This is a genomic window from Agromyces sp. H66 (assembly GCF_004959775.1).
Lineage (GTDB): Bacteria > Actinomycetota > Actinomycetes > Actinomycetales > Microbacteriaceae > Agromyces.
In genome coordinates, this window is sequence record NZ_SJZG01000008.1 from 55725 (window position 1) to 110625 (window position 54901).

63 protein-coding genes (2 of these 63 only partly in view) are annotated in these 54901 nt (G+C 71.4%); 41 read left to right on the forward strand and 22 right to left on the reverse strand.

All coding sequences use genetic code 11. From position 1 onward, the window contains the following. The 4 genes from EZM51_RS14100 to EZM51_RS14115 form a co-directional block, all read left to right on the forward strand. Positions 1 to 311, forward strand: the 3' portion of a protein-coding gene (locus EZM51_RS14100; RefSeq protein WP_136708946.1) for a phosphatase PAP2 family protein. Its footprint begins 427 nt before the window's first position; 311 of the gene's 738 nt are visible here — the last part of the coding sequence; its start codon lies beyond the left edge, outside the window; it ends in the stop codon at positions 309 to 311. A gap of 131 nt (positions 312 to 442) precedes the next feature. After that, on the forward strand, positions 443 to 1153 hold the full coding sequence (locus tag EZM51_RS14105; protein WP_136708947.1) for a hypothetical protein: 711 nt from the start codon (positions 443 to 445) through the stop codon (positions 1151 to 1153). A 56-nt stretch (positions 1154 to 1209) separates the two neighbouring features. Beyond that, positions 1210 to 2826 carry an alpha/beta hydrolase gene (locus tag EZM51_RS14110; RefSeq protein WP_136708948.1) on the forward strand — a complete coding sequence of 539 codons (1617 nt, stop codon included), beginning with the start codon at positions 1210 to 1212 and terminating at the stop codon, positions 2824 to 2826. A 12-nt stretch (positions 2827 to 2838) separates the two neighbouring features. Then, on the forward strand, positions 2839 to 3225 hold the full coding sequence (locus EZM51_RS14115) for a hypothetical protein (protein ID WP_136708949.1): 387 nt from the start codon (positions 2839 to 2841) through the stop codon (positions 3223 to 3225). Here EZM51_RS14115 and EZM51_RS14120 read toward each other — a convergent pair. From EZM51_RS14120 to EZM51_RS14130, 3 genes are all read right to left on the reverse strand, one after another. Next, positions 3212 to 3793 (reverse strand): hypothetical protein, encoded by a 582-nt coding sequence (locus EZM51_RS14120; protein ID WP_136708950.1) that lies wholly within the window; start codon positions 3791 to 3793, stop codon positions 3212 to 3214. The genes EZM51_RS14115 and EZM51_RS14120 overlap by 14 nt on opposite strands. Then, a complete protein-coding gene (locus EZM51_RS14125) occupies positions 3790 to 4161 on the reverse strand; it encodes a rhodanese-like domain-containing protein (protein ID WP_136708951.1) in 372 nt (123 codons plus the stop codon). The genes EZM51_RS14120 and EZM51_RS14125 overlap by 4 nt, the downstream gene beginning before the upstream one ends. A gap of 103 nt (positions 4162 to 4264) precedes the next feature. Continuing rightward, positions 4265 to 5320, reverse strand: coding sequence for a hypothetical protein (locus tag EZM51_RS14130; protein WP_136708952.1), 1056 nt, complete (start codon positions 5318 to 5320; stop codon positions 4265 to 4267). Positions 5321 to 5351: 31 nt separating this feature from the next. Here EZM51_RS14130 and EZM51_RS14135 point away from each other — a divergent pair, with 31 nt between their 5' ends. Beyond that, positions 5352 to 5741 carry an NUDIX domain-containing protein gene (locus tag EZM51_RS14135; protein WP_211195920.1) on the forward strand — a complete coding sequence of 130 codons (390 nt, stop codon included), beginning with the start codon at positions 5352 to 5354 and terminating at the stop codon, positions 5739 to 5741. On the opposite strand, the gene EZM51_RS14140 is transcribed toward EZM51_RS14135, so the two are convergent. Next, on the reverse strand, positions 5698 to 6348 hold the full coding sequence (locus EZM51_RS14140; protein ID WP_136708953.1) for a TetR/AcrR family transcriptional regulator: 651 nt from the start codon (positions 6346 to 6348) through the stop codon (positions 5698 to 5700). The genes EZM51_RS14135 and EZM51_RS14140 overlap by 44 nt on opposite strands. Before the next feature lie 67 nt (positions 6349 to 6415). On the opposite strand from EZM51_RS14140, the gene EZM51_RS14145 reads away from it, so the two are divergent. The 3 genes from EZM51_RS14145 to EZM51_RS14155 all read left to right on the forward strand — a co-directional run bounded on the left by EZM51_RS14145 (position 6416) and on the right by EZM51_RS14155 (position 8893). Further along, positions 6416 to 7567: an FAD-dependent oxidoreductase gene (locus EZM51_RS14145; protein ID WP_136708954.1), complete on the forward strand. Its 1152-nt coding sequence runs from the start codon at positions 6416 to 6418 to the stop codon at positions 7565 to 7567. 73 nt (positions 7568 to 7640) lie between these two features. After that, on the forward strand, positions 7641 to 8111 hold the full coding sequence (locus EZM51_RS14150; protein WP_248305665.1) for a hypothetical protein: 471 nt from the start codon (positions 7641 to 7643) through the stop codon (positions 8109 to 8111). Positions 8112 to 8125: 14 nt separating this feature from the next. After that, positions 8126 to 8893 (forward strand): Crp/Fnr family transcriptional regulator, encoded by a 768-nt coding sequence (locus tag EZM51_RS14155; protein ID WP_136708955.1) that lies wholly within the window; start codon positions 8126 to 8128, stop codon positions 8891 to 8893. A 34-nt stretch (positions 8894 to 8927) separates the two neighbouring features. On the opposite strand, the gene EZM51_RS20600 is transcribed toward EZM51_RS14155, so the two are convergent. Genes EZM51_RS20600 through EZM51_RS14165 form a run of 3 tightly spaced genes read right to left on the reverse strand, consistent with a single transcriptional unit; the run spans position 8928 to position 11238 of the window. Continuing rightward, complete coding sequence (locus tag EZM51_RS20600; protein WP_169053916.1) at positions 8928 to 9071, reverse strand: hypothetical protein; 144 nt, start codon at positions 9069 to 9071, stop codon at positions 8928 to 8930. A 26-nt stretch (positions 9072 to 9097) separates the two neighbouring features. Continuing rightward, positions 9098 to 10561 (reverse strand): FAD/NAD(P)-binding oxidoreductase, encoded by a 1464-nt coding sequence (locus EZM51_RS14160; RefSeq protein WP_136708956.1) that lies wholly within the window; start codon positions 10559 to 10561, stop codon positions 9098 to 9100. Between the two features lie 41 nt (positions 10562 to 10602). After that, positions 10603 to 11238, reverse strand: a complete 636-nt coding sequence (locus EZM51_RS14165) for a class I SAM-dependent methyltransferase (RefSeq protein WP_169053917.1) — start codon at positions 11236 to 11238, stop codon at positions 10603 to 10605. A gap of 99 nt (positions 11239 to 11337) precedes the next feature. On the opposite strand from EZM51_RS14165, the gene trxA reads away from it, so the two are divergent. From trxA to EZM51_RS14225, 13 genes are all read left to right on the forward strand, one after another. Further along, positions 11338 to 11712, forward strand: coding sequence for a thioredoxin (gene trxA, locus EZM51_RS14170; RefSeq protein WP_136708958.1), 375 nt, complete (start codon positions 11338 to 11340; stop codon positions 11710 to 11712). Positions 11713 to 11799: 87 nt separating this feature from the next. Next, positions 11800 to 13533: a SulP family inorganic anion transporter gene (locus tag EZM51_RS14175; protein ID WP_136708959.1), complete on the forward strand. Its 1734-nt coding sequence runs from the start codon at positions 11800 to 11802 to the stop codon at positions 13531 to 13533. Between the two features lie 64 nt (positions 13534 to 13597). After that, on the forward strand, positions 13598 to 13789 hold the full coding sequence (locus tag EZM51_RS14180) for a hypothetical protein (RefSeq protein WP_136708960.1): 192 nt from the start codon (positions 13598 to 13600) through the stop codon (positions 13787 to 13789). A 12-nt stretch (positions 13790 to 13801) separates the two neighbouring features. After that, positions 13802 to 15295, forward strand: coding sequence for a multicopper oxidase family protein (locus tag EZM51_RS14185; protein ID WP_136708961.1), 1494 nt, complete (start codon positions 13802 to 13804; stop codon positions 15293 to 15295). Positions 15296 to 15361: 66 nt separating this feature from the next. Next, positions 15362 to 17017: an FAD-dependent oxidoreductase gene (locus EZM51_RS14190; protein WP_136708962.1), complete on the forward strand. Its 1656-nt coding sequence runs from the start codon at positions 15362 to 15364 to the stop codon at positions 17015 to 17017. Between the two features lie 50 nt (positions 17018 to 17067). After that, positions 17068 to 17193: a hypothetical protein gene (locus tag EZM51_RS21240; protein WP_282568146.1), complete on the forward strand. Its 126-nt coding sequence runs from the start codon at positions 17068 to 17070 to the stop codon at positions 17191 to 17193. A 53-nt stretch (positions 17194 to 17246) separates the two neighbouring features. Continuing rightward, on the forward strand, positions 17247 to 17402 hold the full coding sequence (locus EZM51_RS14195) for a hypothetical protein (protein ID WP_136708963.1): 156 nt from the start codon (positions 17247 to 17249) through the stop codon (positions 17400 to 17402). Between the two features lie 11 nt (positions 17403 to 17413). Next, complete coding sequence (locus tag EZM51_RS14200; RefSeq protein ID WP_248305666.1) at positions 17414 to 17980, forward strand: DUF4395 domain-containing protein; 567 nt, start codon at positions 17414 to 17416, stop codon at positions 17978 to 17980. 39 nt (positions 17981 to 18019) lie between these two features. After that, the gene (locus EZM51_RS14205) at positions 18020 to 18637 is read left to right on the forward strand and encodes a DUF2202 domain-containing protein (RefSeq protein WP_136708964.1); all 618 of its coding nucleotides are present in this window, start codon (positions 18020 to 18022) and stop codon (positions 18635 to 18637) included. An 84-nt stretch (positions 18638 to 18721) separates the two neighbouring features. Then, positions 18722 to 19435, forward strand: coding sequence for a hypothetical protein (locus EZM51_RS14210; RefSeq protein ID WP_136708965.1), 714 nt, complete (start codon positions 18722 to 18724; stop codon positions 19433 to 19435). Positions 19436 to 19449: 14 nt separating this feature from the next. After that, complete coding sequence (locus EZM51_RS14215; RefSeq protein WP_136708966.1) at positions 19450 to 19929, forward strand: hypothetical protein; 480 nt, start codon at positions 19450 to 19452, stop codon at positions 19927 to 19929. Between the two features lie 85 nt (positions 19930 to 20014). Beyond that, positions 20015 to 20647, forward strand: a complete 633-nt coding sequence (locus EZM51_RS14220; RefSeq protein ID WP_136708967.1) for a DUF305 domain-containing protein — start codon at positions 20015 to 20017, stop codon at positions 20645 to 20647. A gap of 236 nt (positions 20648 to 20883) precedes the next feature. Next, positions 20884 to 21585 (forward strand): hypothetical protein, encoded by a 702-nt coding sequence (locus EZM51_RS14225; protein WP_136708968.1) that lies wholly within the window; start codon positions 20884 to 20886, stop codon positions 21583 to 21585. 48 nt (positions 21586 to 21633) lie between these two features. On the opposite strand, the gene EZM51_RS14230 is transcribed toward EZM51_RS14225, so the two are convergent. From EZM51_RS14230 to EZM51_RS14245, 4 genes are read right to left on the reverse strand one after another with little or no spacing between them, the layout of a single operon-like run. Next, positions 21634 to 23151: a 2Fe-2S iron-sulfur cluster-binding protein gene (locus EZM51_RS14230; RefSeq protein WP_136708969.1), complete on the reverse strand. Its 1518-nt coding sequence runs from the start codon at positions 23149 to 23151 to the stop codon at positions 21634 to 21636. After that, the gene (locus tag EZM51_RS14235) at positions 23148 to 24113 is read right to left on the reverse strand and encodes an FAD:protein FMN transferase (protein ID WP_136708970.1); all 966 of its coding nucleotides are present in this window, start codon (positions 24111 to 24113) and stop codon (positions 23148 to 23150) included. Before EZM51_RS14235 ends, EZM51_RS14230 begins: the two co-directional genes overlap by 4 nt. Position 24114: 1 nt before the next feature. After that, positions 24115 to 24339: a hypothetical protein gene (locus tag EZM51_RS20860; RefSeq protein WP_211195921.1), complete on the reverse strand. Its 225-nt coding sequence runs from the start codon at positions 24337 to 24339 to the stop codon at positions 24115 to 24117. A 37-nt stretch (positions 24340 to 24376) separates the two neighbouring features. Beyond that, the gene (locus EZM51_RS14245) at positions 24377 to 24739 is read right to left on the reverse strand and encodes a hypothetical protein (RefSeq protein ID WP_136708971.1); all 363 of its coding nucleotides are present in this window, start codon (positions 24737 to 24739) and stop codon (positions 24377 to 24379) included. A gap of 111 nt (positions 24740 to 24850) precedes the next feature. Here EZM51_RS14245 and EZM51_RS14250 point away from each other — a divergent pair, with 111 nt between their 5' ends. Together EZM51_RS14250 and EZM51_RS14255 are read left to right on the forward strand one after the other, a co-directional pair. Next, positions 24851 to 25528 (forward strand): response regulator transcription factor, encoded by a 678-nt coding sequence (locus tag EZM51_RS14250; RefSeq protein ID WP_136708972.1) that lies wholly within the window; start codon positions 24851 to 24853, stop codon positions 25526 to 25528. Positions 25529 to 25553: 25 nt separating this feature from the next. Next, positions 25554 to 26942 (forward strand): HAMP domain-containing sensor histidine kinase, encoded by a 1389-nt coding sequence (locus EZM51_RS14255; protein WP_248305667.1) that lies wholly within the window; start codon positions 25554 to 25556, stop codon positions 26940 to 26942. 3 nt (positions 26943 to 26945) lie between these two features. Here the strand turns inward: EZM51_RS14255 and EZM51_RS20605 are convergent, their stop codons facing one another. From EZM51_RS20605 to EZM51_RS14275, 5 genes are all read right to left on the reverse strand, one after another. Next, entirely contained in the window at positions 26946 to 27095 is a 150-nt protein-coding gene (locus EZM51_RS20605; RefSeq protein WP_169053918.1) for a hypothetical protein, read from the reverse strand. After that, positions 27092 to 27757, reverse strand: a complete 666-nt coding sequence (locus tag EZM51_RS14260; protein WP_136708973.1) for a dienelactone hydrolase family protein — start codon at positions 27755 to 27757, stop codon at positions 27092 to 27094. The genes EZM51_RS20605 and EZM51_RS14260 overlap by 4 nt, the downstream gene beginning before the upstream one ends. A gap of 93 nt (positions 27758 to 27850) precedes the next feature. Further along, a complete protein-coding gene (locus tag EZM51_RS14265) occupies positions 27851 to 28996 on the reverse strand; it encodes a HAMP domain-containing sensor histidine kinase (protein WP_136708974.1) in 1146 nt (381 codons plus the stop codon). Then, positions 28983 to 29726: a response regulator transcription factor gene (locus tag EZM51_RS14270; protein ID WP_136708975.1), complete on the reverse strand. Its 744-nt coding sequence runs from the start codon at positions 29724 to 29726 to the stop codon at positions 28983 to 28985. Before EZM51_RS14270 ends, EZM51_RS14265 begins: the two co-directional genes overlap by 14 nt. Before the next feature lie 96 nt (positions 29727 to 29822). Beyond that, positions 29823 to 30800: a calcium/sodium antiporter gene (locus EZM51_RS14275; protein ID WP_248305668.1), complete on the reverse strand. Its 978-nt coding sequence runs from the start codon at positions 30798 to 30800 to the stop codon at positions 29823 to 29825. 103 nt (positions 30801 to 30903) lie between these two features. Between EZM51_RS14275 and EZM51_RS14280 the strand changes: the two genes are divergently transcribed. The 4 genes from EZM51_RS14280 to EZM51_RS14295 all read left to right on the forward strand — a co-directional run bounded on the left by EZM51_RS14280 (position 30904) and on the right by EZM51_RS14295 (position 35567). Beyond that, a complete protein-coding gene (locus tag EZM51_RS14280) occupies positions 30904 to 31557 on the forward strand; it encodes a sigma-70 family RNA polymerase sigma factor (protein ID WP_169053919.1) in 654 nt (217 codons plus the stop codon). 1 nt (position 31558) lies between these two features. After that, positions 31559 to 32299: a hypothetical protein gene (locus EZM51_RS14285; protein WP_136708978.1), complete on the forward strand. Its 741-nt coding sequence runs from the start codon at positions 31559 to 31561 to the stop codon at positions 32297 to 32299. Between the two features lie 511 nt (positions 32300 to 32810). After that, positions 32811 to 33743 (forward strand): hypothetical protein, encoded by a 933-nt coding sequence (locus tag EZM51_RS14290; protein ID WP_136708979.1) that lies wholly within the window; start codon positions 32811 to 32813, stop codon positions 33741 to 33743. A 153-nt stretch (positions 33744 to 33896) separates the two neighbouring features. After that, entirely contained in the window at positions 33897 to 35567 is a 1671-nt protein-coding gene (locus EZM51_RS14295) for an AarF/ABC1/UbiB kinase family protein (protein WP_136708980.1), read from the forward strand. Between the two features lie 89 nt (positions 35568 to 35656). Here EZM51_RS14295 and EZM51_RS14300 read toward each other — a convergent pair whose 3' ends face one another. Beyond that, positions 35657 to 36379: a TIGR00730 family Rossman fold protein gene (locus EZM51_RS14300; RefSeq protein WP_136708981.1), complete on the reverse strand. Its 723-nt coding sequence runs from the start codon at positions 36377 to 36379 to the stop codon at positions 35657 to 35659. Continuing rightward, complete coding sequence (locus EZM51_RS14305) at positions 36376 to 38184, reverse strand: BTAD domain-containing putative transcriptional regulator (protein ID WP_136708982.1); 1809 nt, start codon at positions 38182 to 38184, stop codon at positions 36376 to 36378. The genes EZM51_RS14300 and EZM51_RS14305 overlap by 4 nt, the downstream gene beginning before the upstream one ends. Positions 38185 to 38321: 137 nt before the next feature. On the opposite strand from EZM51_RS14305, the gene EZM51_RS14310 reads away from it, so the two are divergent. The 4 genes from EZM51_RS14310 to EZM51_RS14325 are packed head-to-tail and all read left to right on the forward strand — an operon-like array spanning position 38322 to position 41191. Continuing rightward, positions 38322 to 39527, forward strand: coding sequence for an acyl-CoA dehydrogenase family protein (locus EZM51_RS14310; protein WP_136708983.1), 1206 nt, complete (start codon positions 38322 to 38324; stop codon positions 39525 to 39527). A 41-nt stretch (positions 39528 to 39568) separates the two neighbouring features. Next, complete coding sequence (locus EZM51_RS14315) at positions 39569 to 40153, forward strand: flavin reductase family protein (RefSeq protein ID WP_136708984.1); 585 nt, start codon at positions 39569 to 39571, stop codon at positions 40151 to 40153. Beyond that, on the forward strand, positions 40141 to 40884 hold the full coding sequence (locus tag EZM51_RS14320; protein WP_136708985.1) for an AzlC family ABC transporter permease: 744 nt from the start codon (positions 40141 to 40143) through the stop codon (positions 40882 to 40884). The genes EZM51_RS14315 and EZM51_RS14320 overlap by 13 nt, the downstream gene beginning before the upstream one ends. Beyond that, positions 40877 to 41191, forward strand: coding sequence for an AzlD domain-containing protein (locus EZM51_RS14325; protein WP_136708986.1), 315 nt, complete (start codon positions 40877 to 40879; stop codon positions 41189 to 41191). The genes EZM51_RS14320 and EZM51_RS14325 overlap by 8 nt, the downstream gene beginning before the upstream one ends. Here the strand turns inward: EZM51_RS14325 and EZM51_RS14330 are convergent. Both EZM51_RS14330 and EZM51_RS14335 read right to left on the reverse strand, forming a co-directional pair. Beyond that, a complete protein-coding gene (locus tag EZM51_RS14330; RefSeq protein ID WP_136708987.1) occupies positions 41181 to 41903 on the reverse strand; it encodes a hypothetical protein in 723 nt (240 codons plus the stop codon). The two genes, EZM51_RS14325 and EZM51_RS14330, sit on opposite strands and share 11 nt — an antisense overlap. A 122-nt stretch (positions 41904 to 42025) precedes the next feature. Beyond that, positions 42026 to 42898, reverse strand: coding sequence for an LLM class F420-dependent oxidoreductase (locus tag EZM51_RS14335; protein WP_211195922.1), 873 nt, complete (start codon positions 42896 to 42898; stop codon positions 42026 to 42028). Positions 42899 to 43263: 365 nt separating this feature from the next. Between EZM51_RS14335 and EZM51_RS14340 the strand changes: the two genes are divergently transcribed. The 5 genes from EZM51_RS14340 to EZM51_RS14360 all read left to right on the forward strand — a co-directional run bounded on the left by EZM51_RS14340 (position 43264) and on the right by EZM51_RS14360 (position 49878). Beyond that, positions 43264 to 43656 carry a group 1 truncated hemoglobin gene (locus EZM51_RS14340; protein ID WP_211195923.1) on the forward strand — a complete coding sequence of 131 codons (393 nt, stop codon included), beginning with the start codon at positions 43264 to 43266 and terminating at the stop codon, positions 43654 to 43656. A 4-nt stretch (positions 43657 to 43660) separates the two neighbouring features. Next, positions 43661 to 44869 carry a globin domain-containing protein gene (locus EZM51_RS14345; RefSeq protein ID WP_136708990.1) on the forward strand — a complete coding sequence of 403 codons (1209 nt, stop codon included), beginning with the start codon at positions 43661 to 43663 and terminating at the stop codon, positions 44867 to 44869. Positions 44870 to 44904: 35 nt separating this feature from the next. After that, positions 44905 to 45615, forward strand: a complete 711-nt coding sequence (locus EZM51_RS14350; RefSeq protein ID WP_136708991.1) for a hypothetical protein — start codon at positions 44905 to 44907, stop codon at positions 45613 to 45615. A 160-nt stretch (positions 45616 to 45775) separates the two neighbouring features. Further along, positions 45776 to 48154 carry an arylsulfatase gene (locus EZM51_RS14355; RefSeq protein ID WP_136708992.1) on the forward strand — a complete coding sequence of 793 codons (2379 nt, stop codon included), beginning with the start codon at positions 45776 to 45778 and terminating at the stop codon, positions 48152 to 48154. A gap of 20 nt (positions 48155 to 48174) precedes the next feature. Next, positions 48175 to 49878, forward strand: coding sequence for a hypothetical protein (locus EZM51_RS14360; protein ID WP_136708993.1), 1704 nt, complete (start codon positions 48175 to 48177; stop codon positions 49876 to 49878). Between the two features lie 44 nt (positions 49879 to 49922). On the opposite strand, the gene EZM51_RS14365 is transcribed toward EZM51_RS14360, so the two are convergent. Then, positions 49923 to 50744, reverse strand: coding sequence for an MBL fold metallo-hydrolase (locus EZM51_RS14365; protein WP_136708994.1), 822 nt, complete (start codon positions 50742 to 50744; stop codon positions 49923 to 49925). Between the two features lie 181 nt (positions 50745 to 50925). Between EZM51_RS14365 and EZM51_RS14370 the strand changes: the two genes are divergently transcribed. Continuing rightward, positions 50926 to 51336, forward strand: a complete 411-nt coding sequence (locus EZM51_RS14370; RefSeq protein ID WP_136708995.1) for a MarR family winged helix-turn-helix transcriptional regulator — start codon at positions 50926 to 50928, stop codon at positions 51334 to 51336. Further along, on the forward strand, positions 51336 to 52364 hold the full coding sequence (locus EZM51_RS14375; protein ID WP_136708996.1) for an alpha/beta hydrolase: 1029 nt from the start codon (positions 51336 to 51338) through the stop codon (positions 52362 to 52364). Before EZM51_RS14370 ends, EZM51_RS14375 begins: the two co-directional genes overlap by 1 nt. A 123-nt stretch (positions 52365 to 52487) precedes the next feature. Here EZM51_RS14375 and EZM51_RS14380 read toward each other — a convergent pair whose 3' ends face one another. Continuing rightward, on the reverse strand, positions 52488 to 53651 hold the full coding sequence (locus tag EZM51_RS14380; RefSeq protein ID WP_136708997.1) for a DUF4232 domain-containing protein: 1164 nt from the start codon (positions 53649 to 53651) through the stop codon (positions 52488 to 52490). Between the two features lie 127 nt (positions 53652 to 53778). On the opposite strand from EZM51_RS14380, the gene EZM51_RS14385 reads away from it, so the two are divergent. The 3 genes in view from EZM51_RS14385 to EZM51_RS14395 are tightly spaced (each overlapping or abutting the next) and all read left to right on the forward strand, a layout consistent with a single transcriptional unit that may run on beyond the window. Further along, positions 53779 to 54132, forward strand: coding sequence for a helix-turn-helix transcriptional regulator (locus EZM51_RS14385; protein WP_136708998.1), 354 nt, complete (start codon positions 53779 to 53781; stop codon positions 54130 to 54132). Then, a complete protein-coding gene (locus EZM51_RS14390) occupies positions 54129 to 54872 on the forward strand; it encodes a hypothetical protein (RefSeq protein ID WP_136708999.1) in 744 nt (247 codons plus the stop codon). Before EZM51_RS14385 ends, EZM51_RS14390 begins: the two co-directional genes overlap by 4 nt. Further along, positions 54869 to 54901 carry the beginning of a hypothetical protein gene (locus tag EZM51_RS14395; protein ID WP_136709000.1) on the forward strand. Its footprint extends 705 nt past the window's final position, so 33 of the gene's 738 nt are visible here — the first part of the coding sequence; its start codon is at positions 54869 to 54871; its stop codon lies beyond the right edge, outside the window. The genes EZM51_RS14390 and EZM51_RS14395 overlap by 4 nt, the downstream gene beginning before the upstream one ends.

The following is a 54901-nucleotide window of genomic DNA, read 5'->3' on the forward strand; positions in this document are numbered from 1 at the left end:
TCGTGCACCCCGACTTCGGTTCGTTCCCGTCGGGGCACGCGTCGAACGCGGCGGTGATCGCGACGGCGCTCGGCCTGATCCTCCTCCGCACGTGGGTGTGGGTCGCCGGCGCGGCGTACACGCTGCTGATGATGGCGAGCCGCATGTACCTCGGTGCGCACTGGATCTCCGACGTGTTCGGCGGCATGCTCGTGGGCGCGGGGGCCGCGCTGGTCGTGTGGGCGCCGTTCGCGGAGAAGCTCTACCGCGAGAACCGGATGCCGCATCCGCCGATCTGGCAGAGGGTCGAGCACCACCCGCGCGACGCCTGACCCCGAACTGGGGTGGATCCGCCGGCGTGACGTGCCGGTTCGCGGCCGTAACCTGAGCACGTCGCACGTCGCACGTCGCACGTCGCACGTCGCACGCCGCACGCCGCACGCCCAGAGCCCCGGGAGCCGCCATGTCCGCCGAGACCCCGATCGCCCCGCGCGACTCCGCCGCGGCATCCGTCGCCGATGAGCAGCGCAAGAAGGATCGCCTCGAGCTGGTCATCGCGATCCTCCTCGGCATCGTGTCGATCGGCATCGCCTACGCGTCGTTCCAGGCCGCGCTGTACGACAGCCGGATGGCCGGCGCCTACCAGCGCGGGACGGCCCTGGCGGGCGAGGCGGAGTCGCTCTACCTCGAGGGCAACCAGACGTACGTGCAGGACGCCGAGCTCTGGAACCAGCTCCTGCAGCTGTCGATCGAGGCCGAGGGCAGCGACCCCGTGGCGGCCGCCAATGCGCAGAGCACGGCCGACGTGCTCGTGTTCCAAGCGGTCTCGGAAGACCTCGCCGCCGCCATCCAGTGGGCCGACGCCGAGAATGCCGCCGACCCCGAGACCTACTACAGTCCCCTCGACAGCGAGGACTACCTGGCCGCACTGTTCGGCGGCTATCACGAGACGAAGGCCGAGGCGGATGCGGCCGTGGTCGAGGGTGACGAGGCGAACAGCCTCAGCGACCGGCTCATGCTCTACACGGTGCTGATGTCGATCTCGCTGTTCCTCCTCGGCATCGCCGCGGTCGTGCGGCAGTACCGCGTGCAACTGCTGCTCGTCATCAGCGGCTCGGCGATCTTCGCGGTCTCGGCGATCCTGACCGCGATGGTGCCGTTCATCGGGCTGTAGGTTCGTCGGGAGGTAGGTTCGTCCCAGGAGATGAAGCCGAGCAGAGGAGCGGCGCCGTGACCAGGGGAACGCCGCCCGCGACGACAACGCGGGTCGAGGTGCGGGTGCTCGGGCGTTTCGAGGTGGCGGTCGACGGGGTCACCCTCGACCCGGCGGGCTTCGCGCGGCGAGACGCCGCCCACCTCCTGAAGCTGTTGGCGCTCACCCCGAGCCACCGCCTGCACCGCGAACAGGTGATCGACGCGCTCTGGCCAGAGGCGACGCCCGAGTCGGTCGCCAACCGCCTGCACAAGGCCGCCCACTTCGTGCGGCGCGCCACCGGCCGCCACGACGCGATCGTCCTGGAAGGTGACACCGTCGCCCTCTTCCCGTACGCCGACCTCAGGGTCGACGCGCTCGAGTTCGAGGAGGCGGCGGGCCGCGCGACATCCGTTCGCCATCCGGCGATGGCCGAGGCGGCCGTCGAGGCGGCGCTGGCCGGGTACGCCGGCGACCTCCTGCCGTTCGACCTCTACGAGGACTGGACGGGCATCCACCGCCGGCGGCTGCAACTGCTGCGCCGCGATCTGCTGCGCCGAGCCGGCCGGTTCGAGCAGCTCGTGGCGATCGACCCGACGGACGAGGACGCCCACGTCGCGATCATGCGCGCGCGGCTCGACGCCGGCGACCGCACCGGCGCACTGCACCAGTACGACCTGCTCGCACGCACGCTCGAGGCCGAGTTCGGGTTCGGCCCCGGCGTCGAGGCGCGCGAGCTGCGCGAGCGGGCGCTCGACCGTCGATCGGCTGCGGCCCGTGCGCGCGAATCCCCACCCGTCGATGCGGAACCCCTCACCCAGCAGGTGCGGTTCTGCACCGCGGTCGACGGGGTGCGCCTCGCCTACGCGACGAGCGGCGCCGGCCCGCCCCTGGTGAAGGCGAGCAACTGGCTGACGCACCTCGACCACGACTGGACGAGTCCCGTCTGGCGGCACATGTGGCAGGCCCTCTCGCGGACGCACACCCTCGTGCGCTACGACGAGCGAGGCTGCGGGCTCTCCGACTGGGACGTCGACGTCGAGTCGTACGCCCTCGACGCGTGGGTCCGCGACCTCGAGACCGTGGTGGACGACCTCGGCCTGGAGCGGTTCCCATTGCTCGGCATCTCGCAGGGTGGGCCGATCGCGATCACCTACGCGGCGCGGCATCCCGAGCGGGTCAGCCACCTGATCGTCTTCGGCACCTGCGCACGTTCGACCTGGGCGAGGGCGACCGATGACGAGCGTCGCGAACTGGCGGCGCTCGGTGAGCTGATGAAGGTCTCGTGGGGAAGCGAGCAGTCGGGTTTCCGGCAGGTGTACGACGCGCGGTTCCTGCCAGACGGGCCGCTCGACACCTGGCGCGCGTTCGACGAGCTGCAGCGCCGTTCCACTTCGCCCCGCAACGCGTTCCGTCTCTGGCGCGCGTTCGGTTCCCTCGACTGCACGGCCGAGGCCCGCCGTATCGACGTGCCGACGCTCATCCTGCACACGACGGGCGACCGCGTCTGGTCGTTCTCGGAGGCGGAGGAGCTGCACGCCATGGTCGCCGGCAGCCGACTCGTCGGGCTGCCCGGCCGCAACCACATCCTGCAGGCCGACGAGCCGGCGTTCGCCATGTTCACCGAGGAGGTCGAGCGCTTCCTCGCCGAGTGAGGGCGTGATGGAATGGGTGAGCGAGCACTCGTGCGCGCAGGCGGGGGCGGATCGATGGGCGACGCGGCGATCGACCGGTCGACGGTGAAGCGCCGTCGACTCGAGGCGGCGGAGGAGTTGTCGATGCTCCTCGGCGACACGACCGCATGCGCCATCGCGAAGGACGGCCGCTCGTATCCCGCAGGCAAGTTCCACGAGGGCCGGATCGCCGCCCTGGGCGACCTCCTGCGGCGCACCGACGCCGCGTCGACGCCCGAGGGGATCGCGGATGCCGCGACCGAGCTGCGCTCGGAGTGGGAGCACCGGGTGGTGCCGGGCGGCGGCGAGAGCCGCGACTGGGAGAGCTACCGTGCCGGCGGCGTGCAGGCGCTCGGCGAGTTCGCCGTCACGGGCGACTGAGGTCGTCGGCGGGCGAGGTGGCGTCCGCCGGAGTGGCGGTCGCGCCGCGGCGCGCCGGGAAGAGGGGTCGGCAGGTGGTGCAGGTGAGGCCCTCGAGGGAGTCGCCGCCCGCCTCGAGACGCCGGCGTTCGGCGATCATGCGACGTTCACGCGACATCCGATCGACCAGGCCGTAGACGAGCAGCGCGAGCGCGGCGAGGGCGAACACCGGTCGCACCAACGGGTCGATCATCGGCGCGGCGCTGACCTGCTCGGTCGCGAGCGAGAGCCCGACGAAGCCCAGGACGGGCCAGCGGAGGTCGCAGACGACGGGCTCGGCGCCCGCCGGTGCGCTGCGGAAGGTGGCGACGACGAGCCCGAACAGCAGCGCGCCCGCCGCGATGACGGGCCACGCCCACCAGGTTGCAGGCGTCGCCTGCGTGACGAGGCCCCCGGTCGCGACGAGCAGCGCGGCCGCGCCGACGCCCGCGCCGACCGCGATCCAGCCGCGCGACCGGGGCCAGGATCGCAGCTCGGCGAACGAGCGGTTCGCGCGGTCGACGAGGCGCGCCGCCGAGGAGCGGATCACTTCGTGATCGCGAGGCCCGTGGCGTTCGACGCGGCATCGACCCCGCCGGCGTTCACGAGCGACGTGAAGCCGAGTGCCTCCATGCGGTCGATCGCCGCTGCCGAGCGGTTGCCCGAACGGCAGTAGACGACGTACTCGCCGTCGGTCGGCAGCTCGGAGACGAGGGAGTCGAACTCGGGCGACTGCACGTCGATGTTGATCGCGCCCTCGAGGTGGCCCCCGGCATACTCGGCGGGCGTGCGCACGTCGATGACGACGGTGTCGGATGCCACCTCGATCGGGTCTGCGGTCTGGGCGCAGGCGGCGACGCCGAAGACCACGGCGGCCGCGACGGCGAGGGGGGCGAGCAGGCGGGTGAGGAGCTTCATGCGGATGATTCCTTGGGTCGGTGGTCGAAGACGACGCCCCCACGATACCAGAAATACCCCGGGGGTATTCCTTCGAGCCGTGGGAGTGCTCTTCGCCGGGCCGCTACCGCCCGAACATCGCGCCCGAGCGCATCCGCACGACCGTCATCACGATCGCCGCCGCGAACGCCACGATGAGCGCGGCCCACAGCACGGCGCCGGAGACGGCGAGCCAGCCGAGTTCCCAATGGCGGGCGAGTTCGACGGTGAGGGCGACCCACGCCGCGGTGGGGAAGCCGAAGCCCCACACCGGGAGCTGGAAGTGTAGCTCGCGGCGCTGGCGGGAGATGATGATGCCCGCGAAGACGGCCCACCAGAGGCCGAGGCCCCAGAGCATCGCGGCGAGGAGGAACGCCGCGCTCGTGGCATCCGGCCATGCCTCCGAGACGGCGGAGAGCCGGCTGATCGAGATGACCCCGAGGCCCCCGGCACCGATGGGAGCAAGCCAGATCCACCACGTCGGTGCGGCGTGCGGCGCCGGCGGCGAGGCGATGAGCAGGCGGCCGCCGACGATGGCGGCGAGGAGCAGGAACAGGCCGAATCCGATGCCCCAGGTCGCCACCGCGACGAACGCGAGCGAGGCCGGATCGACCGGCCCGCCGAGCACCTCGGTGCGCACGAGGATGCTCGGCACGAGCACGAGCGGCACGACGGGCACGAACCAGTTGCCGGAGACCGTCTGCAGCGGTACGTCGGTCGAGCCGATCACGCGCGTGTAGAAGGCGACGCCCACGATGAGGGTGCCCACGAGGCCCGGCACGAAGAACACGAGCGCGACCCAGAGCGCTGTCGTGCCGTCGACGAGGTCGATCACGCCGGCCTGCAGCACGGCGAGCGCCGCGATGAGCAGTGACGCGGGCCACGCCGCGGTCATCGCGCCCATCACGGGATTGGCCAGGTCGTCGACGACGGCCTCCCGGTGCGCCGTCATGCGGACGATGTACACGACGGAGGTCGCGACGGCGATGACGAGGGCGAGCACGAGGGTGACGGCTCCCACCACGTCGTCGACGCCGCTGCCGGCCCAGGGGTCGAGGAGCGAGACGAGGGCGATGCCGCTGGCGGTCATCGCGACGGCGCCCCATGCGGGGTGGAAGGTGGCGACGCGGGAGGTGGTCATGCTCCCAGTATGTCGTCGCTACCGTTGAGGTGTGGGGCGAACGATGGCGGTGAGTGCGGTGGTGACGGATGCCGCGGGCCGCATCCTGCTCGTGCAGCGGTCGGGGCCCCCGGAGGCCGGCCGGTGGACCCTGCCGGGCGGACGGGTCGAGTCCGGCGAGCGCCCGGTCGATGCCGCCGCCCGGGAGGTGCTCGAGGAAACGGGCCTGGACGTTCGGGTGGCCTCGGAACTCGGCACGATCGAGCGGGCCACGCCCGACGGCGGGGTGTTCGAGATCCACACGTTCGCCGCCGAGTACCGGGGCGGCACGCCGGTCGCGGGCAGTGACGCCGCCGCCGCGCGCTGGGTCGATGCCGACGAACTCCGCGACCTCGAGCTCACTCGCGGCCTGCGCGACCTCCTCGAGCGGTGGCGACGCTGACGGGGGCGTGCGGGCCGGGGGCGTGCGGACCCATGGCGAGCGGCAGCACGACCTCGTCGAGGATCCGGTCGATGAACGCGTCGTCGATGGGGTCGCCGGTGATGAGCAGGCGATGCCAGAGGATCGCCTGGCCCACTTCGCTCACGAGGTCGACGGGCGTGCCGGGATCGACCTCGCCGCGAGCGACCGCCCGGGCGAAGATCTCTCGCATGGCCTCGCGCCGCCAGCCCACGATGTCGGACCGGAAGGCGGCACGCAGCACCGCGTCGTGGGGGATCGCGCCGACGAGTACTGGGTAGAGCGCGGCCTGCGGGGTCCCGAAGGATGCCGCCCAGCCGGCGAGCACCGAACGGATGTCGCCGCGCAGCGAGCCCGTGTCCTCAGGGGGCACGAGGTACTTCGCGGCCGAGAGGAGCGCGTCGCGCACGAGCGCGCCGGCATCCGGCCAGCGGCGGTAGAGCACGGGCTTGCTGGTGCCGATGCGAGCGGCGACCGCCTCCATGGTCACGCCGCCGACCCCCTCCTCGGCGAGCAGCGACAGGGCGGCGGTCCTCGCCGCCTCGCCCACCTCGGCACTGCTTCGTCGTCTCGTCGGGGGCCGCTGCATGCGCATCAGTGTAGTGGTGCCATGTTTCGATAGATACGGTAACGTATCTATCGAAGGGAGCAACATCATGCGAATCGTCATCGTCGGAGCCGGCATCGCCGGCCTCGCTGCCGCCGCGGGTCTGAGTCGGTCGGGGCACGAGGTGACCGTGGTCGAACGTGCCGGAAGGCTGGAGCCCGTCGGGGCCGGCATCGCCCTCGTCGCGAACGGATACCGGGCGCTCGACCACCTCGGCGTCGGTGATCGACTTCGGATGGACGTCGATCCGAGCTGGCAGGGCGGGCAGCGGACTCCGTCCGGACGCATGATCATGCCGATCCCGATCGCGCCCGACTACGGCGTGGTGCACCGTTCGGCCCTGCACGCCGTCCTGTTCGAGGCCGCGTCGGGCGCGGAGTTCCAGCTCGGTCACGAGGTCGTCGGGATCGACGACGGCGGGGTCGTGATCCGGGCGTCCGATCGCGGCGCGGACGCCCGTCCTGACCCGGTCGAGGCGATCGCCGCCGACCTCGTCGTCGGGGCCGACGGGATCCGCAGCATCGTGCGGTCGTCGATGCCCGACGACCCCGGGCTTCGCTACTCCGGCTACTCCGCCTGGCGCGGCGTCACCGAGACGACCGTCGACATGGCGGGTCGCGTGGGTGAGAGCTGGGGGTACCGGGAGCGCTTCGGCTACGTTCCCCTCGCGGATGGGCGTGCGTACTGGTTCGGCGTGGCGAGCCTTCCGGCCGGCACGGTCTACCCCGACGAGGCGGCCGAGGTCGACCGCCGGTTCTCGAACTGGCACGAGCCGATCCCCGCGCTGCTGGCGGCGACTCCGCCGGAACGGGTCATCCGCCACGACATCGACGAACTGCGACGTCCGCTGCGCTCGTACGTTCGCGGGCGGGTGGTGCTCGTCGGCGACGCCGCGCACGCGATGACGCCGAACCTGGGGCAGGGCGGCGGGCAGGGTCTCGAGGACGCGGTGACCCTGAGCGTCCTGCTCGCCGGAGCGGATGCAGCCGGGGTCCCCGCCGCCGCACTCGCCGAGTACGACCGACTGCGCAGGCCCCGGTCGCAGGCCATCGCGCGGCGCTCGCGCAACATCGGCCGGATCGCGCACCTGAGGGGGCGGGCGGCGGTCCCCGTGCGGGACGCGCTCCTTCGGCTCACCCCGGCGAGCGCCCTCGAGTCCGCGACGCGAGAGCTCACCGATTGGCAGTTGCCCGCTGTGTGAGCTGGATCGCAGACGTCGGCCGTCGACGAGTCGTACCGTCGGTGCACCGACCGTTTCGAGAAAGGGCACGACGATGAGCACCACGACCAGCAGCACGACCCACGGGCGCACCGCCACGGCAGGGACCACGGCCGCCTTCGGACGCCGGGTGGCGGCGGGCGCGATCGGCGGTGTCGCCGGCGGCATCGTCTTCGGCATGCTCATGGCGATGATGGGGACGCTGCCGATGATCGCCGGCATGGTGGGCTCCGACTCGCCGTTCGTCGGCTTCGCCGTGCACCTCATGATCTCGATCATGATCGGTCTCGGGCTCACCGTGCTGTTCGGCAACCTCCTCCTCACGACGTACGTGCGGGGCCTCCTCGTCGGAATGGCCTACGGGGCGATCTGGTGGGTCCTCGGGCCGCTGGTCGCGATGCCCATGATGTTCGGGATGCCGCCGTTCACGTTCGACGCCACGACGTTGCCGTCGCTGATGGGCCACGTGCTCTACGGTGGCATTCTGGGTGTCGTCGCCGTCGCGACCCTCGTGCGGCGGCGATGATCGAGCAGTGCGCCATGGATGTGACGTCGGCACCGGTCGCGGAGCGGCGCCCCTGGGCACCCGAGCGGCGGGAGGCGAACCCCTTGAAGCCCTCAGGCGGGGAGCCGTTCAGCTGCCTCAGCGAGGTGGACCTGTTCGCCGACCTCACCGCGGCGGAGATCGCCGCCTTCGACCGGATGGCGCCCGCGAGGAGCTTCCGCAACGGCGAGCTGATCTTCAGTCAATCCCAGCCCGTGACGGCGCTGTTCATCCTGAAGGCCGGGCGCGTGCGCATCTTCCGGGTCACCGAGGAGGGCAAGGCGCTCACGATGGCGATCCTGGAGCCGGGCGCGGTCTTCGGCGAGATGCTCCTCGTTGGGCAGCGGATGTACGACAACTACGCCGAGGCGATCGAGGACGCCGCGATCTGCCAGCTGAGCGTGCAGGAGGTGGAGCGCCACCTGCTCTCCGACCCGAGGATCGCGATCCGCATCTCCCGCCTGCTCGGCGAGCAGGTGGTGCGACTCGAGGAGCGGCTGACCGACCTCGCCCTGCGCCCGCTGCTGGCCCGGGTCGCGGGCACCCTCGTGCGGCTCGCCGCGTCGCAGCGCCGATCGCGTGCGGGCCATGTGATCATCCGCCTCACCCACGACCAGCTCGCCGGCCTGCTCGGCGCGACCCGCGAGTCGACGAGCAAGGCGATGGCCGACCTCGCGTCTCGCGGACTGATCCGCCAGGCGCGAGGCCGGATCGTGCTGCTCGATCTCGACGGGCTCGGCGTGCTGTCGAAGCAACTGGGCTGAGCGGAGCGGGCGCCCGGGTGACGCCGTGGTGCACTCAGTCGTGCTTGTGGGCGAGCCGGAAGATGCCCCACGAGAGTGCGACGAACCGAACGAACTGGATGATCGGATTGTTGCGCCGGCGGCGCTCGCGTTCGCTGGGAAGCGGCGCGGCCTGGATGCGCTCGTCGATGGTTGACATGGTCTCTCCTCGGGAGTTCGCGTCGATCATTCCGGGATCAGGTACCAGAACGGCAGGGCCTTGGCCTTGTAGATGAACGCGGTGTGCAGCATCCGCTTCAGCCAGTGTCCGGCGAGGCCGATCTCGCCGCGGGTCTCGGCGATGTCACGGCCCGCGGTGTCGGGGTACCGCTGGTAGTCGGGCACGACCGGCGACATCGTCATCGTCGCGGCGGAGCCGCGCAGCATGTGGGCACCGGTCGAGGCGATGCACGCGGCGGCGAGTTCGGGCATGGGGGCCTCGTGCGGGCGCGCGTCGCCGCCCTGCCGGATCAGGTCGACGATGGTGAACGCGGCGATCTTCCCCATCATGCCCGACGGCATGCCCGTGCGCGGAGGTGCGGGTGCCACGACGACGCCGGCTGCGGTGCGTGCCGGCCGGGTGATCGCGTGCGGCGGGGCGAACGCGATGCCGACGCCGAAGATGTTCGGGTTGCGCGGACTCCGATACGTGCGCGGCCAGTCGGCCGCACGCCATTCATCGAAGGGCTTGTCCCCGTAGTCGGCGTCGACCAGCATGAACCCGCTCGGCGCGAACAACTCCGACGTGATGTCGTTGCCGTCGCGGTCGTAGGCCTCGAGTCCGACCCCGCCGAACGGCGGAAGGAGCATCGCGAAGTCGTACTCGATGCTTCCCGGGCCGTCGGCGACCGAGTCGTAGTGGATGACGCGGTCGGTGATCTCGGTGGGGGCCGCGTGCGTGATGGCGCGGACGTCACGCTCGTGGAACAACGACTCCATCCACTCCGAGCTCGTGACGCGACGGCCCTTCTCCTCGAAGACCATGCCACCCACGCCGAAGTCGCCCAGTTCCGGCTCGTTGCTCAGGTAGACCACCTCGGCACGGTCGCGCACGCCGGCCTCGCGGAGTTCGTGGTCCACGTTGAGGGCGTACTCGAACGCGGCTCCTTCGCACGTGCAGGTGCCGTGTCCGATGCCCACGACGACCGTCTGTCGCTGTCCCGCCCGCAGTCGTGCGATGACGTCGTCCAACTGGGCGGCGGCGTCGACCGCATGCCCCGGGGTGCAGACGGAGGCGGTGTGGCCGCCGTCGGGCCCCAGGCCGGGGGTCGCCTCGAAGCGCAGCTTCGGGCCGGTCGCGTTGATGAGGTAGTCGTAGCGGAGCCGCGCCGTCTGTCCGCTCCGCTTCGGGTCGGTGTACCGGATGTCGACCGCGCCGCGCGCATCCTCCGCGTCGCCGTCGGGCCGGATCGCGGTGGCGAGGGCTTGGTGGAACTCGATGTGCTTCCGGCGGTAGATCGGCGCGAGGGGGAAGACGACCTTCTCCGCCGGCATCCTGCCGACGCCGACCCAGATGTTCGATGGAATCCAGTTCCACTTGGAGTTCGGCGAGACGACGACCACTTCGTGATCGGCGCCCAGCTTGCGCTTGGCGTGCAGGGCCGCGGTGTGGCCGGCGACTCCGGCGCCGAGGATGACGATGCGAGCCATGATTGGTTCCCTCTTTCGAATGGGGTCCCGTTGTTCGGAACCTAGCAGATCGCGATGAGCAGCGTGTCGATCGCCTCGGTGGCATGGTCGCCCGGATGCTCGGGATCGGTGACGGTGTCACGCCGGAAACGCTCCGCCGTGATGATGTGAAGGCCCTCGACCGCCTCGCGGAGCAGCTCCGGGGTGTGCAGCACGGCGGGATTCTTCGGGCCGGGAGCGCCCGCGGCGAGGTTCTCGATGTCGTGGCTGATCACGATGAGCGTGCCTCCGGGTGCCAGCCACGTCGAGGCGCGGGCGAGCACCGACCGCATTGCCGGCGCGGGGAGCTGGAGGTACGTGATGGTGATCAGGTCGTAGTCGCCGTCGGGCTGCCAGCCCGTGACATCCGCCTGCACCCAGTCGATGCCCTCCGGGGCGTGCGAGCGCGCGAGTTCGAGCGCCTCTGCTGAGAAGTCGACGGCCGTCACCGACCAGCCGCGGCGAGCGAGCCAGGCGGCATTGCGCCCGTCCCCGCAGGCGAGGTCGAGGGCGCGCCCCGGAGCGAGGGCGCCGGCGACCCGTCGGAGCTCTCCGTGCGGCTCGGCCGCCCACTCGCGCCCGCCCGCTTCGGCGGCGCTGCGGTAGCGCGCGTCCCATGCGGCGGCATCCGTGCTGGGCGTCTCGTGCGTCTCGGGCACCTTCGGTGTCCCTTCTCTGGAATAAATACCCCGGGGGTATTGCTTATACTACTACGAGGGCCGACCTCCGGCCCACCGAATCTCACTCAGAGGGAACCAATGGCTACCACCAACCTGACCGTCGAGTCCTTCGGCAAGACGATCGCCGAGAACGACATCGTCTTCGTGGACTTCTGGGCCGCGTGGTGCGGTCCGTGTCGCATGTTCGCGCCCGTCTTCGAGGCTGCGTCCCAGCAGTACCCCGACATCGTGTTCGGCAAGGTCGACACCGAGGTCGAGCAGCAGCTCGCCGCGGCCGCGAACATCACCTCGATCCCGACGCTGATGGCCTTCCGCGACCAGATCCTCGTCTTCTCGCAGCCCGGTGCGCTCGGCGCCGCGCAGTTCGAGCAGCTCATCACCGCGGTGAAGGGCCTCGACATGGACGAGGTGCGCAAGAGCCTCGACGCCCAGGACGCCGCCGCGACCGCGTAACCGCCACGGCGTCGCATCCGACGCCCCATCGCCTTCGGCCTGCGCGCCGACTCCTCCATCCGCGATGATGGAGCGCGAGGAGTCGAGATGGCCGCGAAGGGGATGGGGCGGTGGCTGCCGCCCGGCGTCGACACGGCGCTGCACTACCGGCGGGCGTGGCTCTGGCCCGACCTGCGGGCCGGCGTCGTGGTCACGGCGCTGCTCATCCCCGCCGGGATGGGGTACGCGCAGGTCGCGGGCCTGCCACCCGAGACCGGCCTGTACGCGACCATCGTGCCGCTGCTGGCGTACGCGGTGTTCGGTCCGAGCCGCATCCTCGTGCTCGGACCCGACTCCGCACTCGCGCCGATCATCGCGGCGGCGATCCTTCCGCTCGCGCTCGGCGACGACGAGCGCGCCGTGGCGCTCGCCGGCCTGCTCGCGCTCATGGTCGGCGGCATCCTCCTCCTCGGAGGCATCCTCCGCCTGGGATTCGTGACCGACCTGCTGTCGAAGCCGATCCGCGTCGGCTACCTCAACGCGGTCGCGCTCATCGTGATCATCTCGCAGGTGCCGACGCTGCTCGGCTTCTCCACCGACGCCGATTCGCCGTCGGGCGAGGTGCTCGCGATCGCGGCCGGCATCGCCGACGGCGAGGTGCGGCCGCTCCCGCTCGCGTTCGGGTTGGGCTCGCTCGCCGTGATCCTGGCGTCCACCCTGCTGAAGTCGCGGGTGCCCGGAGTGCTCGTGGCCGTCGTCGGCGCGATGCTCGTGACCGCCCTGTTCGGACTGTCCGACGAGCTCCCGGTCGTCGGGGCGCTCCCGCAGGGCCTGCCCGCCCCGGCCCTCGGGGGGCTGCAGTGGGCGGATGTCGCGGCCCTCGCGCTGCCCGCGGCGGGCATCGCGCTCGTCGCCTTCACCGATACCGCCGTGCTCTCGCGCACGCTCGCGGCACGCCGCGGCGAGACCGTGAGCGGCAGCCGCGAGATGGCCGCCATCGGCGCTGCGAACATCGCGGGCGGCCTGTTCGGCGGGTTCCCGATCTCGGCGTCCTCGTCGCGGACCCCGGTCGCCGAGCAGGCCGGCTCGAAGTCGCAGCTGACCGGCGTGGTCGGCGCCCTGCTCATCGTGCTGTTCATGCTGCTCACCCCGGGGCTGACCGATCTCCTGCCGTCGGCGACGCTCGCCGCGGTCGTGGTGATGGCCGCCGCCCGGCTCGTCGACGTGAGGGGCTTCCTCCGGCTGGTCCGCATGGACCGCGTCGATGCCGCCCTGTCGGCGGCGGCGTTCGTGGGCGTCTTCGTGTTCGGGGTGCTCGAGGGGATCGCGGTCACGATCGCGCTGTCGCTGCTGGCCTTCGTGAACCAGTCCTGGCGGCCGTACCGTGCCGAACTCGGCCGGGTGAAGGGCCTGCGCGGCTACCACGACCTCTCGCGGTACCCCGAGGGCGAGCGGATCCCCGGCGTGCTGATCCTGCGGTTCGACGCGCCGCTGTTCTTCGCCAACGGCGGCATCTTCGAGGATTTCGTGCGTTCCAGGGTCCAGGCGGCCGGTCCCGGCATCCACACCGTGATCCTGGCCGCGGAGCCGATCACCGACATCGACACGACCGCCATCGACGAACTCGTCGAGCTCGACGACTACCTCCGCTCGCATGACGTCACGCTGGTGCTCGCCGAGATGAAGGACCCGGTCGTCGACGTGCTGCGGGCGTACGGGCTGGCCGACCGGTTCCCGCCCGAGCGGTTCGCGCCCACGGTCGGCGCCGCGGTCGACGACGTCACGGGCACGCTTCGCGGCGACCTGGGCGGCACCAAGTGGGACCGCGACGACGACGAGTAGCGGGGGCCGAAGGTCCCGACCGGGGCGCGGCCCGGGTGCGTACCCTGACAGCGGAGGTGGGCTCATGGCCGACAGGAACTCGAACGCCGGATGCTTCGCAGGCGGCGGTGCGATCTACGGACTCGGCATCATCGGTGCCTGGGTCTTCTTCTTCCAGCGGGCCGACGCCTTCTGGGAGTTCATCTGGGCGTTCTTCCAGGGCATCTTCTGGCCGGCGTTCATGGTCTACGAACTGTTCCGGACCCTCGTCAGCTGACCGGGGCGTCCCGTGGAACCCGTCACCCGCCGGAATGTCCTGATCCTCGGCGGCGTCGCTGCCGCAGCCCTCGCCGGCGGCGGGCTCATCCTGTGGAGCGAGGCGCAGCGGGGAGAGCCCGAACCGCAGGCGACCCCGACGCCGGGACCGTCGCCGACCGGAACGCCTCCCGCCCCCGATGCGGACACCGGCACGCTCGTCGAACCCGCGGTGCTGCAGAGCTCCGGCGGACGGCTCGAGCTGACCCTCACCGCGGCCCTGACCGAGGTCGTGGTCGCCGGCCGGCAGGTGCGGGCGCTGACCTTCAACGGCAGCCTGCCCGGCCCCACGCTCCGGGTCCGCCCGGGCGACCGGATCGCACTCGCCTTCCGCAGTGAGCTGGACGCGCCGACGAACCTGCACACGCACGGACTCGTGGTCTCGCCCGAGGGCAACAGCGACAACGTGTTCGTCATGATCGAGCCCGGCGCCGGATTCGACTACGAGTACGAGTTGGGCGACGACCATCCGCCCGGGGTGTTCTGGTACCACCCGCATCACCACGGCAACTCCGCGGAGCAGCTGTTCCGCGGACTCTACGGAGCGATCATCGTCGAGGACGACGAACCCGTCGAGGCGACTCGCGAGCGGCTGCTCATCGTCTCCGACATCGCTTTCGACGGCGACGACGTGCATCTGGCATCCGCTCCCGAACGGATGCTGGGCCGTGAGGGCGACATCGTGATGGTCAACGGGCAGGTCGGTGCGACCCTCCTGGCGAAGCCGGGGGAGCGGGAGCGATGGCGCATCGTCAACGCGTGCAGCTCGCGCTACCTGCGGCTGCGCCTCGACGGGCAGCGGATGCAACTGCTCGGCGTCGATGCCGGGCGCTACGCCGAGCCCGCCGACGTCGATCAGATCGAGCTCTTGCCCGGCAATCGCGCCGACGTCATGGTGACCGCCGTGGAGGGCACGAGCGTGCTGCAGACGCTGCCCTTCGACAGAGGTGGGATGGGCATGCTGGGCCGGCCCTCGAGCGCGACGACCGGTGCCGACCTGCTCACCATGACCGTGGCGGGGGCGGCGGCGACGGCGCCGAACCTCGCGGTGCCGCTGCCGACCACGCGCGACCTGCGCACCGAGCAGATGACCGGATCGCGCACGATCACGCTCGCGATGGGACCGGGGCGCGGTGGCGGCGGGATGAGCTTCACCATCGACGGCCGAGAGTGGGACCTCGACCGCATCGACGCCGAGGTCGCCGCCGGTGCGCTCGAGGAGTGGACGATCGTCAACGCGAGTCCGATGGACCACCCCTTCCACCTGCATGTCTGGCCCATGCAGGTGATCGAGGTCGCCGGTCAGCCCGTGAGCGGCACCGACTGGCGCGACGTGGTGCCGGTGCCGGCCCGGAGCCGCACGGTCGTGCGCATCGCATTCGAGGGGATCACCGGCAAGACGGTGTTCCACTGCCACATCCTCGACCACGAGGATCTCGGCATGATGGGCAACGTCCGCACGAGCTGACGCGCTTCCTGCGCATACCCTGAGGGTATTTTGACAATACCCCGGGGGTATCCGTACGATGGTGCCATGACCACGCGCTACCTCATCATCGGCGGAGTCGCCGGCGGCATGTCCGCCGCCACGCGACTGCGGCGACTCGACGAGGACGCCACCATCACGGTGGTCGAGCGCGGTGGGCATGTCTCGTTCGCGAACTGCGGACTCCCCTACTACCTCGGCGGCGTCATCGAGGAGCGCGAGAGCCTGCTCCTGCAGACCCCCGAGTCGCTGCACAGCCGTTTCAACCTCGACGTGCGCGTGCGCACCGAGGCCGTCTCGATCGATCGCGAGGCCAAGACCGTGCGCGTTCGCGACCTGGTCACGGGCGAGGAGACCGACGAGGCCTACGACGCCCTCGTGCTCTCGCCCGGCGCCACGCCCGTGCGACCGCCCCTCCCCGGCGGGGAGCGCATGCTCACCCTGCGCGACATCGACGACGTCGACGCCGCGATGGCCGAACTCGCCGTCGCCCCCGAGAGCGCGCTGGTCATCGGCGCCGGCTTCATCGGCCTCGAGATGGTCGAGAACCTCGTGCACCACGGTCTCGCCGTGACGCTCGTCGAGCTCGGCGACCAGGTGCTGCCGCCGCTCGACCCCGAGATGGCCGGACCCGTCGCCGACCGCCTCCGCGCCGCCGGCGTCGACATCCGCCTGGGCACGCAGGTCACCGAGCTCGGCGCCGACACGGCGATCCTCTCCGACGGGTCCGAGGTGCCCGCCGAGTTCGTGCTCGCCTCGATCGGCGTACGACCCGAGACGGCCCTCGCCGCGGCCGCCGGCCTCGAGATCGGCGAGCGCGGCGGCATCCGGGTCGACGACCGGCTCCGTACGAGCGACCCGCACATCTTCGCCATCGGCGACGCGGTCGAGAAGACCGACGCGGTCTCGGGCGAGCAGCGCCTCGTCGCGCTCGCCGGACTCGCCAACCGCCACGGCCGCCTCGTCGCCGACGCGATCACGGGCCGGACGATCCACGTGCGCGACGCGCTCGGCACCGCCGTCGTCGGCGTGATGGGCCTCACCATCGCGGCGACCGGCTGGAACGAGAAGCTGCTGCGCCGCTCCGGCCGCGACATCCGCGTCATCCACACCCACCCCGCCTCGCACACCGGCTACTACCCCGGTGCGGAGTCGATGTCGCTCAAGCTCGTCGTCGATGCCGCGAGCGACCGGATCCTCGGCGCCCAGGGCGTCGGCGGCGACGGGGTCGACAAGCGCATCGACGTGATCGCCACGGCCATGACGGGCGGCATCACCGCCTCGGAACTCGCCGACCTGGAGCTGGCGTACGCGCCGCAGTACTCGTCGGCGAAGGACCCGGTCAACATGCTCGGCTACGTCGCCCTCAATGCGGCCGAGGGTCTCACGCCCTCCATCCAGTGGCACGAGCTCGAGGCCGAGGTCGACGCGGGCGCGACGGTGGTCGACGTACGCACGCGCGAGGAGGTCGCCGATGGCGCGATCCCCGGCTCGATCAACGTCCCGCTCGACGAGATCCGGTCGCGCCATGGCGAGCTGCCCGACGGGCGCCTCGTCGTGCATTGCGAGGTCGGCCAACGCGGTCACACCGCCGTGCGACTGCTCGCGCAGCTCGGCCGCGAGGCCGTCAACCTCGACGGCGGCTACCTGACCTGGAGCGCCGGCACGCGGGCGCGATCCGCGATTCCGGTGCTCGTCACCTAGAACGTATCCACCCATCACACCCACCCACCACACACAGAGGAGAACCAACCATGTGCAGCCCCGTTTCGTGCACCTGCGGAAAGACGACCTGGGCCGGTTGCGGCCAGCACGTCGACAGCGTCAAGCAGTACGTCCCCGCCGAGGAGTGGTGCGACGGCACCCACGACGAGCGCTGAGCGCCGTCGACGACCCGAACCCGAACCCGAACCCGAACTGAGGAGAACCATCCATGTGCAGTGCCGTCACCTGTCGGAAGTGCGGAAAGACGACGTGGGCCGGCTGCGGCCAGCACGTCGACCAGGTCATGCGCGGCGTGCCGCGCAGCCAGCGGTGCGAAGGGCACGCGAAGGAGCCCGGCTTCTTCTCGCGCCTCTTCTCGAAGTGAGGTGACGACCCGTGGCGAGGCCGGCGACGCCCGACACTGACGTCCCCGTCATCGGCGAATACGTGGATGGCATCGACATCCCGGTCGTGAACGAACGTGCGGTCCGGGCATCCGCCGGGCTGCTGTTCCTGTTCGGGATCATCGCCGTCATGACCGGCGCGCTGACCGGGGACCTGCAGCTGCTGCGGGCGTTCGGCATGACGTTCCTGCTCGACATGTCGATGCGGCTGTTCGTCGGCACCAGGTACACGCCGAGCCTCGTCATCGGGTCGCTCATCGTGCGGCGCCAGCGCCCCGAATGGGTCGGCGCGCAGCAGAAGAAGCTCGCCTGGATCATCGGTCTGGTGCTGGCGTTCGTCTCGTGCACCGCGATGGGATTCCTCGGCGTCGCCGCCGAGATCCAGCTCGCGATGTGCAGCATCTGCCTGGGCCTGCTCTTCATCGAGAGCGCCTTCGGCATCTGCGTGGGTTGCGAGTTGCAGCGCCTGTTCAGCAGGGAGAAGCCGCAGCTCTGCGCGGGGGACACCTGCACCTATGTGCCGCCGAAGCGCGGCGAGCGCCATTCGGTGCGCCAGTGACCGGCGACTCACGCCGGTGCGAATGAGAAAGGCACGGTCATGAAGAAGCAGACCATCATCACCACGAGCATCGTCGCGGGCGCCGTGGTGCTCGCCGGCGTCGGCGTCGCCGTCGCACTGGCGAACGCCCCGACCGGGGCGCCGGATGCCGCGCCGACGGCGGTCGCGACCACCCCCGCCGAGGCGCCGTCGACCGACGAGGCGGTCGCCACGCCCGAGCCCGCGGCCGCGCCCGCCTACGACACCACGACGGCGCTGCTCTTCCTCATCGAGGAGGAGAAGCTGGCCCACGACGTGTACGTCACCCTCGGCGACCTGTGGGGGTCGAACATCTTCACGAACATCGTGGAGAGCGAGACCACGCACCAGGAGCTCGTCGCGCCCCTGCTCGCGGACCGCGGCATCGCCGACCCGCGCTCGACCGAGGTCGGCGTGTTCACCGATCCCGACCTGCAGGCGCTCTACGACGACCTGATCGCGCGCGGCTCGACGAGTCTCGACGAGGCGATCCAGGTCGGCATCCTGATCGAGGAGAAGGACATCGCCGACCTCAGCGTCGCCATCGCCGCCGAGGACGAGGCCGATGTGGTGAGCGTGCTCGAGCGGCTGCTCGCCGGATCGGAGAACCACCTGGACGCGTTCCAGCGCCGGGCCTGAGCGGTTCGAAGCCTGAACGGGGAGCCGTGGTCGATGTCGGCCACGGCTTCCCCGTTCTGCGCCACCGAGCGTAGCCTCGGAACCATGGGAGCAGACCAACGGCGCGGGATGGCGCGCTTCGGGTTCTGGGTCGCGATCGCGACATCCGTCATCACCGTCGTGACGTTCGCGCTGGCGCTCACCGCCCTGCCCGACGTGGTGCCGTACCCGTTCACGGACGAGGTCGTCGCCGACCAGTGGCCGGGCGACTACGTCTGGATGTACCCGGCGATGGTGCTCATGCTGCTCGTCGTCGCCCTCGTTGCCGCGGTCCACGAACTCGCGCCGCCGGGGCGGCGGGTCTTCAGCCGACTCGCCTTCGGAGTCGCCGTGGTGGCCGCCGCGGTGCTGCTCATCGACTACTACGTGCAGGTCACCGTGCTGCAGCCGAGCCTCGAGAAGGAGCAGCTCGACGGGTGGGCGATGCTCACGCAGTACAACCCGAACGGGGTGTTCATCGCGCTCGAGGAGCTGGGATACCTGCTGATGGCGGTGACCTTCCTCTGCCTCGCGCCCGTCTTCGCGCGCCCGACCGGACTCGAGCGGGCCGTTCGCTGGCTCCTCCTCGCGAGCTTCGCGGCGTCGGTCATCTCGCTCGTGACGATCTCGGCGCTGCAGGGCATCGACCGCGGCGACGACTTCGAGATCCTCGTCATCAGCATCGTCTGGCTGACGCTCATCGCCGCCGGGGTGCTGCTCGCGCTCGTGTTCCGGCGCGCCGCCGGGGAGCCGATTCCCAGCCCGCACCGAGACTCCTGACGGATCCTGATTCCATGGGCCTGCCGATGCGGATGCCCACGACCGTCGCGTGGGTCGTGGTGGCGCTCATGGTCGCCCTGGCGCCCCTCTTCCACGCCATCTGCATCGCCCCCGCCGAGGCCGCCTCGGCGACGCACGTCATGGCCGACGGCACGGTGATGACGGTGTCGTCGACGACGGATCACGGCGATCGCGCCGCCGGAGCCGTCGACCTGATCGCGGCGACCGGCGCGACCGCGCAGACCGCGCAGGAGCCGCTCGCGAGCGCCATGCCCGCCACCGAACTGCTCGATGCGGCCGGGGTCGTCGTCGTCATCGTGGTCTTCGCGGGCCTGGGCCTGCTGTGGCTGGCCGTGCTCGTGCGACGGTGCCGGATGCTGCCGGCCCGAGGCATCCCACCGAGACGGGGCCCTGCCGCCGCGAACCGGCGCGACCCGTGCGCCCGGTCATGGACCGACGTCGACCTGCACCGTTTGGGGATCTCGAGGACGTGATGGGCCTCGTGCGCGCGGGCGGGGCATCCGCTCGTTCGCCGACCGTCACCGAGACACTCTTCAACCGACGCAAGGAAGCACCAGCATGTTCACACGCAGGAACCGCGCTGCCGTCACGGCCGCGCTCGCGCTCGCCGCAGCCCTCGCCCTGACGGGCTGCACGATCAACCTCGGCGACCCGGGGGATGCCGGCGACCGGGGAATCGGCGACCACGGCCCGGGCCAGGGCCCCATGGGCGGCGGGTACTCGGACTCCGATGAGTTCAGCCCCAGCGACATCATGTTCGCGCAGATGATGATCCCCCATCACCAGCAGGCCGTCGACATGTCCGACCTCGCGCTCGAACGGTCGACCGACCCCGACGTGGTCGAACTCGCCCAGCAGATCCGCGATGCGCAGGCGCCCGAGATCGAGCAGATGGAGGACTGGCTCGACGCCGTCGGGGCGGGCACGTCGATGGGTCACTCACCGTCCGACATGGGCATGGGCATGGGCGGCATGCTCGGCGAGGAGGACATGGAGGCGCTCGAGAACGCCACGGGTTCCGAGTTCGATCGGCTCTACCTCGAGGGCATGATCGAGCACCACGAGGGCGCCATCGAGATGACCCGGATGATCCGGGACTCGGGCAACGACGAGGTGCGGGCACTCGCCGAGGCGATCGTCGAGAGCCAGACGGCCGAGATCGAGCGCATGGAGGAGATGCTCGCCGGCTAGGAGATGCGACCGTGGTGCCCGTCGACTCGAACGGGCACCACGGCGCCGCGCGGGGCAATCGGAGTTGCGCCGTGTGGAGACAGAGCGAACCGGCTCCGCGCGATCATCCCGGCGGGGTGTCTCCGGAGCCGTTCGGGCGCTTGAACCGGAGACACGTATCCGGAAGTATCGACCGTGTGACTCGCCTCCTCGCTCGACGGTCTGCCACGGCCGCACGCTGGTCTCTCGCCCTTCCGGTGGCATCTGTCATCGTGCTGGCCGGGTGCGCCGCGCCGTCGCCGGATGCGGGGCCCACGGCCACACCCACCGAGCCGACATCGGCCGTGGTGAGCATCGAGATGCCCGATCTGGCGCCCTACCCGGAGTCTGATCCGCCGCTGACGGAAGCTCAGTCGGAGGCGAAGCGACTCGAGGACGCCGACCGGCGCTGGCAGGGGGTGCTGTCGGCGTACCCGGACGCGGTCCGACCCGACGTGGCCTTCGCCGGCTACGTCACCGACGAGAACCGTATCGAGGTGCTGCGCGCCTGCTATCAGGCGGCCGGCCTGCACGTCGAGGAGGGCAGAACGTTCGGGAACACCGACGGCCCGCCCGATTCCATCGGCTGGTCGGGTGACGGCGAAGCCGACGTGATCGCAGCGTATGCCTGCGACACCGCGCATCCGACGAAGATCACGAATCCGGGCCCGAACAGCGCCGAGCTGGGGTGGATCTACGACTACCTGACCGACTTCTACGCCCCCTGCCTGGAGGCCAATGGCATCGAGGTCCCCGAGCCGCCCGGGCGCGACATCTGGGTCGAGACGTGGCCGGGATACGTCTGGTTCCCGTCAGTCGGCGACGACCCACGATTCCGGGAACCGGAAATGGATGCCGCACTGCACGAAGCCTGTCCGGATCCGGACACATTCGTCCTGACGGTGCTCCGCGCCGACTGACCGGTGTGCTCACCGCCCCGACCTGCCCTGCGTCGGCGCCCGCGGCTCCTAGAGGTCCAGCGACAGCTCGGGGCTCAGCGCCCGGGAGACGCACGGGTACATCACCCCTGCCGCGTCCTTCGCGGCGTCGTCGGTCACCGAGTCCAGGTGCAGCGGCGTGCCGCCGAGCACGCGGAGTTCGCAGGTGCCGCACACGCCCTTGCGGCACGACCCGGTGACGGGCGCCCCGGCATCCTCGAGCACGTCGAGGATGCTGCGGTCGGCGGGGACCTGGAACGACCCGACCCCCGGCATCTGGACGTGCACCGGCTGCACCACGATGCCGGCCGCGCGGTCGGCCGGCACGAACCGTTCGATGTGCAGCCGTTCGGCGGGCACGGCCGCGGTGAGCTCGTCCATCAGCCCGGCGGGCCCGCAGGCGTACACCTGAGCGCTGCTGAGCGCGGCCTCGGCGGCCGCCGGATAGCGTCCGGCCTGCTCGTCGGCGGCGTGCACCCTGACGCGACCGGGGTACCGGGATTCCAGCAGGTTCACGAACGGCATGGACCGACGCGATCGGCCGAGATAGACGAGCGACCAGTGACGGGATGCCGGGAGCGACGCGATCATCGACGTGAGCGCCGTGATGCCGATCCCGCCGGCGATGAAGAGGTAGTCCCGAGCGGGCTCGAGCTCGAAGTGATTGCGCGGCGGTCCGACCTCGATGGCCTCGCCGACGCGCAGCGACTCGTGGACGAACCGGCTCCCGCCCGCCGAACGTTCCGAGAGCTGCACCGCGATGTCGAAGCTGCGGCGGTCGGCCGGGTCGCCGCAGAGGGAGTACTGCCGCTCGAGGCCGTTCGGGAGGTGCAGGGTGAGGTGCGAGCCGGGCGCCCAGACCGGCACCGGCCCACCGTCCTCGGGCGCGAGACGCAGGCCCAGGACGCCCTCGGCGAGCGGCAACCGCTCCGCGACGACGACGCGGAGCCGCTCGTTCCGCTGCGGCACCTGACGTGCCCGCTCCGCCGCCCGCTGCCGTTGCGCGGCGACCGAGCCCACGACCTGCCGAACCACCACCGCGAGCATGGTGGCCACGATGAGCGCGGTCGACACCATGATGTACCACCACGTGCCCGTGTCCGACCCGGCGAACGCGGCGTGGAACGCGACCAGCGCCACGACCGCGTAGCTCGCGAAGTGCATGGCCTTCCACGCCCGTCGCGGAATCACGCGCATCATCAGTGACGAGAGGGCGACGGCCGCCATGAGGTAGAGCGCGACGATGCCGAGCGCGAGGGGGAGTGGTCGGAACTCGGACGCGAACGGCACGAGCGCTGCGACCGGACCGAAGCCCGTCTCGTCGCGCAGATAGGGGTCGAGCAGCAGGGACCCGACGTGCACGAGCGTCATCACGATGGCCGTGCCGCTCAGGTAGCGGTGCAGATCCTTCAGCCACGCCGGGTTGTCGGCGGCGCGGAGTACGCGGGTCGACAGCAGCACGCCCCAGAGCACGGTCGCGGTGAGAAGCGACCACGCCACGATCGCGCTCGCCCGCGAGACGTACCACCAGAACTGCGGGTCGGTCACCGGTACCGGCTCCAGTTCTCCGAGACGTGCTCGGCGCCGTCGGCCGTGACCGCGAGGCCGGCCGCGCCCTGGCTCGGCAACCACGCGAGGTATTCGTCGATCGGGCGCAGGAAACCGGGCTTGGTGAGCGACTCGGCGCGCGCCCCGGTCGCCGCGATGACGGTGACGGTCTGCACGTCGGTCGAGATGCTCCGGATGCCCCGGGGATCGAGCAGGTGGTGGGTGTCGGTGCCGTCGGCGGCGGCCCAGCGCAGCTTGCGCTGGCTCGAGGTGGCGACGGCGCCGCGCGCGAGGCGGATGGTCGCGAGATGCCGGGCGGGGTCGAACGGGTCCTCCACGCCGATGCGCCAGGCCACGCCGTCGGGCGCGACGCCGCCGACGACCACGTCGCCGCCGAACTCCGCCATCGCCCCGAGCGCTCCACCGGCGAGTGCCTGCTCGACCGCGAGGTCGGCGGCGAGCCCCTTGCCGATGCCGCCGGGGTCGAGCGTGGTTCCACGTCCGAGGGTGATGCGCTCGCCGTCGACGCGCACCGAGTCGACGCGCCCCGGCGCCACCGCCGACGGGGGCAGCGACGTCGTCAGCTCGGGATCCACGCGCGAGGCCGCGTACCCGGCCGCGACGAGTGCCGGCAGCAGGGTGGGGTCGAAGTCGCCGTCGGTGCGGTGGTACGCGTCGAGCATCTCGCGGACGAGGCGCACGGTGAGGGGATGCACCCGCCGCGCGGCGCCCTCGGCGAGGTTCAGGGCGGTGATGTCGCTGTCGGCGCGGAACCGACTCCAGAGCCGGTCGAGCCTGCGGGCGAGCGAGAGCGCCTTCCGTGCCTCGTCGGCCCCGGCCCCGACCACCGTCATCGTGAAGCGGTTGCCCATCCGGCGTGCGCGCGCGGTTGCGACGGCGGGCCGGCCACCGCCCGCGGTGACCGCGGCGAGCACGGCGTCCTGTGCGATCGACGTGGGCATGTCAACCTCCGGAACCGCCGGTCGTGGCGTCGACGGGTGCGCTCGGCGCGACGTCGGGTGCCGGTGCGGGAACGGCCGCCGGCGCGGCCGGCGCCGGGGCTGCGGGCGCGGGCGCCGGCAGCGTCGAAGGCGCCTGCTCGAGCTCGGGCGCCGCGGGGGCGGCCGGCGCCGGGATCAGGACGAATCCGGCGAGCATGCCGCCGAAGGCCGCCCCCGAGATCGTCACCACGGCCACCCGTGCGACACGGGCGGGGTGTCGTCGATCAGTCGTCGTCGTCCTCGTAGCCGTGGTCGTCCTCGTCATCGTGGGACTCGTCCTCATACTCGTCGTCGTACTCGTCGTGCTCCTCGTACTCGTCGTCGTCGTATTCGTCGTCGTAGGACGAGGAGCCACCCGTGCTGCCGTCGACCGGGAAGCCGGTCGCGGGTGCCGTCGAGGCGGGCGGGGCGGTGGGGGTGGGCACCGCGCCGAGCGGTGCCTCGTCGCCGGTGAGGCTGACGACGCTCGAACTGGTGCCGCTCTGCGGGTCGAGCACGCCGAGCGTCTGGGCGTTCGCGGCCATCGCAGCCGAGGCGGCGCCGACGACACCCAGCACGGAGAGGGTGGTGATGAATGCGGTCTTCATGGCTTCAACGCTACGGACGGGACGGTGAGCGGCGGCCCCGGGGACATCCAAGGTTCGTCCAATTTCCGCGGCATCAGGCCGGGTGGTGCGTCTCGCACCCAGAATGGTGGCATGCGGGTGCTCCTGATCGAAGACGACGCCGCGATCGCGGCGGGGATCCTCGACGCCCTGCGCCAGGCGGGATTCGACGCCGCCCACGCGGCGACCGGCACGGCGGGACTCGAGGCGGTCGAGGGCGGCGACGCCGACCTGGTGCTGCTCGATCTCGGCCTGCCCGACCTCGACGGCGTCGAGGTGTGCCGCCGCATCTGCGCCACCTCCACGCTGCCCGTCATCGTCGTGAGCGCCCGGGGCGACGAGTTCGACCGCGTGCTGGCGCTCGAGATGGGCGCCGACGACTACCTCGTGAAGCCGTTCGGCTTCCGCGAGCTCGCCGCGCGCATCCGCGCCGTCACGCGGCGCGTCGCGCAAGCGGAATCGGCGACGCCGAGCGCGACGTCGCGGACCTTCGGACCGCTCACCCTCGACGTGCGCAGTCGCAGGGTGAGCCTCGACGATGAGCCCGTGCACCTCACGGCGAAGGAGTTCGAGCTGCTCGAGTACCTGACCGGCGACCCCGGTGCCGTGATGCGCCGCAGCGACATCCTCCGCGACGTGTGGGGCACCAGCTGGTACGGCACCACCAAGACCCTCGACGCGCACGTGGCGGCGATCCGCAAGAAGCTCGGCGACGCCGGGTGGATCGAGGCGGTCCGCGGAGTCGGCTTCCGATTCGGGGAGCCGGGGTGAACGGGCGCGGCGGAGGCATGTCACCGTGAGGCTGCGTCTCGTGCTCGCCATGATGGGGTTCACGCTGCTCGTGCTGGCCGTGCAGAACGTGCCGTTCGCGTTCTACCTCGCGGAGGTGGAGCAGGAACGACTGGTGACGACCCTGGAGCGCGACGCCTTCGTCCTCGCCGCCAGGCTCGAAGACCAGCTCGAGGCGGGAACGGCGGCGACCGATCCGACGGCGGGCGAGCTCACGGCGGAGTACAGCGCCCAGAGCGGCGCCCGCGTCGTGGTCGTCGACGCCGACGGCGTCGTCGTGGCCACGAGCGACGCCGACCAATCGCGGGTCGGCGTGTCCTACGCGTCCCGGCCCGAGCTGGAGGCCGCCCTCGACGGCCGGATCGCGAGCGGGGAGCGGTTCTCCGAGACGCTGCAGGTGAGCCTGCTCTACGTCGCGGTGCCCGTGCAGAGCGGCGAGGGCGTGCTCGGCGCCGTGCGCCTCAGCTATCCGGCCCAGGTCGTGACGGATGCCGCGGCGCGGCAGGTCTGGGGCCTCGCCGCGGTCGCCGCCACCACGGTGCTGCTGGCGGGGCTGGTCGCATTCGTCTTCGCCTCGGGCGTGACCCGGCGGCTGCGACTGCTCCAGGCGGCGACGGAGCAGCTCGCGCGGGGCGACCTCGCCGCCCGTGCCGACGAGAGCGCCGGCGTGCCCGAGGTGCGATCGCTCGCGCATTCGTTCAACGTGATGGCCGAGCGGCTCGCGACGCTCATCGAACTGCAGCGGTCGTTCGCGTCGGATGCCTCCCACCAGCTGCGAACGCCGCTCACGGCCCTGCGGCTTCGGCTCGACGGCGCACGCGAGCTGATCGACTCCCATCCGGATGCCGCGGCCGAGCGACTCGCGGCCGCCGATGCCGAACTGGACCGCCTCGGTTCCCTCATCGACGGACTGCTGACCCTGAGCCGCGCGGAGGCCGAGTCCGCCGCCACCGGCGTGCACGACGTGGCGGAGACCGCGCGGGAGCGTGTCGAGCAGTGGCTCCCGCTCGCGCAGGAGGCGGGCATCGCCATTCGCTACGAGGGCCCGGCGAGCGCTCCTGCGGTGGCGGTCGACACCGCGGTGGAGCAGGTGGTCGACAACTTCCTCGACAACGCCCTCGGCGTCAGCCCCGCCGGCTCGACGATCACCGTGCGCGTCGAGGCCGCCGACCGGGTGACCGTGCACGTCCTCGACGAGGGACCCGGGCTCGCGCCCGAGCAGCGCGAGCGGGCGTTCGATCGCTTCTGGAGGGGCTCCCCCGACGGCGAGGGCAGTGGCCTCGGCCTCGCGATCGTGGCGCAGCTGGCCCGGGCGAGCGGCGGTTCCGCACGACTCGAACCGCGCCCGGGCGGCGGCATCGACGCATCCCTCACCCTGCCGGCTGCACCGCGCTGACGTTCAGCGCGTCCTCGACCGGGTGCTGCTCGTCGGGCGGGATGGCGCGGCTGAGCAGGTCAGCGCGATGGTCAGGATCGCCGCGCCGATCCACAGGTACATGAAGCGGTGCAGCCCCGCCGGGTCGCGGCCGGCGGCGGCGGGGCTGGTCACGCCGCGGATCCGAGGTGCCGCAGGAACCAGTCTCGCGCGAGATCCGCCACCTGCTCGAGCGTGCCGGATTCCTCGAACAGGTGCGTGGCGCCCGGCACGATCTCGAGTTCGGCGGGGCAGGTCAGCTGGGCGAGTGCCATTCGATTCAGCTGGATGACGGTCGTGTCGTCGCCGCCGACGATGAGCAGGGTGGGCGCGCGCACGTCGGCGAGCTTCGGGCCGGCGAGGTCGGGGCGACCGCCGCGAGACACCACGGCGGCGACGTCGACCATCGGATCGGCGGCCGCCTGGAGGGCGGCCCCGGCACCCGTGCTCGCACCGAAGAACCCGATCGGGCGCCCAGCCGCCTCGGGGCGCTCGCCGAGCCAGCGGACCGCCGTGATGAGCCGGTCGGCGAGCAGTTCGATGTCGAACACGTTCGCCCGATCGGCCTCCTCCTGCACGGCGAGGAGGTCGACGAGGAGCGTGCCGAGGCCCGCCCGCTGCAGCGTCTCTGCGACGAAGCGGTTGCGTGGGCTGTGCCGACTGCTGCCGCTGCCGTGGGCGAACACGACGAACCCCGTGGGCTCGGGCGGCACCGCCATCGTGGCGGCGAATTCGACGCCGCGATCGGGGATCCGCACCTCGAGTTCGCGGATCCCGTGCTCTCCAGGGTTGCCCATGATGCCGTCCCCTCCGTCGTGCGCAGGTGACGATACGCCGCCCGGGGCCCCGTCGCCGAGTCGAAGGTCCCGCGGGATCGCGCGCGCTCGGCGTCAGACGCCGAGCGACGCATCCCGCGGCAACAGCAGGTCGAAGCGGCAGCCGCCGGGCACGTTGCGCACCGCGACCTCGCCGCGATGGGCGCTCATGATGCCCTTGACGATCGCGAGCCCGAGTCCCGCGCCGCCCGAGGCGCCGTCGTGCAGCGACGGCGTGCGGGCCTTCGAACCGCGCCACGCGGGCTCGAACACGCGCTCGAGGTCGGCCTCGTCGAGGCCGCCGCCCTCATCGATGACCGACACCATGGCGCGGTCGTCGACGAGCCCGACCGCCACCGAGATGGGCGTTCCGGGCGGCGTGTGCTGGATGGCGTTCATGAGGAGGTTGCCGATCGCCCGCGAGAGTTCGCGGGGGTCGGCCATGACCACGAGGTCCTCGGCGAGCGGCGACTCGATGCGGATGTCGCGACCGCGTGACGCGGGACGGAGGTCCGCCACCGTGTCGCTCACGACGTCGGAGAGCGACACCTCCTTCAGCGAGAGGTGCAACGCGTCGGAGTCGATCTTCGACAGCTCGAACAGGTCGTCGACCATGCTCGACAGCTGGTCGACCTGCATGCGCATCTGCCGGTGGTAACGGGCCGGGTCGGGCGCGATGCCGTCCTCGAGGGCCTCGGCCATCGCGCGGATGCCCGCGAGCGGCGTGCGAAGGTCGTGCGAGATCCACGCGACCAGTTCCCGGCGCGACGCGGCGATGCGCTGCTCGCGCTCGCGGGACTCGGCGAGCTTCGCGCTCGTCGCGACGAGTTCGTCGGCCAGGGCGTTCAACTCGCTGTTCGAGTACCGGCCCGCCGACTCCAGCCGCTCGCCGTCGGCGATGCGGCGCGCGGCGTGCGACAGCGTGCGGGAGTTGCGGGCCACGAGCCAGCCGAGCACGGCCACGAGTGCGAGCGACACGACGCCCGAGATCGCGGCGACCGCCACCGCGACGGTGAGGTCGTGCTCGGAGAGGTACATCTGGTTCGCGACGCCCACCATGCCGGCGACGACGGACACCATGGCCGCGAGCACGAGCACGCACACCTGCACGACCACCGACGCCCGTCGCAGCGCGAGCAGCGCCACCACGCCGAGCCCGGTGACGACCGCCGTCGTGGCGAGTGCGATCCCGGCGATCGCCACGAGATCAGACCACGGCATCCTGGGCACCCCCGATCGTGAACCGGTATCCGACGCCCCACACGGTCGTGAGCAGCGCCGGCGAGCGCGGGTCGCGCTCGATCTTCTCCCGCAGCCGGCGCACGTGCACCGTCACCGTCGAGAGGTCGCCGTAGGTCCAGCCCCACACCGTGCGCAGCAGGTCCTCACGGCTGAAGACCTGGTTCGGATGCTTCAGCAGGAACTCGAACAGGTCGAACTCGCGCACCGTCAGCTGCAGCTCGGCACCGTCCCTCGTCGCGATGCGCGCCGACGGGTCGAGCCGGAATCCGCCGTACTCGAGCACGGACTCGGGGGTGAACTCGTCGATCGAACGACGCAGCACCGATTGCACGCGCAGCACGAGCTCACGTGGCGAGAAGGGCTTGGCGAGGTAGTCGTCGGCGCCGGCCTCGAGGCCGGCGATGCGGTCGTCCTCGGACCCGAGGGCCGTGAGCAGGACCACCGGGGTCGCGACGCGCTCGCGCAGCCGGCGGAACACCTCGAGCCCGTCGATGCCGGGCAGCATGCGATCGAGCACGATGAGGTCGGGCGCGAACCGTTCGGCGGCGTGCAGCGCGGCGAAGCCGTCGCCCGCCTCCTCCACCACGAATCCCGTGGCGCGCAGGTAGCTCGAGGCGACCTCGGCGACCGTGGGGTCGTCGTCGACGAGCAGCACGCGTCGGCCCACGAGGTCCTCGTTGCCGGTCGGCGATGGGGCGGCGGCGGACACGCTCACAGACTACGTCCGCACCGGGCGTGCGGGTGGGGATCGCGGGCATCCGTCCCGGTTCCGTAAGACCTGCCGGTGCCCGGGTGCGGGCCGGCCTCAGGTGCGGAGGAAGACGAGGGTGCCGAGGTACACCACGTACGCGACGACGAACGCCGCGCCCTCCAGGCGCCGCATGCGACTGCCGGTGATGAAGACGGGGATGCAGGCGACGGTGGCGGCGACCATGACGGGGAGGTCGATCGCGATGAGCTCCGGTTCGACGCGAACGCCGTCGGACGCGACCATGCTCGTCACGCCGAAGATGAAGACGATGTTGTAGACGCTGCTGCCGATCAGGTTTCCGACCGCGATGTCGCGTTCGCGGCGGATGGTCGCGACGATCGCGGTGACGAGTTCGGGTGCCGACGTGCCGATCGCGACGATCGTGAGACCGATGAGCGCCTCCGAGACGCCGAAGCCGCGAGCGAGGTCGACGGCCCCGTTCACGAGCCAGTCGGCACCGACGACGATGACGCCGATACCCGCGACGAGCCAGATGACGTCTCGCACCGTTCGGCCCTTCGCCGAGACGGCTCGGATGCGGGGCTCGCCGAACTCTCGCGCGAACTCGACCCGCGTCGCGACGCTCTCGTGATGCGCGGCCCGCACGATCAGGACCGAGTAGAGCAGGCCGAGCGCGATGAGGGCGGCGCCGTCCAGACGGGTCACGACGCCGTCGAGGGCGACGAGCAGCAGCGCGACCGCGGCCGCGACCATGATCGGGAGGTCCAGGCGGATGACCTGGGAGCGCAGCGTGAGGGGTTGCACCACGGCCGCGAGTCCGAGGATGAGCAGCAGGTTCAGGGTGTTGGTGCCGGCGATGTTGCCGAGCGCGAGCGAGCCGCTGCCCCGCAGGGCGGCATCGATGCCGATGGCGAGTTCGGGGATGCTCGTGCCGAGCGACACGACGGTGACGCCGATCACCATGGGCGAGATGCCGAGTCGGGCGGCGAGGCGGGTGCCGCCGCGCACGAGGAGCTCGGCTCCGCCGATGGTGGCGAGGAGGCCGACGAGGAAGACCCAGAACCCGGTCACCGTTCGCACCCTACCGGAGTGCCTCCGAGCGGCGCCGAGGTGCCGCCGCCTGTGGATCATCCCACCCGACGGCCCGCGCGATCCCCTACACTCTGACCCCGACATGGCTGACCCCGAGAGCGCACTGTCCCGCGCGACCTCCCGCCGGAGGTCGGCGTCACGCTCGGCACCCTCCGACGCCGCCCCCGACGATGCGTTCCAGGCGGTGCTCCTCGCCGCGCAGTCGGGTGCGCAATGGGCGTGCACGAACCTCTGGGTCGACCACGCGCCCGCGGTCGTGGCGTTCCTCCGCGCCCGTGGGTCGCAGGAGCCCGAAGACCTCACGAGCGAGGTCTTCCTCGCCGTCTTCGACAGTCTCGACCGCTTCCACGGCGACGCGGCGGCGTTCCGCACGTTCGTGTTCACCATCGCCTATCGACGCCTCGTCGACGAACTGCGGCGACGGTCCAAGCGCGGCCACCACGTCGAGTGGAGCGACGAACTCGACGAGCGTCGCAGCCCGAGTGCCGAGCAGGCGGCGATGCACCAGATGTCGGATGCCTCGACGCGGGCTCTCCTCGACGGGCTGCCGCCCGACCAGCGCGACGTCATGGTCCTGCGCATCATCGGCGACCTCACCGTCGACCAGGTCGCCGACGTGCTCGGCAAGCGTCAGGGCGCCGTGAAGGCCCTGCAACGTCGCGCGCTCGAGTCGTTGCGAAAGAAGTTCGCCGGAGGCCGTACCCCTGGAGCGGCATCCATCGATAGCGGGGAGTGAGATGAGATCACACCGGATCACCGACGACGACGCTGCGGTCGTGATGCGCGGGCAGGAACCCGAAGCCCGCGACGACCTCGCGGTCGTGGCACATGCCGTCGCGGCGTTCCGGCGTGACTCGCTCGAGCCGCCACCGCGGCCCTCGGCTGCGCTGGCGGCCCGCCTCGACCTCGAACGAGTGGCGAGGCTCACGCCTTCGGCAGACGGACAGTACGCAACGACTTCGGCGACGGCACCCGCGAACCGGGTGTCGACGCCGGGAACACGGAGAAGAAGAGTGGCACTGAGCGGATTCATGGGCCTCGGCCTCGCGGCGAAGATCGCCATCGGAGCGGGCGCGGCAGCGCTCGTGGGCGTCGGCGGCGCGGGCGCCGCGGGCGCGGCGGGCGTGCTGCCCGAGGACGCGCAGGTGGTCTTCAACGAGGTCACCGGGCACCCGGGCAACAACGTCAGCGAGACCGGTCTCGAGAACAGCGAGTTCGGCCAGCAGACCGCCGAGGATGCGCGCCAGAAGGGCGAGGAGAAGCGCGAGGCTGCGCTCGAGAACGCCGAGGAGAAGCGTCAGGCCGGCCTCGAGAACGCCGCCGAGCACGCCGAGAACGGCCAGGAGACGGCCGGCGAGCACGCGCAGGACGGGCTGGAGACCGCCGAGGAGAAGAGCCAGGGCGGCAAGGAGGCCGCCGAGGGCGCCGGCGACATCGCCGACGAGAAGACCCAGGGCAAGGCCCCCGCGGGCGACTGACGCCTCGAAAGATCCCCCCGGGAATCGGACCCTCGCCACTCGGCGGGGGTCCGATTCTCGTCCGGGCCGTCTCTGGTGCCGGTGCGCGATGGAAGGCGTCGCCCTATGGAGATCGAGAAGTCGCGTTTGCATGGTGCGACCCTGCATTCGTGACTTCTGGATCGGGACATCGATGGGGGCGTCGCCGAACGGAAATCGAGAAGTCGCGTTTGCATGGTGCGACCCTGCATTCGCGACTTCTGGATCGGGACATCGATGGGGGCGTCGCCGAACGGAAATCGAGAAGTCGCGTTTGCATGGTGCGACCCTGCATTCGCGACTTCTGGATCGGGACATCGATGGGGGCGTCGCCGAACGGAAATCGAGAAGTCGCGTTTGCATGGTGCGACCCTGCATTCGCGACTTTTCGATCACAGCCGCGATGCGGTGCGCCGAGGTGACTGCGTCGGCGCGGGGTGGCGGCTGTGGAGAGCGGCAGGCGCCCCGCCGCACCGTTCGGCAGGGTGAGCGGATGACCCGACGTACCCCGCTCGCTCCGTATCTGCACGGGGCCGCCTTCCGCGTCCGCGACCACGACTTCCACGCCGCGAGCCGCGGGCGGCTGCGCGCTGCCGACGTGCAGCGACCGTACACCGGGGCTCGCTCGATCGGGCTCCACCTCGAGGAGGTCGTCGACCGCTGTCGTGCCTACGAACCGCTGCTCCGCGAAGGAGAGGCGTTCTCGCACGCGACCGCGGCGATGCTGTTGCATCTGCCGCTGCCCGAAGAGCCGGTCGAGGTGCACGTCCTCGCCCGCCCCAGTGCCACGCGGGCTCGCGGGCGCGGAGTCGTCGGCCACGTGGCATCCGTCGCCCCGCCCATCCTGCTGCACGACGGGCTCCCGGTCGTTGCGCCAGCCGTCGTCTGGTGCCAGCTCGCCAGTGGGATGTCGACGTACGACCTCGTCGCGCTCGGCGACGCGATCGTGACCGGCCGGCGTCGCGGCAGGGTGCGCGAGCCGGCGCTCGCCACGATCGACGAGCTGCGGGATGCCGCGGTGCGATGGGGTGCCCGTCGAGGCCGGGTGAACCTCGCGGCCGCGTTGCCGCGCGTCCGGGTGGGCGCCGAGTCGCCCAGGGAGAGTCACCTGCGGCTCACGATCGTCGACGCCGGACTGCCCGAGCCGGTTCCGAACCCGCCGGTCGAGCTGCCCGACGGCGCCGTCGTGCATCCCGACCTCGCGTATCCCGAGCGCCGAATCGCCATCGAGTACCTCGGCGACATCCATCGCACGGATCGGCGACGTTGGCAGGAGGACGTGCGACGTCGACGCCGGCTCACCGCCGCGGGATGGCACGTCGTGGAGGTGACCGACGACGACCTCGGGGCGCATCGGGCGACGTTCGTGGCGGGCGTGCGCGCCCTGCTGGCGGTACCCCTCCCGACGTCGAACGCGGACTCGTGAGCCGGATGTCCGATCGAGAAGGCGCGGATGCAGGGTTGCACCGTGCATCCGCGCCTTTTCGATGTCGCGAGGCGGGCGAGCGGATGTCGCGAGGCGGCCCCGGGCGGGCCCGGTGTACGTTGAAAGCGGCCTGAGACACGACGAGGGATCACCATGAGCGCCGGCCGAGCCGACACGACGCATACCGCCCGCTACCGCGAGATCGCCGCGGTCCTGCGACGGCACAGCCTCGGCTTCCTCGGCGGCCTCATCGGCCTCGACCGGCTTCCGTTCCGGCACCGCGCGGCCGGGGCATCCGGTGCCGAGACCCACGAGTCTCCCGCGCACCTGCGGCGCGCACTCGAGGAGCTCGGGCCGACGTTCATCAAGCTCGGACAGGTGTTGTCGACGCGACCCGACCTGCTTCCCCCCGGCTATGTCGACGAACTGGTCAAGCTGCAGGATGCCGCACCGCCCGTGCCTGCAGACCTGATCCGCGACGTGATCCGCCGGGAGCTCGGCGGCGAGCCCGAGGAGATCTTCGCCCGGTTCGACGACGATCCGCTCGCGTCGGCCTCGATCGGACAGGCGCACGCCGCCACCCTGAAGGACGGCACGCCGGTCGTGGTGAAGGTCCGCCGCCCGGGGGCGGTGGCCCAGGTGCAGCAGGACGTCGAGATCCTGCAGAATCTCGCGATGCGCGCCGACCGCACGTGGAACCTGGCGCGCGAGTACGACGCCGCCGGCCTCGCCGACGAGTTCGCGAAGACCATTCGCGCCGAGCTCGACTACCTGCAGGAGGGCCGCAACGCGGAGCGCTTCGCCGAGAACTTCGCCGATGAGCCCGACGTGCTCATCCCGCGCGTGTTCTGGGAGTTCACGTCCTCGCGCGTGCTGACCCTCGAGCGGATGTACGGCGCCAACGTCGGCGACGGCGAGACCCTCGACACCACGGGGGTGGACCGCAAGCACATCGCCCGGCGCGGCGCCGACATCGTGCTGAAGATGACGTTCGAGGACCGGTTCTTCCACGCCGACCTGCACCCCGGCAACCTCTTCATCCACGACGACGGCACCATCGCCCTCATCGACTTCGGCATGGTCGGCATCGTCGAGGAGGAACTGCGCGGCCACCTCAGCAACCTCTTCATCGCCCTGGTGCGCGGCAACCACGACCTGCTCGCGACGGCGCTCATCGGCATGTCGGTCGGTGGGGCGACCATCGACCGCGAGGTGCTGCGCGAGGACCTCCGGGTCTTCCTCTCGCACTACCGGCTGCGGTCGCTGCGCGAGACGCCGTTCGCCCGCATGATGGGCGACCTGTTCGGGATCCTCCGCGACAACCGGCTGCACCTGCCGCGCGAGATGGCGCTGTTGTTCAAGGCGCTGCTGCAGATCGAGGGCCTCGCGGTGAAGCTCGACCCCGACTTCCGGCTCGGCGAGTCGCTCGAACCGTATGCGCAGCGGCTCGCACGCGAGCGTACGAGCATGCTCGTGTTCGCGAGGCGCCTCGCGCGCGCCTCTGCGGACATGGGCGAGCTCGCCCTCGACCTGCCGGGCGTGCTGCGGCGCGTGGTCGACCAGGTCGACACGACGGGCGTCCAAGTGCACCTGCGGGCGGCCGAACTCGACCCGATCGTCGGCCGGGTGGAGCGCATCGGCAACCGGCTCGTGGCGGGCATGATCAGCGCGGCGTTCATCTCGGGCATCGGGAACGTGGTCTCGCGTGAGCGGAAATGGCGCTCGTGGGAGGGTGCGATGGTCGGCACGGGGCTGGGCGTGCTCAGTGCGATGGGCGCCTACCTCGCGTGGACGGCCAGGCGGCGCGGTCGCCGGCCGCGGTGACGGCGGGGCGGGCGACGGCGGGTCCGGTGACGGCGGGTTGGGTGACCGCGACCCGCGCCGGTTCCGGATGTCGCGAGCCGCCGGTCGTCTCAGACCGTGTCGGGTGATTCCTCGTGCGTGCGCTGGCGCTCCCAGCCGGCCTGCACGAGCGCGACGATCTCGTCGGCGTCGTCGGACACGGTCACGAGGTCGAGGTCGTCGGGCGCGATGTATCCGTGTTCCCGAGGCCGGTCCCTGATCCACTCGACGAGGCCGCGCCAGTAGTCGGATCCGGCGAGGATGACCGGGAAGTCGTGGATCTTCCCGGTCTGCACGAGCGTGAGCGCCTCGAACAGCTCGTCGAGCGTGCCGAACCCGCCGGGCAGCACCACGAACGCCGACGCGTATCGCACGAACATCAGCTTGCGGGCGAAGAAGTACCGGAAGTCGAGGGCGAGATCGACGTACTCGTTGAGCCCCTGCTCGTGCGGCAGCTCGATGCCGAGCCCGACCGAGGTTCCGCCGACCTCGACGGCGCCGCGGTTCGCGGCCTCCATGACCCCCGGACCCCCGCCCGTGATCACGGTGAACCCGGCCTCGGCCAGCCCGGATCCGATGCGCCGGGCGAGGCGGTAGTGCGGATGGTCGGGGCGGGCTCGTGCCGAACCGAAGACCGACACCGCCTTCTCGGTGCCGCGGAGCAGGTCGAACCCCTCCTCGATCTCGTTCCGCATGCGCTCGACGCGCGCCGCGTCGGCGGCCAGGTCGGCCGCCGTCTCGGCGATGACCCGCAGGAGTTCCTCGTCGGGGCCGTGGTGCCCTGCGACGCTCATGCCGACGGAACGCCGGCGGCGTCGGCGATGCGGTCGAGCGCGGGGTTGTCGATGGTCGTCAGGGCGAGGGCGGCTGCTTCCACGGCTCCAGTCTGGCCCAGGCGCACTCGATGCAACGCCGCCCGCGCGACCAGCTCGCGCATTCCGCGCCGCGAGGCGAACGCCTCGAGCTCGTCGACCCAGTCGGATGCCGCGGGCAGGCCACGTGCGACGGCGAAGTCGCAGAGGGCGTCGAGGCAGAACGCATCGACCCACGCATGCGTGTCGGGGATCCGCCGCGAGGCACGCGGGGCCTCGGCCAGGAGGTCGAGGGCCGAGGCGTCGTCGCCGCGGGCCGCCGCGACCAGCCCTCGGCCGCGCAGGGCGTAGCTCTCCCAGCAGGGGTCGCCGACCTGGCAGGCGAGCGCGTAGGAGTGATCGAACCCGGCTTCCGCCGCCTCGACGTCGCCCTCGAGCACGTCGACCTCGGCGAGCAGCGCCTGCGGGAACGGCACGAAGGCGGTCCAGCCGATCTCCCGGGCCGTCGAGCACGCCAGCACCAGCGCATCGCGTGCCTCGACCAGTTCGCCGCGCAGGAGGTGGAGCCGGCCCGTGCCCGTGGCGGCGTAGGCCAGCACGCGCAGCTCGCCCGCCCGGCGAGCGTGCTCCTGGGCGCGATCGAGGGTCTCGGCCGCCGATGCGTAGTCGCCCTGGTCGGTGCGACCCAGGCCGGCGTAGAGGTCGATCCAGGCGAGGATGCGATCGTCGCCGTCGGCCAGCGCGGTCGCCTCGGCCAGCCACGACTCCATCCGCGGATAGTGCGCGCGCAGGGTCTCGACGACGCCGAGTTCGAGCGCCGCCCGTGCCGCCACCGGCCGCGCACCGCAGTCGGTCGCCATCGCGAACGCGCGGTGGAGCATCCCGATCGCCTCCTCGTCGCTGCCGCGCACGCCGTGCACGAGCACCGAGCCGAGCGAGGCCAGCGCCGTGGCCTGCACCTCGCCCGTGGTGTCGGCGTCGGCCGCTGCGGCCTGCCGCAACGCCTCGATGGCGCGGTCGTACGCGCCGCCGTGCGCCGCACCGACTCCGACGTCGATCGCGGCGAGGACCGCCGATCGGCCCTGGGGTGCCGAGGCGGCGACCCGCGGCCGCAGGGCCGCCTGCACGGCAGGCGACGGCACCGAGCCGAGTTCGCGCGCGAAGATGTCGCGGCACTGGCGGGCGCGTTCCGCCGCCGCGGCGGGGTCTCCCGCCGCCATCAGGGCGCGTACGAGCAGCTCGTGGCCGGCTTCCTCGAGCGGTTCGGCGGCGACGAGCCGCTCGGCCAATGCCACGGCGGAGCCGACGTCGCCGCGGGCCAGCCGCGCATGCGCGCCCTCGTGCAGCATGGTCGCGGTGGCGGATGCCAGGCGCCGGCGTTCGCCCGAGAGCCACAGGTCGAACGCGGGACCGGTCCGCAGCGAGACGCCCTCGAGGAGCGCGCCGCCGAAGTTCGGCAGCTCGAGCGCCTGCGACCAGAGCCCGTCGAGCACGACGTCGACGTCGACGACGGTGTCGGGGCCCCGCTCGAATCGAACGGGATCGCCCGTGAGATCGGCGCTGTCACCCAGTGCGCGCCGCAGCTGGGAGAGGCTCCATCGCAGGGCCGCGCCGGGGTCCTCGGCCTCGTCGAACAGCAGGTCGAGGAGGCGCGCCCGTGGCACCGGCCGGTCGGCCAGGGCGAGGTAGGCGAGGATCGCCCAGGCCTTGCTGCCCCGGGGACCGGGCACGGCCGCGCCGTCGACCTCGATGCCCGGCGCTCCGAGCAGGCTGATCCGGGTTCCCAACGTTCACCGCCTCGCAGCCGTCCGACGGCTTCAGTATGAGCAATCCTCTCACTTCGAGCGTCACACGCGGCATCACACGGCTGGGCGCGACAGTGATGCACGGGTCGCAACCGGCCCGCGAACAGACAGGGATCACCATGACCACGACCACGGAAACGCCGACCACGGAGGCGCCGCCCGCTGCGGTGCTCACCGAGGCGATGCTGCGACGCTTCGACGAGCGCGCACCCCAGTACGACCGCGAGAACCGATTCTTCTTCGAGGACCTGGAGGAGCTGAAGGCATCCGGATACCTCGACCTCGCGCTGCCCGCCGAGTACGGCGGGCCCGGTCTCTCGCTCGCGGAGATCGGCCGGCACCAGCAGCGACTGGCGTATCACGCGCCGGCGACCGCGATCGCCGTGAACATGCACTTCTACTGGACCGGCGTCGCGGCGGACCTGTTCCGAGCGGGTGATCGCAGCATGGCCTGGGTGCTCGAGCGCGCGGCGGCCGGCGACGTCTTCGCGGCCGGGCACGGGGAGTCCGGCAACGACGTGCCGCTCTTCCTCTCGACGACGAGCGCCGAGCGCGTCGACGGCGGGTGGGCCTTCACGGGCCGGAAGGTGTTCGGGAGCCTGTCTCCCGTCTGGGACTGGCTCGGCGTGCACGCGATGGACACGAGCGACCCGGCCGATCCGCGCATCGTGCACGGCTTCCTCCGCCGCGATGCCGACGGGTACCGCATCGAACCCACCTGGGACGTGATGGGGATGCGCGCGACGGCGAGCGACGACATCGTGCTGGACCACGCCTTCATCGCCGACTCCGACGTCGTGCTGGTCTGTCCGGCCGGCTTCGCCGGCGCGGGCGGGTTCCAGGTCTCGGTCTTCGCGTGGGCCATGCTCGGCTTCGCCGCCGTGTACGCCGGCATCGCCCACCGGGCCTTCGACCTGACCGTCGAGCGCGTGCACCAGCGGAACTCGATCGCACTGACGCGGTCGATGGCGCACCACCCCGAGGTGCAGCACGGGATCGCCGAGATGCGCCTGGCCCTCGAGACCGTCGACGCCCACCTGCAGCGCGCCGGCGACGACTGGTCGCAGGGCGTGGACCACGGCGGCCTGTGGCCGCTGAAGATCCTCACCGCCAAGCACGTCGTCGTGTCGGAGGCGTGGAAGGTCGTCGACACCGCGATGGACCTGTCGGGCGGGGCCGGCATCTTCCGCCGCAACCGCATGGAGCAGCTCTTCCGCGACGCCAGGCTCGGGCGCATCCACCCCGGAAACTCCGCGCTGACCCACGAGCTCGTGGCCAAGTTCAGCCTCGGGATCGACCCCGACGCGCAGCCCCGCTGGGGCTGAGCTTCGCCTGCGACCAGTCGAAACCACCGAGAGGAACCGCCATGACCGAGCTCGACCTGACCCTGTCGCCGGAGCATCCGACCCCGGCCGACGTCACGGCGTCCGGAGATCGGCGGCACGGGGCATCCGTCGCCGACGTCGACCTGCGCCGTCTCATGCGCGCGATCGCCCAGCCGGTCGCCGTGCTCACCGGGCGGGACGTGCACGGCGCGCCGTGGGGCATGACCGTGAGTTCCTTCACGTGCGTGTCGCTGGACCCGCCGCTGGTGGCGGTCAGCGTCGCGCGGCGCTCACGCGCCTGGTCGAGCATCGCGCCGACGGGGCGGTTCGTGCTCAGCGCGCTCGCCGTCGGCCAGGAGACGGTCGCCGAGCGGTTCGCCGCACCGTCGACCGCCTTCCCGTCGGCCCACGCCTCGCGCTTCACCGTCGACGGGATGCCCGTCGTCGACGGTGGGGTCGGGGCGGCCCGATGCTCGATCCGCGACGTGCACCCGGGCGGCGATCACGACGTGGTCATCGCCCGGGTGGAGCGGGTGCGCCTGGGAGGCGACGGCCGCTCGCTCGCGTACACGCGGGGCGGGTACGCGTCGGTCGACAACCTGGAGGAGGAGCCATGTCCGCGCTGAGCCGAGGCGCCGCCCGAGGCGCCGCACCCGACACCGAGGGCACGCGGGCTCGTCCGGCGCGCGACGGGATCCGCGACGCACTCGCGGTCATCGCCGCGTACGTCCCGTTCGGGCTCGCCCTCGGGGCCACCCTCGCGGCGACCAGCGTGGATCCGGTCGTCGCGTGGTCGTCGTCGTTCCTGGTGTTCGCCGGCGCCGCCCAGCTCGTGGCCGTCCAACTCCTCGACGACGGCGCCCTCCCCGTCATCGTGGTGCTCACCGCCCTCGTCGTGAACTCCCGGCACCTGCTCTACAGCGCCTCGCTGGCCGTGCACACCCGGGACTGGTCGCGCGGGTGGCGGGCCGGCGGCGCCTACTTCCTGGCCGACCCCGTCTACGCCCTCGCGATCGCGAGGTTCGAGGGGCGCGAGCGGGAGGACGGCGCCGCCCGCCTTCGGTACTACGTCGCCATGGCCCTCACGTGCTGGGGCGGCTGGCTGCTGCTGACCGCGGCGGGCATCCTCCTCGGCGGACTCCTGCCCGCCACGCTGCCCCTGGAGCTGGCCGCGCCGCTCACCTTCCTCCTGCTCCTCATCCCGACCCTGAAGAGCCGCGCCACCTGGGCGGCCGCGGTCGCCGCGGGCGGCACCGCCACCCTCGCCGCACCGCTGCCGCTCGGCCTGGGTCTCCTGCTCGCCGCGGCCGTCGGCATGGCCGCCGGCGCCATCACCGAACGGATGTCCCATGCGTGACCTCATCGTGCTCGCCGTCGTCGGGGCGGGGACCTACGCCCTGCGGGCGGCGTTCCTGCTCACGGCCGACGCCCGGCCGCCGGCCCTGCTCGAGCGGTTCCTCCCCTACGTGGCGCCGGCCGTCCTTGCCGCGATCGCGGTGCCCGGCCTCCTCGCGCCGCGCGGGATCGTCTCGGTCGGCGAGACCCTCCCCGCCGTCGTCGCGGCCGCCGTCACCTGGCTGCTCTGGGCGCGCTTCAAGCAGCTTCCCGTCGCGCTCATCGGCGGGCTCGCGCTGTGGTGGCTGCTCGAGGCGGTCACGCCCTGACGTCCGGCGGCCGACCCGCCCGGAGGCCCGGCTCCTCGCCTCGCCGGTGCCGCCCCGTCGGACTGAGTGCGAGGATCGCCGCCCGCATCACGAAGGCCGACCACGCCACGACGCCCAAGAGCTTCGCGCCGTCCTCGACGAACACCGACCACTGCGTCGGCGGCTCGGCCACGAGGTCGACGAGCACGGATGCCGCGAGCGCCGCCGCGGCGATCGCGAGCAGTCCGACGTCGAGGTCCCGACGGATCTCGGTGCGGAACCGCACGAGGTAGGTCACGAGCGCGAGGCCGTACGCTACGGCGAAGACCGCGCTCGCCCACGGTCGGAAGGTCGCCGTCTCATGCAGGAGGAGCAGGTCGTCGAGGGCGAGCGTCAGGCTCAGCGCCGCACTCCAGGCCAGCAGCGGGCGCAGTCGATCGCCCGTGCCCCGGAGCGCGAGCCGGCCGCCGAGGGCGGCGCCCGCCGCGACGGCCAGCACCACGATGCCGAGGTTCGAGAGGAGTCCGTAGACGCTGCGGGCGTTTCCGTGATCCCCGGCGACGACCTGGCTGTCGCGCAGCAGGTCGGTCGGCGGCAGCCACGGCTGGACGGCCACCGCGCCGAGCGCGACCACGACCGGCAGCACGACGCCGAGGTAGACGCTCGCCGGGGTGCGCCGCGTGGCGCGCACGCGCCCGCCGTCGGGCCGGGCATGGGCGGTTCCTGGAATCACCCCATCACGCTAGGCGCGCGCCTCGGTGGTCGAGAAGGCCTTGACATCCTCCCCGCGCCGGGAGCGGGCTGGGCGCGCGCCGGAGCGGGGGCGGGGGCGGGGTGCGTCGGTGCCCGGGCGCGTCAGGGGCGGGCCGCGAGCGCCGCGGCGATGGCGGCCAGGGTCGGCAGCGGGTCGTCGCGCCCGGGCAGCACCTGGATCGCCACGTGGTCGGCGCCCGCCTCGAGGTGCGCGTCGAGGCGCGCGACGAGGGCCGCGGCGTCGCCGTGGGCGACCAGGGCGTCGATGAGGTCGTCGGTGCCGCCGTCGGCCAGCGACGCCTCGGCGAACCCCATCCGCAGGAGGTTGGCCCGGTAGTTCGTGAGCTCGAGGTAGGGGCCGACGACCCGGTGGCCGACGTGACGTGCGGCCGCGGCATCCGTCGACCGCATCACCTTCTGCTCGGGCGCGAGCAGTGCGCTCGGGCCCATCGTCTCGCGAGCCGAGCGGGTGTGGTCGGGCGTCGTCAGGTAGGGGTGCGCGCCCGCGGTGCGCTCGGCGGCGAGACGCAGCACGCGCGGGCCGAGGGCGGCGAGCACGACGCGCTGCAGCGGGACCCCGAGCGACTCGAGGGCGTCGAGGGTCTCGACGAGCGCCGTGTACGGAGAGCGGTACCGGGCGGCGGACTCCGGATGCCCCGCGCCGATGCCGAGCAGGAGCCGCCCTGGATGCCGGCGGTCGATGCGGTGGAAGGATGCCGCGAGCTCGTCGGGGGTCGAACTCCAGATGTTCACGATGCCGGTCGCGACCGTCAGCCGGTCGGTCGCGTCGAGGAGCTGCTCGGGGAGCTCGAGGTCGGCGGTCGCGCCGCCGAGCCACAGGGCGCCGAAGCCGAGCCGCTCCACCCCTGCGGCGATCTCGGGGGTCGTGGTGCGGCCGGGCCGCCACACTCCGTGGCGCCCGAGGGGCGGGCGCGTCGTGGTGGTCGAGTGCGTCGTCGCTGCTGAGGCCGTCACGCTCTGGTGCAACCTCGCGGCGACGTGGCGCATTCCGACGGGATGCTCCCGACTGTGAGCTGCATCACCGTCGGTGCCGGCGCGCGATGCCTACCGTGAGGTCGGCAACTCCATCGACCCGGGAGGCGACGTGTCCGATCTCCTGCACTGGTACGCGCGAATCCACGGCGCGCGCGGTCTGCGGATCGTGCAGGCCGCACGCGCCGGCGACCTCGATCGGGAACGGTCGGATGCCGCATCCGACCCGCGTGCGCCCGCGGCACCGCCGGGGCACCACATCCGGCCTGTGGAAATCGGAACAGCTCGGACGCCCGATTCTGCTATGAAAGGTAGGCCCCTGCCCCGCCAGTGATTGGATGCGTGAGATGACCCAAGCCGACCTCGAAACCCCCAGTGACTACGCGGCGGTCGGCGGCGGCCCCGCCATCGCCGCCGTGGTCGACCGCTTCTACCAGTTGGTGCTCGGTGACGACCGGCTCAAGGGATTCTTCGAGGGGACCGAGATGGTCCGGCTGAAGCGCCACCAGGTGGCGCTGGTGTCGCAGGTCATGGGCGGCCCCGTCGGGTACGAAGGGCGAGACCTGCGCGCCGCCCACGCGGGAATGAACATCTCGTCCGAGGACTTCGGCTCGGTGGCCGGGCACCTGGTGACCGCACTGACGGAGGCGGGCGTCGAGCGCGACATCATCGACCGGGTCGTGACCACCATCGCCGGCACCGAGGCTGACATCGTCGAGAGCCGTCCGGCGGCCGGGTGAGGCGGTGGACACCGCCGCACTGAAGAAGACCTGGGCGCTGGCCGAAGGCCTCGGCGACGAGGTTCCGCTGTTCTTCTACTCGCACCTCTTCCTGTCCCACCCCGAACTGCGGGACATGTTCCCGGTCTCGATGGCCACCCAGCGGGATCGGCTCGTCGGTGCGCTCGGCCGAATCGTGTCGAACGTGGACCAGCTCGACGAGGTGGTCGCGTTCATCCAGCAACTGGGACGCGACCACCGTCGCTTCGAGGTCATCGCCGACCACTACGGCGCGGTCGGCGCGTCGCTGCTCGCCACGCTGAAGCACTTCCTGGGCGAGCTGTGGACCGATGACGTCGCCGCGGACTGGACCGAGGCCTACGGGGTGATCGCCTCGGTCATGGTCGAGGCGGCCGAAGCGTCGGCACAGACCAGTCCGGCGTGGTGGGCGGGCAGGGTGACCGCGGTCGAGCACCGGGGCCTCGACCTCGCGATCATCCAGGTGCGCCCCGAGCCCGAGCTGTCGTTCGTGCCGGGCCAGTCGATCGCGGTGGAGGTGCCGGCCCGTCCACGGCTCTGGCGCTACCTCAGCCCGGCGAACGCGCCTCGCGCCGACGGCAGCATCGAGTTCCACGTCCAGATGGTTCCCGGCGGCCAGGTCAGCAGCACCATCGTCCGCTCCCTGGCCGTCGGCGAGACGATCCGCCTCGGCGCCCCAGTGGGACAGGAACTGACCCTCGACGACGGCGAGCGCGAGCGCGACCTGATCATGGTCGCCGGCGGCACCGGCCTGGCTCCGCTGCGAGCGCACCTGGAGCGGATCGACCAGGACTGGCAGTCGACCGGCAGGGCGCCGCGCGTGCATCTGCTCCACGGTGCGCGGCTTCCGGCGAACCTCTACGAGAACCGGCTGTTCCAGAACCTGGCCGGCCGACCGTGGTTCACCTACACGCCGGTCGTCTCCGACGACCCCAGCTACCCCGGCCGGAAGGGCCTCGTCGGCGACGTCGCCGCAGAGACCGGCGAGCTGCACGGGCGTCTCGCGCTGGTCTGCGGGTCGCCCGAGATGGTGCAGCACACGGTCGCCCGGCTCCGTGCCGGGGGGATCGAGAAGACGGACGTTCGCTTCGAGCTGTTCACGACCGTCGACGACGACAGTCATGCCATGCATCACCACACCCATGAACTGCAGCCGACTGGGCTGCCGCAGAGCGGAGAGGGGGACCGAGCATGACGCAGAACGGGACCGACCCCGATAGCCTTGCTGCCATGTCCGGCACCGAGCTCGAGCAAGCCCTGGCCGCCGCGGTGAGCCACCTGCCCGACGCCCACCCCGTGTCGTTCACCATGAAGATGCGGGGCGGGGCGTACGACCGGCTCGAGGTCGACACGTTCATGGCCCACCTCGCGCAGGCGACCGCCGAGGCCCGGGCCGCCATGACCGGCGCCCAGCGAGAGCTCGCCGCACTGCGGGCCGAGAACGCCGAGCTTCGGGCGTCCGGCGGGTCCGGGGCATCCGGCTCATCGTCGTCCGGCTCGACCGCGACATCCGGTTCGGACCTCGAAGACGAGATCACGGCCGGAGCGGTCGGGTTGCTCGCCCAGGCGCAGCTGATCGCCGACAAGGCGGTCGCCGATGCCGAGCAGTACGCGCGCGACCTGGTGATCACCGCCCGCAACCAGTACCGGGAGATCCTGGAACGCGCCGAGAGCAGCGCCAGTCATGCCAGCGCGACGCTCGCCACCCAGCAGGGTGGTCCGGCCGTCCCCGAGATCGAGTACGTGCGCACCTACGCCCAGGTCGCGCAGATCCAGTTGCGGTCGGTCCTCGAGGCACTCACCGAGCAGGTCGACCGACTCGGCAGCCTGCCCCAGCCGGCGCCCGAGACCGTCGCGCCGCCGGCCCCCGACGACGGCCCCGTGGGCGAACCCGAGTGGGAGCCGGCGCCCTCGGTGGAGTCCGCCGGCCAGCCCGGCTGACAGCCGTCGCATCCGCGGCTCGGGTCCGCGGGCATTCGTCGCGCGTCCGGTCGTTCGATTGACAGCCCCGGCGCCTGGCCGCAGAATGGGCGTGACGCGAAGCCCCCGGAGTCGTTCGCATCCTGCGTAGCGGTTCTCGCAGCACTCGAGGGGGCACCGCATGGCGAACGACCGCAGGCGTGACGACGTTCGACGCGAAGTACTGCCGATCCCCGACCGACCGCCGGTGGGACTGACGACGTACGACGCGAAGGACCCCGAGACCGAGTACCCACCGATCGAGCCGCTGCGGCCGCCGGATGGTGCGCCCAACGTGCTGATCGTCCTGATCGACGATGTCGGGTTCGGTGCCTCGTCCGCCTTCGGTGGCCCGGTGAATATGCCCACCGCCGAGCGGCTCGCGGCGAACGGACTGAAGTACAACCGGTTCCACACCACCGCATTGTGCTCGCCCACTCGCGCCGCGCTCCTGACCGGACGCAACCACCACACGGTCGGCATGGGCGGCGTCACCGAGATGGCCACGTCGGCACCGGGAAACACGTCCATCCGCCCCAACACCTGCGCTCCATTACCCGAGACGCTCAAGTTGAACGGGTACTCCACGGCGCACTTCGGCAAGTGCCACGAGGTGCCGACCTGGGAGAACGGTCCCATGGGTCCGTTCGACCGCTGGCCGACCGGCGGCGGGTTCGAGCACTTCTACGGGTTCATCGGCGGGGAGACCAACCAGTACTACCCGGCACTGATCGACGGCACCCGGCCGACCGAGCCCGCCCGGACTCCGGATGAGGGCTACCACCTCACCGAGGACCTGGCCGACCAGGCCATCGCGTGGGTGCGGCAGCAGAAGACGTTGATGCCGGACAAGCCGTTCTTCATGTACTTCGCACCGGGGGCGACGCATGCACCGCACCACGTGCCGGCGGAGTGGTCGGCGAAGTATCGCGGCAGGTTCGACCACGGCTGGGACCGATTGCGAGAAGAGACGTTCGCGCGTCAGAGGGACCTCGGCGTGATCCCGCCCGACGCCGAACTGACCCAGCGCCATGCGGAGATCCCGGCGTGGGACGAGATGTCCGACGAGCTGAAGCCCGTACTGGCGCGTGAGATGGAGGTCTACGCCGGCTTCCTGGAGCACACCGACTTCCAAGCCGGCCGCCTCGTCGACGCCCTCGCGGACTTGGAGGTCCTCGACGACACCCTCGTCTACTACATCATCGGCGACAACGGCGCCTCGGCCGAGGGGACGCTCCACGGTTCCGTGAACGAGATGATCTCCTTGAACGGGTTCGGTGCCCTCGAGACCACGGAGTACCTGCGCGACAACATGGACAAGCTGGGCACGCCCGCCGCGTACAACCATTACGCGGTCGGTTGGGCGCATGCCATGTGCACCCCGTACCAGTGGACCAAGCAGGTCGCCTCGCACTGGGGAGGCACCCGCAACGGCACGATCGTGCATTGGCCGAAGGGTATTCGAGGCAGGGGAGAGAACCGCTCCCAGTTCTGCCACGTCATCGACATCGCGCCGACCGTCCTCGAGGTCGCGGATCTGCCGGAGCCGACGTTCGTCAACGGGGTCCAGCAGAAGCCGTACGAGGGGGTCAGCATGCGCTACTCCTTCGACGACGAGGACGCAGTCGAGCAGCACCAGACGCAGTACTTCGAGATCATCGGCAATCGAGGCGTCTACCACCGAGGGTGGACGGCGGTCACCAAGCACCGCACCCCGTGGGAGACCGGGGCGATCGAGACGGTCCCCTTCGACGACGACGTCTGGGAGCTCTACGCCGCGGAGGACTGGACCCAGGCGCACGACCTCAGCGCCCAGATGCCGGACAAGCTGCACGCCCTGCAGCGGCTGTGGCTGATCGAGGCGGTGAAGCACAACGTCGTACCGCTCGACGACCGTCTCGCCGAGCGCTTCAACGCCGACATCGCCGGACGGCCGCAGCTCATACACGGGAATCGCCAACTGTTCTTCGGCGGCATGCAGGGCCTGAACTTCGGCGTGGTCCTGCCGGTCTACAACAAGTCGCACGCCATCACCGCCGAGGTGATCGTGCCGGAGTCCGGGGCGAAAGGCGTGATCTTCGCGCAGGGCGGCATCCCAGGCGGGTTCAGCCTCTACGCGAAGGACGGCAGGCTCACGTACTGCTACAACTTCTGCGGGATCGAGCACCACTTCGTCCAGGGCGTCCAGGCCCTCCCCGCAGGCAAGCACCAGGTGCGCATGGAGTTCACGTACGACGGTGGCGGCATCGCCAAGGGCGGCAACGTGTCGCTCTTCGTCGACGGAGACCGGGTCGGCGAGGGCCGTCTGGAGCGGACCGAGCCCTTCGCGTTCTCCGCCGACGAGACGGTCGACGTCGGGATGGAGCGGGGCTCGCCGGTCTCGCCGCACTACGGACCGAAGGACAACGCGTTCAACGGGACGATCAACTGGGTCGAGCTCGACGTCGACGAGGCGGCCCTGGCGCAAGATCACCTCCTCACCGGGGCAGAGCGCTTCCACGTGGCGCTGGCCCTGCAATAGACGCACGAGGGAGACTCGTCATGCGAACGTCACGATTGAAGCTGGTGTACCCGTTGCTCGCGCTGATCCTGCTGGGCGGGGTCGGCGCGGCGGCCCCTGCGCACAGCCAGGCCGCCAAACCTGGTGGCAACCAGTTCACCAAGACACTGGTGAGCGACCTCACCGCCAGTGGCCTGGAGGTGACCCAGGGCTACCCCCGGCTGTGGACGATGGACGACTGCAAGGACGGCTACCCCGTCACGTTCAACTGCTACGGGAACAACCCGGCGTCGCCGTACGTCGTGTCGGCGGTGAAGCCCTGGCCCGACGAGTTCGTCGACCCGGCGACGGCCGACGCCTACGGCCGGGTCCGCCCCGGGTACAGCACGACCTACCGGTTGGACCCGCGTGAGGCGATCGTGCTCTTCGGCACCATGCCGCCCCCCGGGAAGTACATGAGCCTGCAGTCCTACGTGTTCACGCACGAATGGGTCGTCGAAGAAGGCGACCCCGACCATCACTTCGGCTACCCCTGGATCACGGATGCCGAGCAGGGCGGACGAGACAAGTTCTCGCGCTCGCCGATGGTGGGGTACCTGTTCTCCACGCTTCCTCGTAACCCCGAACGGGTGCAGAGCTTCTCCAGCGTCGGCAACAGCATCAACAACGTGGTCATGGACGGCGACCAGTCGGGTGCGTCGTTCGGTGAGTTGCGCTACTTCGTGATGACCCCGGACCAGGCGATGGAGGAGAAGGTCCGCGCGGCGCTCGGGAGCCTCGGCGTCCCACAGGACGCCGTGTTCACCGAACGGATCCCCTCGAGCTTCGACGGAACGCCGCTCGGCCCGCTCGGCCTCGACGAGGAAGCCCTCGACTTCATGCACGGCTTCCGGTACGCGATGCCCGAGGATGAGCACGCCGCCCAAGCGTGGCGGGCGAAACTGCCGCTGACGGTGCTGCGCGTCAGGGAGGCCCCGTCCTCGAACCGGCCGGCCGAGCCGTACGACGACATCCCGCGCGACGAGCGCACGGCGGAGAACGAGGCCGACCTCCGTGAGGATCTCCAAGACCTCGCGACGGCGGTCACGACGCGCGCCACGCAGGGACCGTGGAACCTCGTCCCGCTGCCGGCTCCCTCGATGGGCGAGCCGCCGGAGATGGCCAACGTGGAGACCTGGCTCGGGCACTTCGGTCCGCACTGCCGCACGATCGGCGAGAACTGCCTGGGCGACGGGCAGGACGCGAGCTACTTCTTCATGCCGCCGCAGCCGATCGACTCCGGTCAGGTCTATGCCGTCGTCGGCACCCTCGGCACGCAGACCGGCAACGCGACGTACAACGGCCTGTCGATCAACGACGCCTCGCTGCTCAAGGGCGTGGCGAACGTGCCCGACCACGATGAGGACTCGCCGGCGAGCGACCTGGAGGGGTCTGCCGACGGCTACGCGGGCACGGTGGCGAACACCGACAAGTTCTTCGTGCACTACTTCACCAGGGACTGCGACGCCATCGACGGCCTGGCCGACGGCGCCTGCACCACGATCACCGAGAAGATGGTGCCGCTGATGACCGACGTGTCCGCTCCGGGCGACCCGCACCTGCACGGCTTCTTCACCGCGGGCCTTCGGTCCTACGTCAAGCCCGGCACGGAACGCGGACCGACCACCGACTACGATGCGGAGGGAAAATACGAGAGCGGCCAGCTCCCGCCGACGGTCCTGGCGTTCACGATCGCGCCGCAGTGAGCCGGGGTCATCGCGGGATCACCGATGCACCATCATGAGACGCGCTAGCCGGCCGTCGCGCCCTGCTCCCTCTGGGCGAGCCGCTGGAGTTGCCATTCATGCACGTCGGCCAGCCACTCCAACGGGGCGGATGGACCCACTCGGGGGTCGTCGGGAGCGCGGCCGTCGCGCAGGGCCTCGACGTACGCGCGGTCGAGCTCGATCCGCGCTCGGAACTGGTCGGCTCCGCCGACCGAGCCGTGGCCGGGGATGACGGCGACGACGTCGTCGGCCACGCGCTCGAACAGCTCGAGCGCGGCGAGGTAGTCCTCGATCGGGTCCGCCGCGTCGTGGTCGAGGAACGGCATCAGGATGTCGGAGAGCATGTCGCCGGCGACGAGGACGCCGGCCTCGTCGATCAGCAGGGCCGCGTGGCCGGGGGCATGGGCCCGATGCTCGATGATGCGGACGTCGGGGCCGTCCCAGGGAATCCGCGCGGCGTCGGCGGGCAGCCCGGTGATGAGGCCCAGCAGCTCCATGGGGATCTCGTCGGCGTACTCCGGCGGGAGTCCCGGGGCGATGCGGGCTCGCCAGTCGGCGTGTGACAGCAGATCCTGCATGGATGCCGCGCAGCGGGCGGTGCCATAGCGGGGCGCGTCGCCGAAGTCCGCGTGCCACAGCACGTGGTCCCAATCGGGATGCGTCGAGAAGCCCGCCACGACGGGCCGGCCCGTCTCGCGAAGGTCGTTCGCGAGGGCGGCCATCTCGCCGCTCGTGATGCCGGGGTCGATGAGCAGCACACCGTCGCGGCCCTGCACGACGACGGCATGGCTCTGGATGAACTCGCTCTCGTGAACGAGAACGCCCTCGGCGACCTGCTTCAGCATGAGATGCCTTCCGATTGTGGTTTGCAACTGCTTCTCGAGACGCTAGTACGAAGTGGTAGTGGATTGCAAGCACTATGTCGACCATGCGTGATACGGTCGTGGCCGGTCCTCAGGCGACGGCCGTGTCCGGCCCCCTCGGGCGGCTTGACAACCGGCCGTGGAAACACTTAATGTCCTAAGTGTGTACGACGTTCCACTCCTCCTCCACCGCGTGGTCCACGAGATGGACCGCACCGCCGACCGTGTGCTCCGCCGCGAGCTCGACCTCTCGTACCGCCGGGCCATCGTGCTCCTGGTCGCCGACCGTGAGGGGCCGATGAACCAGCGCATGCTGGCGGCGCTCCTCGGCCACACCGAGCCTGCGATCAGCACAATGCTGCGCGAGCTCAGCGCGCGCGGCCTGGTCGCTCTCGAGGCGGTCGATGGCCGTGAGCGACGCGTCTCGATCACCGAGGAGGGGCGGAGGGTCGTCACGGCGTCGCGCGGCCTCATGACGCCGATGTTCGAACAGGTCGTCGATCGCGCCGGCGTCGACGCCGATGCGCTCGGCGAGCAGTTGCAGAAGCTCGCGACGGGAATGGGGGTGGCCTGATGGCCACGAAGCTGCGGCATCTCGCCGCGCCGTTCGTCTCGATGTTCCGACGGCCCGCCGAGCGCCGCCGCAACGCTCGGCTGCTCGCCGAGACGCCCCCCGGCGGCGTCAACCGGCAGGAATGGGTGCGGCTCGGCGGCATCGAGCAGTGGGTCACGATCCGCGGCGCCGACCGTGCGAACCCCGTGCTCCTCGTCGTGCATGGCGGGCCGGCTTCGCCGTACATCCCCTTCAACCCGCGGCTGTCGGCGTGGGAACGCGTCGTCACCGTCGTGCAGTGGGACCAGCGCGGCGCAGGCAAGACCTTCGTGCGCAACGGCCGGGACGACACGCTCACGGTCGACCGGGTCGTGGCCGACGGCCTCGAGCTGGCCGACTGGATCGCTCGGGAGCTCGGCCAGGACCGGGTCATCCTCATGGGCAGCTCCGTCGGAACCGTCATCGCGACGCGCATGCTCCGTGCCGCCCCCGAGCGCTTCGACCACTACATCGGCGCGAACCAGGTCGGGCTCGCAAGCCGCGCCGCCTCGTGGCGCGAGACCCGAGCCGCCCTCGCTCGGCGCGGTGATCGTCGAGGCATCGCCGCCCTCGACGCGCTCGGCCCCGATCCGCAGGCCTGGACGCCGGAACAGGCCGAGGCCGTGAGCAAACTCGCGATCTCGGCCAGCCCGGACGCACCCGACATGGTCTACGACCTGATGCTCCCGGCGCTCATGTACACGCCGGACTACTCGATGGCCGACATCCGCGCGATCGGCGACAGCATGGCGATCGCACGCGACGCGCTCTACGACGAGCTCCGCGATCCGGATGTCTCGGGCCGCTACGAGGTGCCGTTCCTCCTCGTGCACGGCAGCGACGACCTCGTGAACCCGGTGAGCGCGGTCGAGGCGCTGCTACCCCGTATCGCATCGCCGCGCACCGAACTCGTGACGGTCGCATCGGCCGGTCACCTCGTCGAGTTCGCCGATCCGGAGCGGTTCGCCGACCTCCTCCGCGAGCACGTGCTGGTCGGCCGGCCCGGATAGCGCCCCACATGAGTGCGCGGTCAGCGGCAGGCGCCGGCCGAGCCCGGGGCATCCGTACCCGACACGTGGAACGGCGCCGCGAGCGAACTCGACGGCGCCGTCCTCACATCGGCTGTATCGACCTCAGGCCGCGGTGAACGGCCCGATCTCGAGCACCGTCGACCCGTCGGCGCAGACCGGGATCTGCGCGATGCCGACGACGCCGGGGCCTGCGCCGTCCGACGTGACGTAGGCCCGCAGGTGATCGGCCAAGATCGCCTCGCAGCCCCATGCCGCGGGGTCGGGCGCCGAGCCGAGCACGATCGCGGTGTCGCCGTTCTCGAGCACGAACGGCTCGCCCATGTCGTCGCCGACGGTCCACGATGAGCCGATGCGGCTTCCGTCGGCCGACTCCACGATGAGGCCGGGCCATCCCCACAGCGAGCACGCGACATCCGACGCATTCGTGAACACCAGCTCGAATCCGGAGGCCCCGTCGACCGAGAGATCCGGTCGGGAGACGAACTCGAGGGTCAGCTGCTCGTCCTGGCACTTGGCGGGGAGGGGGTCCGGGTCCTCAGGAGGGGTGACCTCGCCCGGCGCGCCGTGGAGGGGCATCACGGGTCCGAGCCAGAGCGACCACGTCCCGTCCGCGCAGACGGGGATCCGCGCGTCGTCGACGATTCCGCCGCCGGCTCCGTCCGAGGAGATGTAGGCACGCAGGCGGTCGGATGTCGCTTCGACACAACCCGACACGGACGGGAACTCCGCCGTGCCCTCTGCGACCGCCCGGCCGCCGTTCGGGGGCAGGACCGTCAGGGTGCTCGTCCATCCGGACGCGAGCGCCCAGGTGAGGGTTCCGCCATCGGCGTCCTCCGCGACCAGGCCGGGCCATCCGTCGAACGAGCACGGCTCCGATCCGGCATTCGTGAAGACCAGGTCGAACGCGAGTGCCTCAGCTGTCGACCGGTCTGGTCGTTCGACGTAGTCCATGACGAGCTGCGAGTCCTCGCAGTGCGCTGGGCCCGCCACCGCGGCGGGATCGCCCGCGTCGGCCGCCGTCGCTCCCGTCTCCGTCGCCGGCGTGACCACGACCTCCGCCGCCAGCCCTCCCACGCCGGCCACCGTGGCGGCGGACGTCGTGCTCGCGTCGGCAGCCGCGACCTCGCCGGTCGCCGCGGATGCGGTCGGCACGGCGCCCTGCCCGCCCGCGCCGGCCGCGCCGGCCACCATCGCCGGTCCCCCCGTGAACGCCGCCGTCAACGCCACCCCGGCGAGCGCTCGAAACACCATCCTCTTGGTGTGCATGTCGTTTCCTTCCACGCCACCCGATCGGGCGACTTTGGAGGGACGCTAGCATATGGGCAGATATCTTCCTATAGCCGACCACGATATCTTCCTATACTTCTCGTCGATATCTTCCTATGCTGGGTGCATGCCACGCAGACGGGAAGGGCGGCTGGTCGACCTCGAGGTCGGCATTCTCGGCTCGGGTATCGAACTCCAGGCCGAGGACGGCGATTTCTACGGCTTCGCGCTCGCCAAGCGCATGGCGGATCGCACCGGAGCCACGGCGCTCACCGCGCACGGCACCCTGTACAAGGCGCTCGCCCGCCTCGCCGAACGCGGCCTCGTCGAGTCGGTGTGGGAGGATCCGGGCATCGCCGCGAACGAGGGTCGTCCTCGACGGCGGCTCTACCGGGTGACCGGCGCGGGAGCGGTCGCCTATCGGGCGGAGACGGAGCAGCGGGCCACGCCCGCACCGAGCCCGAGAACCGCCTTCGCATGAGTCCCGTCACGTTCGGGCCCGGCGAGGGGGTCGAGCTCGAGGCATCCGCTCGCACTCGTCACCAGGCGGCTGGGAGCGTCGACGGAGCGGTGCTCGCGTGGTGTCGGTGGTACACCGCCGACCTGCCCGAGGATGTCGCGGCCGAGCGCCGGGCCGAACTCGCCTCCGACCTGTATGAGGAGCGCGAGCACGCGGGCGCCCGGGCGACGGGGTCGATCCTCTGGAGGGCGATCCGCGGCATCCCGGCCGACCTGGCTTGGCGTGGGTCGCGGCTGCGCCGCGCCGCGCTCGGCGCACCGAGGGGCACGTTCCCGATCGCGATGCCGACGCTCGCGCACCTGGCCGCGATCGCACTCGTCGCCTGGGGCGGGTTCATCGTCTGGCGCATCGCGCGCAGCCTGCTCATCGGCGACTGGCGCGGCGCGGCCGACGTCGCCGAGCTCTCGGTCGTCGGCCTCGTCTTGGCGCTCGTCGGGTCATGGCTGCTCATGGTCGCCCGGCGGCGCGCGTTCGCCGGCCTCGTGCTCGCGGTCGCGGCGTACCTGCTCATTCGCTTCGGCACCTATGCGCTCATGGAGACGAGCCTGACCTTCACGGCGTACTTCTCGACCTCGACCGCGCAGATGGTGCTCCTGAACCGGGTCGCGACCGGAGCGGCCGTGCTCTTCTTCCTCTCGATGGCCGCGTGGTGGTCCTCACCGAACGCGGCCGCCGGTCGGTCGGAGGAGGCGTCGTCGTGAACGTCAGGCGGCTGGCCGCCCCGGTCGCG

Bases quoted from the DNA above. Each gene is read 5' to 3' on its own strand.
- EZM51_RS14160 (WP_136708956.1), bottom strand. From the start codon at position 10,561: ATGGCTCGCATCGTCATCCTCGGCGCCGGAGTCGCCGGCCACACCGCG.
- EZM51_RS14180 (WP_136708960.1), top strand. From the start codon at position 13,598: ATGGCCGACAGGAACTCGAACGCCGGATGCTTCGCAGGCGGCGGTGCG.
- EZM51_RS14385 (WP_136708998.1), top strand. From the start codon at position 53,779: ATGCCACGCAGACGGGAAGGGCGGCTGGTCGACCTCGAGGTCGGCATT.
- EZM51_RS14295 (WP_136708980.1), top strand. From the start codon at position 33,897: ATGAGCGCCGGCCGAGCCGACACGACGCATACCGCCCGCTACCGCGAG.
- EZM51_RS14145 (WP_136708954.1), top strand. From the start codon at position 6,416: ATGCGAATCGTCATCGTCGGAGCCGGCATCGCCGGCCTCGCTGCCGCC.
- EZM51_RS14340 (WP_211195923.1), top strand. From the start codon at position 43,264: ATGACCCAAGCCGACCTCGAAACCCCCAGTGACTACGCGGCGGTCGGC.
- EZM51_RS14260 (WP_136708973.1), bottom strand. From the start codon at position 27,757: ATGGGCAACCCTGGAGAGCACGGGATCCGCGAACTCGAGGTGCGGATC.
- trxA (WP_136708958.1), top strand. From the start codon at position 11,338: ATGGCTACCACCAACCTGACCGTCGAGTCCTTCGGCAAGACGATCGCC.
- EZM51_RS14115 (WP_136708949.1), top strand. From the start codon at position 2,839: ATGGGTGAGCGAGCACTCGTGCGCGCAGGCGGGGGCGGATCGATGGGC.
- EZM51_RS14290 (WP_136708979.1), top strand. From the start codon at position 32,811: ATGACCCGACGTACCCCGCTCGCTCCGTATCTGCACGGGGCCGCCTTC.
- EZM51_RS14300 (WP_136708981.1), bottom strand. From the start codon at position 36,379: ATGAGCGTCGCAGGGCACCACGGCCCCGACGAGGAACTCCTGCGGGTC.
- EZM51_RS14205 (WP_136708964.1), top strand. From the start codon at position 18,020: ATGAAGAAGCAGACCATCATCACCACGAGCATCGTCGCGGGCGCCGTG.
- EZM51_RS14130 (WP_136708952.1), bottom strand. From the start codon at position 5,320: ATGACCACCTCCCGCGTCGCCACCTTCCACCCCGCATGGGGCGCCGTC.
- EZM51_RS14350 (WP_136708991.1), top strand. From the start codon at position 44,905: ATGTCCGGCACCGAGCTCGAGCAAGCCCTGGCCGCCGCGGTGAGCCAC.
- EZM51_RS14285 (WP_136708978.1), top strand. From the start codon at position 31,559: ATGAGATCACACCGGATCACCGACGACGACGCTGCGGTCGTGATGCGC.
- EZM51_RS14220 (WP_136708967.1), top strand. From the start codon at position 20,015: ATGTTCACACGCAGGAACCGCGCTGCCGTCACGGCCGCGCTCGCGCTC.
- EZM51_RS14265 (WP_136708974.1), bottom strand. From the start codon at position 28,996: ATGCCGTGGTCTGATCTCGTGGCGATCGCCGGGATCGCACTCGCCACG.
- EZM51_RS20600 (WP_169053916.1), bottom strand. From the start codon at position 9,071: ATGTCAACCATCGACGAGCGCATCCAGGCCGCGCCGCTTCCCAGCGAA.
- EZM51_RS14325 (WP_136708986.1), top strand. From the start codon at position 40,877: ATGCGTGACCTCATCGTGCTCGCCGTCGTCGGGGCGGGGACCTACGCC.
- EZM51_RS21240 (WP_282568146.1), top strand. From the start codon at position 17,068: ATGTGCAGCCCCGTTTCGTGCACCTGCGGAAAGACGACCTGGGCCGGT.
- EZM51_RS14250 (WP_136708972.1), top strand. From the start codon at position 24,851: ATGCGGGTGCTCCTGATCGAAGACGACGCCGCGATCGCGGCGGGGATC.
- EZM51_RS14315 (WP_136708984.1), top strand. From the start codon at position 39,569: ATGACCGAGCTCGACCTGACCCTGTCGCCGGAGCATCCGACCCCGGCC.
- EZM51_RS14150 (WP_248305665.1), top strand. From the start codon at position 7,641: ATGAGCACCACGACCAGCAGCACGACCCACGGGCGCACCGCCACGGCA.
- EZM51_RS14310 (WP_136708983.1), top strand. From the start codon at position 38,322: ATGACCACGACCACGGAAACGCCGACCACGGAGGCGCCGCCCGCTGCG.
- EZM51_RS14365 (WP_136708994.1), bottom strand. From the start codon at position 50,744: ATGCTGAAGCAGGTCGCCGAGGGCGTTCTCGTTCACGAGAGCGAGTTC.
- EZM51_RS14175 (WP_136708959.1), top strand. From the start codon at position 11,800: ATGGCCGCGAAGGGGATGGGGCGGTGGCTGCCGCCCGGCGTCGACACG.
- EZM51_RS14210 (WP_136708965.1), top strand. From the start codon at position 18,722: ATGGGAGCAGACCAACGGCGCGGGATGGCGCGCTTCGGGTTCTGGGTC.
- EZM51_RS14190 (WP_136708962.1), top strand. From the start codon at position 15,362: ATGACCACGCGCTACCTCATCATCGGCGGAGTCGCCGGCGGCATGTCC.
- EZM51_RS14360 (WP_136708993.1), top strand. From the start codon at position 48,175: ATGCGAACGTCACGATTGAAGCTGGTGTACCCGTTGCTCGCGCTGATC.
- EZM51_RS14140 (WP_136708953.1), bottom strand. From the start codon at position 6,348: ATGCAGCGGCCCCCGACGAGACGACGAAGCAGTGCCGAGGTGGGCGAG.
- EZM51_RS14195 (WP_136708963.1), top strand. From the start codon at position 17,247: ATGTGCAGTGCCGTCACCTGTCGGAAGTGCGGAAAGACGACGTGGGCC.
- EZM51_RS14375 (WP_136708996.1), top strand. From the start codon at position 51,336: ATGGCCACGAAGCTGCGGCATCTCGCCGCGCCGTTCGTCTCGATGTTC.
- EZM51_RS14390 (WP_136708999.1), top strand. From the start codon at position 54,129: ATGAGTCCCGTCACGTTCGGGCCCGGCGAGGGGGTCGAGCTCGAGGCA.
- EZM51_RS14215 (WP_136708966.1), top strand. From the start codon at position 19,450: ATGGGCCTGCCGATGCGGATGCCCACGACCGTCGCGTGGGTCGTGGTG.
- EZM51_RS14280 (WP_169053919.1), top strand. From the start codon at position 30,904: ATGGCTGACCCCGAGAGCGCACTGTCCCGCGCGACCTCCCGCCGGAGG.
- EZM51_RS14245 (WP_136708971.1), bottom strand. From the start codon at position 24,739: ATGAAGACCGCATTCATCACCACCCTCTCCGTGCTGGGTGTCGTCGGC.
- EZM51_RS14320 (WP_136708985.1), top strand. From the start codon at position 40,141: ATGTCCGCGCTGAGCCGAGGCGCCGCCCGAGGCGCCGCACCCGACACC.
- EZM51_RS14380 (WP_136708997.1), bottom strand. From the start codon at position 53,651: ATGCACACCAAGAGGATGGTGTTTCGAGCGCTCGCCGGGGTGGCGTTG.
- EZM51_RS14355 (WP_136708992.1), top strand. From the start codon at position 45,776: ATGGCGAACGACCGCAGGCGTGACGACGTTCGACGCGAAGTACTGCCG.
- EZM51_RS14235 (WP_136708970.1), bottom strand. From the start codon at position 24,113: ATGCCCACGTCGATCGCACAGGACGCCGTGCTCGCCGCGGTCACCGCG.
- EZM51_RS14125 (WP_136708951.1), bottom strand. From the start codon at position 4,161: ATGAAGCTCCTCACCCGCCTGCTCGCCCCCCTCGCCGTCGCGGCCGCC.
- EZM51_RS14105 (WP_136708947.1), top strand. From the start codon at position 443: ATGTCCGCCGAGACCCCGATCGCCCCGCGCGACTCCGCCGCGGCATCC.
- EZM51_RS14155 (WP_136708955.1), top strand. From the start codon at position 8,126: ATGGATGTGACGTCGGCACCGGTCGCGGAGCGGCGCCCCTGGGCACCC.